This window comes from Frankia sp. Cppng1_Ct_nod (genome assembly GCF_920656135.1).
Classification (GTDB): Bacteria; Actinomycetota; Actinomycetes; order Frankiales; family Frankiaceae; genus Protofrankia; species Protofrankia meridionalis.
The window spans coordinates 1-57,413 of record NZ_CAKKTK010000003.1 but is presented as its reverse complement, the minus strand read 5'-3'; the positions used below and the strand labels follow the sequence as shown (position 1 = coordinate 57,413).

At 67.7% G+C, this 57,413-nt stretch carries 51 protein-coding genes and 1 tRNA gene (1 of these 52 running past the window's edge); 24 read left to right on the top strand and 28 right to left on the bottom strand.

Annotation, left to right across the window (positions count from 1 at the left end):
* The coding region annotated (locus tag NBW77_RS01800) for a nucleotidyltransferase domain-containing protein (protein WP_250279193.1) crosses the window boundary (this coding region is incomplete at its 5' end): on the top strand, positions 1-789 show 789 of its 972 nt. Its footprint begins 183 nt before the window's first position.
* Here NBW77_RS01800 and NBW77_RS01795 read toward each other — a convergent pair.
* The 5 genes from NBW77_RS01795 to NBW77_RS01775 form a co-directional block, all read right to left on the bottom strand.
* Positions 740-2,911, bottom strand: a complete 2,172-nt coding sequence (locus NBW77_RS01795; protein WP_250279208.1) for an MMPL family transporter — start codon at positions 2,909-2,911, stop codon at positions 740-742. The two genes, NBW77_RS01800 and NBW77_RS01795, sit on opposite strands and share 50 nt — an antisense overlap.
* Before the next feature lie 367 nt (positions 2,912-3,278).
* Entirely contained in the window at positions 3,279-4,037 is a 759-nt protein-coding gene (locus tag NBW77_RS01790; RefSeq protein WP_131745043.1) for a RibD family protein, read from the bottom strand.
* The gene (locus NBW77_RS01785; protein WP_131745044.1) at positions 4,030-4,971 is read right to left on the bottom strand and encodes a pseudouridine-5'-phosphate glycosidase; all 942 of its coding nucleotides are present in this window, start codon (positions 4,969-4,971) and stop codon (positions 4,030-4,032) included. The genes NBW77_RS01790 and NBW77_RS01785 overlap by 8 nt, the downstream gene beginning before the upstream one ends.
* Before the next feature lie 36 nt (positions 4,972-5,007).
* Entirely contained in the window at positions 5,008-6,420 is a 1,413-nt protein-coding gene (locus NBW77_RS01780) for a sensor histidine kinase (protein WP_131745190.1), read from the bottom strand.
* 13 nt (positions 6,421-6,433) lie between these two features.
* A complete protein-coding gene (locus tag NBW77_RS01775; RefSeq protein WP_131745045.1) occupies positions 6,434-7,159 on the bottom strand; it encodes a response regulator transcription factor in 726 nt (241 codons plus the stop codon).
* Positions 7,160-7,511: 352 nt separating this feature from the next.
* Between NBW77_RS01775 and NBW77_RS01770 the strand changes: the two genes are divergently transcribed.
* Both NBW77_RS01770 and NBW77_RS01765 read left to right on the top strand, forming a co-directional pair.
* Complete coding sequence (locus NBW77_RS01770) at positions 7,512-8,084, top strand: hypothetical protein (protein ID WP_131745046.1); 573 nt, start codon at positions 7,512-7,514, stop codon at positions 8,082-8,084.
* A 214-nt stretch (positions 8,085-8,298) separates the two neighbouring features.
* Positions 8,299-8,487, top strand: a complete 189-nt coding sequence (locus tag NBW77_RS01765; RefSeq protein ID WP_131745047.1) for a hypothetical protein — start codon at positions 8,299-8,301, stop codon at positions 8,485-8,487.
* A 74-nt stretch (positions 8,488-8,561) separates the two neighbouring features.
* On the opposite strand, the gene NBW77_RS01760 is transcribed toward NBW77_RS01765, so the two are convergent.
* The 10 genes from NBW77_RS01760 to NBW77_RS01715 form a co-directional block, all read right to left on the bottom strand.
* On the bottom strand, positions 8,562-8,972 hold the full coding sequence (locus NBW77_RS01760; RefSeq protein WP_131745048.1) for a HEAT repeat domain-containing protein: 411 nt from the start codon (positions 8,970-8,972) through the stop codon (positions 8,562-8,564).
* Positions 8,969-9,709: a hypothetical protein gene (locus NBW77_RS01755; protein WP_131745049.1), complete on the bottom strand. Its 741-nt coding sequence runs from the start codon at positions 9,707-9,709 to the stop codon at positions 8,969-8,971. Before NBW77_RS01755 ends, NBW77_RS01760 begins: the two co-directional genes overlap by 4 nt.
* A 68-nt stretch (positions 9,710-9,777) precedes the next feature.
* Complete coding sequence (locus NBW77_RS01750) at positions 9,778-10,473, bottom strand: putative T7SS-secreted protein (protein WP_131745050.1); 696 nt, start codon at positions 10,471-10,473, stop codon at positions 9,778-9,780.
* 232 nt (positions 10,474-10,705) lie between these two features.
* On the bottom strand, positions 10,706-11,293 hold the full coding sequence (locus NBW77_RS01745) for a polysaccharide deacetylase family protein (RefSeq protein WP_207386793.1): 588 nt from the start codon (positions 11,291-11,293) through the stop codon (positions 10,706-10,708).
* Positions 11,294-11,603: 310 nt separating this feature from the next.
* Positions 11,604-14,210 carry an ATP-dependent chaperone ClpB gene (gene clpB, locus NBW77_RS01740; RefSeq protein ID WP_250279192.1) on the bottom strand — a complete coding sequence of 869 codons (2,607 nt, stop codon included), beginning with the start codon at positions 14,208-14,210 and terminating at the stop codon, positions 11,604-11,606.
* Between the two features lie 141 nt (positions 14,211-14,351).
* Entirely contained in the window at positions 14,352-14,837 is a 486-nt protein-coding gene (locus NBW77_RS01735) for a heat shock protein transcriptional repressor HspR (RefSeq protein ID WP_131745051.1), read from the bottom strand.
* A complete protein-coding gene (locus NBW77_RS01730) occupies positions 14,834-16,030 on the bottom strand; it encodes a DnaJ C-terminal domain-containing protein (RefSeq protein ID WP_131745052.1) in 1,197 nt (398 codons plus the stop codon). The genes NBW77_RS01735 and NBW77_RS01730 overlap by 4 nt, the downstream gene beginning before the upstream one ends.
* A gap of 90 nt (positions 16,031-16,120) precedes the next feature.
* Complete coding sequence (grpE, locus tag NBW77_RS01725) at positions 16,121-16,846, bottom strand: nucleotide exchange factor GrpE (protein ID WP_131745053.1); 726 nt, start codon at positions 16,844-16,846, stop codon at positions 16,121-16,123.
* Positions 16,843-18,669: a molecular chaperone DnaK gene (dnaK, locus tag NBW77_RS01720; protein ID WP_250279191.1), complete on the bottom strand. Its 1,827-nt coding sequence runs from the start codon at positions 18,667-18,669 to the stop codon at positions 16,843-16,845. Before dnaK ends, grpE begins: the two co-directional genes overlap by 4 nt.
* A 288-nt stretch (positions 18,670-18,957) precedes the next feature.
* On the bottom strand, positions 18,958-20,181 hold the full coding sequence (locus NBW77_RS01715; RefSeq protein WP_250279190.1) for a nuclease-related domain-containing protein: 1,224 nt from the start codon (positions 20,179-20,181) through the stop codon (positions 18,958-18,960).
* 446 nt (positions 20,182-20,627) lie between these two features.
* Here NBW77_RS01715 and NBW77_RS01710 point away from each other — a divergent pair, with 446 nt between their 5' ends.
* Positions 20,628-22,952 (top strand): heterodisulfide reductase-related iron-sulfur binding cluster, encoded by a 2,325-nt coding sequence (locus tag NBW77_RS01710; protein WP_242605531.1) that lies wholly within the window; start codon positions 20,628-20,630, stop codon positions 22,950-22,952.
* A gap of 126 nt (positions 22,953-23,078) precedes the next feature.
* On the opposite strand, the gene NBW77_RS01705 is transcribed toward NBW77_RS01710, so the two are convergent.
* Entirely contained in the window at positions 23,079-24,896 is a 1,818-nt protein-coding gene (locus tag NBW77_RS01705) for a phosphatidylglycerol lysyltransferase domain-containing protein (RefSeq protein WP_131745194.1), read from the bottom strand.
* Positions 24,897-25,202: 306 nt separating this feature from the next.
* On the opposite strand from NBW77_RS01705, the gene NBW77_RS01700 reads away from it, so the two are divergent.
* Entirely contained in the window at positions 25,203-26,006 is an 804-nt protein-coding gene (locus NBW77_RS01700) for an HAD family hydrolase (RefSeq protein WP_131745054.1), read from the top strand.
* Positions 26,003-28,363, top strand: coding sequence for a glycoside hydrolase family 65 protein (locus NBW77_RS01695; RefSeq protein WP_250279189.1), 2,361 nt, complete (start codon positions 26,003-26,005; stop codon positions 28,361-28,363). The genes NBW77_RS01700 and NBW77_RS01695 overlap by 4 nt, the downstream gene beginning before the upstream one ends.
* A gap of 38 nt (positions 28,364-28,401) precedes the next feature.
* On the opposite strand, the gene dcd is transcribed toward NBW77_RS01695, so the two are convergent.
* Positions 28,402-29,001: a dCTP deaminase gene (gene dcd, locus NBW77_RS01690; protein ID WP_131745055.1), complete on the bottom strand. Its 600-nt coding sequence runs from the start codon at positions 28,999-29,001 to the stop codon at positions 28,402-28,404.
* A 149-nt stretch (positions 29,002-29,150) separates the two neighbouring features.
* Here dcd and NBW77_RS01685 point away from each other — a divergent pair.
* Positions 29,151-29,224, top strand: a tRNA-Gly gene (locus tag NBW77_RS01685).
* Between the two features lie 200 nt (positions 29,225-29,424).
* Here the strand turns inward: NBW77_RS01685 and NBW77_RS01680 are convergent.
* Positions 29,425-29,784: a winged helix-turn-helix transcriptional regulator gene (locus NBW77_RS01680; RefSeq protein WP_242605532.1), complete on the bottom strand. Its 360-nt coding sequence runs from the start codon at positions 29,782-29,784 to the stop codon at positions 29,425-29,427.
* A gap of 275 nt (positions 29,785-30,059) precedes the next feature.
* Here NBW77_RS01680 and NBW77_RS01675 point away from each other — a divergent pair, with 275 nt between their 5' ends.
* From NBW77_RS01675 to NBW77_RS01650, 6 genes are all read left to right on the top strand, one after another.
* Complete coding sequence (locus NBW77_RS01675) at positions 30,060-31,559, top strand: pentapeptide repeat-containing protein (protein WP_131745057.1); 1,500 nt, start codon at positions 30,060-30,062, stop codon at positions 31,557-31,559.
* A gap of 94 nt (positions 31,560-31,653) precedes the next feature.
* On the top strand, positions 31,654-31,902 hold the full coding sequence (locus NBW77_RS01670) for a hypothetical protein (RefSeq protein WP_250279188.1): 249 nt from the start codon (positions 31,654-31,656) through the stop codon (positions 31,900-31,902).
* A gap of 76 nt (positions 31,903-31,978) precedes the next feature.
* Positions 31,979-32,800, top strand: coding sequence for an SAM-dependent methyltransferase (locus NBW77_RS01665; protein WP_131745058.1), 822 nt, complete (start codon positions 31,979-31,981; stop codon positions 32,798-32,800).
* 184 nt (positions 32,801-32,984) lie between these two features.
* Complete coding sequence (locus NBW77_RS01660) at positions 32,985-33,551, top strand: heme-binding beta-barrel domain-containing protein (RefSeq protein ID WP_131745060.1); 567 nt, start codon at positions 32,985-32,987, stop codon at positions 33,549-33,551.
* 80 nt (positions 33,552-33,631) lie between these two features.
* Positions 33,632-34,348 (top strand): molybdopterin-dependent oxidoreductase, encoded by a 717-nt coding sequence (locus NBW77_RS01655; RefSeq protein WP_131745062.1) that lies wholly within the window; start codon positions 33,632-33,634, stop codon positions 34,346-34,348.
* Entirely contained in the window at positions 34,329-34,946 is a 618-nt protein-coding gene (locus tag NBW77_RS01650; protein ID WP_207386795.1) for a cytochrome b/b6 domain-containing protein, read from the top strand. Before NBW77_RS01655 ends, NBW77_RS01650 begins: the two co-directional genes overlap by 20 nt.
* Here the strand turns inward: NBW77_RS01650 and NBW77_RS01645 are convergent, their stop codons facing one another.
* The 4 genes from NBW77_RS01645 to NBW77_RS01630 all read right to left on the bottom strand — a co-directional run bounded on the left by NBW77_RS01645 (position 34,947) and on the right by NBW77_RS01630 (position 42,071).
* Positions 34,947-36,068 carry a Rieske 2Fe-2S domain-containing protein gene (locus NBW77_RS01645; protein WP_242605533.1) on the bottom strand — a complete coding sequence of 374 codons (1,122 nt, stop codon included), beginning with the start codon at positions 36,066-36,068 and terminating at the stop codon, positions 34,947-34,949.
* 121 nt (positions 36,069-36,189) lie between these two features.
* Positions 36,190-38,601 (bottom strand): FHA domain-containing protein, encoded by a 2,412-nt coding sequence (locus NBW77_RS01640; protein WP_502799417.1) that lies wholly within the window; start codon positions 38,599-38,601, stop codon positions 36,190-36,192.
* Between the two features lie 312 nt (positions 38,602-38,913).
* Complete coding sequence (locus tag NBW77_RS01635; RefSeq protein ID WP_131745066.1) at positions 38,914-39,114, bottom strand: hypothetical protein; 201 nt, start codon at positions 39,112-39,114, stop codon at positions 38,914-38,916.
* A 185-nt stretch (positions 39,115-39,299) separates the two neighbouring features.
* Entirely contained in the window at positions 39,300-42,071 is a 2,772-nt protein-coding gene (locus tag NBW77_RS01630; protein WP_131745068.1) for a helix-turn-helix transcriptional regulator, read from the bottom strand.
* Positions 42,072-42,343: 272 nt separating this feature from the next.
* Here NBW77_RS01630 and NBW77_RS01625 point away from each other — a divergent pair, with 272 nt between their 5' ends.
* Together NBW77_RS01625 and NBW77_RS01620 are read left to right on the top strand one after the other, a co-directional pair.
* Positions 42,344-42,778 (top strand): NfeD family protein, encoded by a 435-nt coding sequence (locus NBW77_RS01625; RefSeq protein WP_131745069.1) that lies wholly within the window; start codon positions 42,344-42,346, stop codon positions 42,776-42,778.
* Between the two features lie 118 nt (positions 42,779-42,896).
* Positions 42,897-43,817 (top strand): SPFH domain-containing protein, encoded by a 921-nt coding sequence (locus NBW77_RS01620; RefSeq protein ID WP_131745070.1) that lies wholly within the window; start codon positions 42,897-42,899, stop codon positions 43,815-43,817.
* 165 nt (positions 43,818-43,982) lie between these two features.
* On the opposite strand, the gene NBW77_RS01615 is transcribed toward NBW77_RS01620, so the two are convergent.
* The 4 genes from NBW77_RS01615 to NBW77_RS01600 form a co-directional block, all read right to left on the bottom strand.
* Entirely contained in the window at positions 43,983-45,503 is a 1,521-nt protein-coding gene (locus NBW77_RS01615) for a sensor histidine kinase (RefSeq protein WP_250279186.1), read from the bottom strand.
* Complete coding sequence (locus tag NBW77_RS01610) at positions 45,475-46,158, bottom strand: response regulator transcription factor (RefSeq protein ID WP_242605535.1); 684 nt, start codon at positions 46,156-46,158, stop codon at positions 45,475-45,477. Before NBW77_RS01610 ends, NBW77_RS01615 begins: the two co-directional genes overlap by 29 nt.
* A 42-nt stretch (positions 46,159-46,200) precedes the next feature.
* Positions 46,201-47,616, bottom strand: a complete 1,416-nt coding sequence (locus NBW77_RS01605; RefSeq protein ID WP_131745071.1) for a cytochrome P450 — start codon at positions 47,614-47,616, stop codon at positions 46,201-46,203.
* 185 nt (positions 47,617-47,801) lie between these two features.
* Positions 47,802-48,233 carry a hypothetical protein gene (locus NBW77_RS01600; protein ID WP_131745073.1) on the bottom strand — a complete coding sequence of 144 codons (432 nt, stop codon included), beginning with the start codon at positions 48,231-48,233 and terminating at the stop codon, positions 47,802-47,804.
* A gap of 222 nt (positions 48,234-48,455) precedes the next feature.
* Between NBW77_RS01600 and NBW77_RS01595 the strand changes: the two genes are divergently transcribed.
* The 3 genes from NBW77_RS01595 (at position 48,456) to NBW77_RS01585 (ending at position 51,196) form a co-directional block, all read left to right on the top strand.
* On the top strand, positions 48,456-49,628 hold the full coding sequence (locus tag NBW77_RS01595) for an acyl-CoA dehydrogenase family protein (protein ID WP_242605536.1): 1,173 nt from the start codon (positions 48,456-48,458) through the stop codon (positions 49,626-49,628).
* Positions 49,628-50,620 carry an acyl-CoA dehydrogenase family protein gene (locus tag NBW77_RS01590; RefSeq protein WP_131745074.1) on the top strand — a complete coding sequence of 331 codons (993 nt, stop codon included), beginning with the start codon at positions 49,628-49,630 and terminating at the stop codon, positions 50,618-50,620. Before NBW77_RS01595 ends, NBW77_RS01590 begins: the two co-directional genes overlap by 1 nt.
* Positions 50,621-50,755: 135 nt before the next feature.
* Positions 50,756-51,196 carry a nuclear transport factor 2 family protein gene (locus NBW77_RS01585; RefSeq protein WP_165485797.1) on the top strand — a complete coding sequence of 147 codons (441 nt, stop codon included), beginning with the start codon at positions 50,756-50,758 and terminating at the stop codon, positions 51,194-51,196.
* Here NBW77_RS01585 and NBW77_RS01580 read toward each other — a convergent pair.
* On the bottom strand, positions 51,182-51,823 hold the full coding sequence (locus NBW77_RS01580; RefSeq protein WP_131745076.1) for a nucleotidyltransferase family protein: 642 nt from the start codon (positions 51,821-51,823) through the stop codon (positions 51,182-51,184). The two genes, NBW77_RS01585 and NBW77_RS01580, sit on opposite strands and share 15 nt — an antisense overlap.
* Before the next feature lie 230 nt (positions 51,824-52,053).
* Between NBW77_RS01580 and NBW77_RS01575 the strand changes: the two genes are divergently transcribed.
* On the top strand, positions 52,054-53,550 hold the full coding sequence (locus tag NBW77_RS01575) for a DivIVA domain-containing protein (protein WP_131745077.1): 1,497 nt from the start codon (positions 52,054-52,056) through the stop codon (positions 53,548-53,550).
* A 136-nt stretch (positions 53,551-53,686) separates the two neighbouring features.
* Here the strand turns inward: NBW77_RS01575 and NBW77_RS01570 are convergent, their stop codons facing one another.
* A complete protein-coding gene (locus NBW77_RS01570) occupies positions 53,687-54,361 on the bottom strand; it encodes an O-methyltransferase (RefSeq protein ID WP_131745079.1) in 675 nt (224 codons plus the stop codon).
* Positions 54,362-54,488: 127 nt separating this feature from the next.
* On the opposite strand from NBW77_RS01570, the gene NBW77_RS01565 reads away from it, so the two are divergent.
* From NBW77_RS01565 to NBW77_RS01545, 5 genes are all read left to right on the top strand, one after another.
* Entirely contained in the window at positions 54,489-54,983 is a 495-nt protein-coding gene (locus NBW77_RS01565) for a hypothetical protein (protein ID WP_242605537.1), read from the top strand.
* 391 nt (positions 54,984-55,374) lie between these two features.
* Positions 55,375-56,334: a VWA domain-containing protein gene (locus NBW77_RS01560; protein ID WP_131745080.1), complete on the top strand. Its 960-nt coding sequence runs from the start codon at positions 55,375-55,377 to the stop codon at positions 56,332-56,334.
* A 62-nt stretch (positions 56,335-56,396) separates the two neighbouring features.
* Positions 56,397-56,675: a ribbon-helix-helix protein, CopG family gene (locus tag NBW77_RS01555; protein ID WP_175324629.1), complete on the top strand. Its 279-nt coding sequence runs from the start codon at positions 56,397-56,399 to the stop codon at positions 56,673-56,675.
* Positions 56,672-57,013, top strand: a complete 342-nt coding sequence (locus NBW77_RS01550; protein ID WP_131745081.1) for a type II toxin-antitoxin system PemK/MazF family toxin — start codon at positions 56,672-56,674, stop codon at positions 57,011-57,013. Before NBW77_RS01555 ends, NBW77_RS01550 begins: the two co-directional genes overlap by 4 nt.
* 173 nt (positions 57,014-57,186) lie before the next feature.
* The gene (locus tag NBW77_RS01545; RefSeq protein WP_131745082.1) at positions 57,187-57,372 is read left to right on the top strand and encodes a hypothetical protein; all 186 of its coding nucleotides are present in this window, start codon (positions 57,187-57,189) and stop codon (positions 57,370-57,372) included.
* Positions 57,373-57,413 lie beyond the last annotated feature (41 nt).

Below are 57,413 nucleotides of genomic sequence, written 5' to 3'. Positions count from 1 at the left end.
ATCGACGCCCGCCGGGACGATGCCGAGCAGGCCCTTCGGGTGATCTTCCCGCCGAGGTGCACGCTGCCTCTCGTGGGTGTGGCCACCATCGGCTCCGCGGGACGCGACACGATGATCCGGCCGTTGGACGAGGTGGACATCTTCGTCGTGTTCAGCGCGGCCAACAGTGCGTGGAAGCGCTTCCGCTGGGACTCACGCGACCTGCTTCTCTGCGTCCGCAACGCGATCGGCGGCGACCGCGTCCAGACGATCGGCACGCGTGGCCAGGCCATGCGAATCGTCTACAACTCGGCGCCGGACGTCCATCTCGTTCCTGCCTTCGACCACCCGCGTGCCGGCTATGTCATGCCGGACTGTGTCGGCGGCTGGCTGCCGACCCGGCCGGAGCGGCACGCGAGCTGGATGGCGGACGCCGGCCCGCGGGTCGCCTCGGCGGTGCGACTGCTCAAGGCGTGGAACCGGGTCTGCGGCAGCCATCTGCGCTCGTTCCACCTGGAGGCCCTTGCCGGCAAGGTTCTGATCAACCGTGGGTTGAACACCCGGCAGGCGCTGGCCGCGGTGTTCAACCACCTCGAAACCAAGGGGTTCGCCGCCTACGACCCGGCGGAGGTCGGCGGTGACCTGTCGACCTACCTGCAGCCGGCGGACTTCGACGCGCTTCGGGAGTCGGTGCGGTTCGCTCGAGTCCACGCGGATGACGCGGTCGGGGCGGAGCAGGCAGGCCGGCATGAGGATGCTGTCAACCTGTGGCGCCTGATCTTTGGGCCGGAGTTTCCGACCTTCGGCTAGTCCCGTTGGTAGAGCCGTTGCCGTTGCCGGGCACAGGGTCGTCGGTGCCGTTACCTGGCCCGGTGTCCGCAGGCCCGGTATCCGCAGGCTTGGTGTCCGCCGGCTTGGGCCGGTCCGCGGGCGGTTTTGCCAGGCGGCTGGGCCACCAGATCTTCGGGCCGATGTCCAGGGCGAGGGCGGGGACGAGAACCGAGCGCACCACCAGAGTGTCGAGCAGCACCCCGAACGCCACCAGAAAGCCCATTTCGGCGAGCTGCACCAGCGGGAGGATGAACAGCACCGAGAAGGTGGCGGCCAGCACGACACCGGCGGAGGTGATGACGCCGCCGGTGACCGCCAGCCCATGGCGGACCCCTGGTCCGGGGCCGATTCTCGCGCTCTCCTCCCGGACCCTCGTCATCAGGAAGATGTTGTAGTCGATGCCCAGTGCCACCAGGAAGATGAATCCGAGCAGCGGTAGCGAGGGGTCGGCTCCGGCGAAACCGAACAGCCGGTCGTAGGCGAGCGCGCTCGCACCCAGCGCGGCCAGGAACGACAGGACCACGGTCGCGATCAGGATCAGCGGGGTGACGACTGCTCTCAGCAGCAGCCCGAGAATCACCACCACGATCAGCAGCACTACCGGGATGACCACCTTCCGGTCGCGAACGGACGCGTTGCGCACGTCGAGGTTCACCGCTGTGTTTCCACCGACCAACGCGTCCGCTCCGGGTATCGCGTGAACCGCCGTCCGGAGCTGGTTGATCGTTTCGAAGGAGGCGCGCGTGTCAGGAGGCGGCGAAAGAACGACCAGGAACTGGGCCTTTCCCGTGCTGCGGCCGTTTTCCACGGCAGTGGCGACGCCGGGATTCTTCCCGATGGTGGCGAGCACCTCGTCCGCCGCGGCGGTGTTCGTGATGACGTAGGTGGGTGAGGTCGCACCAGCGGGAAAACTGCGCTCCGCGAGTTCCTGCCCGACGACAGAGTCCACCGACCCGGTGAATCCCTGGTCCTGGCGTAGGCCTGTGTTCAGGTGCAGGGCTGCGAACGCGAGGCCGGTGAGTACCAGGGTGGCCGCGATCCAGACGGTGCGCGGCCGTCGGGCGATTGTCGCGCCGGTACGTGACCAGAATCCGGATTCCGCCACGGCGTCCGCGCCATAGCGGGGGATGAACGGCCAGAACAGCCGACGCCCGCATACGACGAGTGCAGCCGGAAGCAGCGTCATCATTGTCACGAGGGCGGAAGCGATGCCGATCGCGCCGACCGGACCGAGCCCGCGGTCGGAGTTGAGTTCGCCCAGCAGCAGACACAACAGGCTGATGATGACGGTCACGGCGGAGGCTACGACCGCGGGTCCGGCCCGGCGGATTGCGATCCGCATCGCCTCGTGGGCGTCGGTGTGGCGGGTCAGCTCCTCACGGTAGCGGGCAATGAGTAGCAGCGCATAGTCGGTGCCGGCGCCGAAAACGAGAACCCGCAGGATGCCGGCGCTCTGCCCGTTGACGGTGAGACCGCAGTATCTGGCCGCGAGATAGATCAGACCGGTGGCCGTCTGATCCGCGATGGCGACCGACAGAAGCGGGACGAACCACAGAAAGGGACTTCGGTACACGATCAGCAGAATGACCGCGACAACGCCGCCGGTGACGAACAGCAGCGTGGTATCCACGCCGCTGAACACATCGTAGGAGTCGGTCAGAAACCCGGCTGGTCCGGTGACCGATGTCCGTAGGCCGGGTGGTGCCGACTCCCGGACGATCCGGCGGATGTCCTTGACTCTGTCGGTGAACTTCACGACGTCGGCGTTCTGCGCAAGGCTCACGCCGACTATCAGGGCGTCGCCTCTGGGCGAGGGGATGGGAGCGCCGACCGGGCTCGCGGAGAACCCGTCGAGGCGGTGGGTGAGCTCGGCTACCGCCGTCCGGTCGGCAGCGGTCAGTTCGGGCACGCGCGCGAAGACGACGATCGCTGGTAGGGCGTCCCCGCCCGGAAGCTGTTTCTGGGCCTGGAGGACCCGGGTGGATTCAGCTCTGTCAGGCAGGAACGAGGAGGCGTCGTTCTTCTGCGCGCCGGTCAACCTGGACGCGAGCGGGGTGACGACCACCGCGATAATGATCCACATCAGGAGGATCGCCCACATGCGTCGGCGTCCCGCCTGCGCTGCCACAACCTTCCGTGCTCTGTCGTCCACCAGCGCACCCCCTGCCGCCGTGAAGCATCGATCGTCGCAGGTCGGTGGTTGAGGCGGTAGCGATTGACAGCCGGCGGTTTGTAGTGATTTCCGGTGTCCGGATCACGGGCCGGAAGACGTCCGCCGGTGACACCCGGACCGCGTTGTCACTCCCGACAGCGATCAGGGAAGCGGGCAGTAGTGTGCCGCGCCGAACGGGCGGATGTCTTCATGCACCGCTCAGAGGTCTCGAGAGTCGCTGTGGGCGGAAGTGCGCTTCCGGATGATTTCGGCGTGGAAGCGAGGTTCGCGAGTACATGGAGGTTGTCGCCTCAGATCAGCCGGTTGCGCCAGCCGCCGTCGCCGTTGTCGCCCGGGTCGGCCTCGAACAGTGAGCCCCGGTTGTCCCGGTCGGCCCGCCGAGCAGGTAGCGCAGCAGCACCACGTCACCGATCCGGCGGATCTCGGCCAGCTCCATCCGTCGGCCCGGATCGTGGGGGAACGTGCCGGCGCCGACGAAGCGGGGTGCGGCCGGGTCGCCGACGAAGAACGGCGCGATCACCAGGTGGAGCTCGTCGGCGAGCCCGGCGGTGAGGAAGCGGGTGTGGACCGTACCGCCGCCCTCGACCATCAGCCGGCGCACGCCACGTGAGGCGAGGTCTGCCAGGACGACGCCCAGGTCGAGCGGATCCCCGGCGTCCACGACCGACACCATCGCCACCCCGGTGAGGCGTTCGCGGATCTTGCCCATCGCCGGGCCCGCGGCATACACGATCTTCTGAACCGCTCCGGCGGTGAAGAAGGCCGCGGTCGGGTCGAGATCACCACGGCTGGTGACGGTGACCTTGATGGGGCTTTCCGGCAGGCCGCGGGTCACCCGCTGTTCGCGGCGGGCCGGCGAGCGGACCAGCAGCCGGGGGTTGTCACGGCGGATGGTGTTCGCGCCGACCAGGATGGCATCGACACCGGCGCGGACCTCGTCGACCCGGTCGAGGTCGGCGTTGTCGGACAGCAACAGCCGCTGGTCGGTGGCGTCGTCGATGTAGCCGTCCACGGACATGGCGGCCGACAGCAGCACGTACGGGCGTTCAGCCACGCGGGACTCCAGGCTTGCCGGACCAGGCGGTGGCTATGTCGGCGGCCACGGTCACGTTGTTGCGGACGACCGCGATGTTCGTCTCCAGGCTCGCGCCGGCCGTCTCGCGGTGGAACGTCTCGAGCAGGAACGGGGTGACGGCCTTTCCTCGCAGGCCGCGTCGGGCCGCCTCCGCCAGCGCCTCGGCCAGGACCCGGTCGTGCAGGTGGCGGTCGAGCTGGTCCGTCTCTCCTACGGGGTTGGCGACGACCACGGCCGAGCGCAGGCCCAGGGCGTCCGCGTCCGCCATGACGGATGCGACCTCACCGGCCGCGTCCACCCGCCAGTCGAGGGTGAATCCGGTGCGTGACCGGTAGAAGCCGGGGAAGATGTCCGTCCGCCAGCCGAGCAGGGTCACGCCGAGGGTTTCGAGCCGCTCGAGGGTGGCGCCGACGTCCAGGATCGACTTCACCCCCGCGCAGACCACGGTCACCGGGGTGCGGGCCAAGGTGACCAGGTCCGCGGATTCGTCGGCGCTGTCGGCCCAGCCACGGTGCACCCCGCCGAGCCCACCGGTGGCGAACACGCGGATGCCGGCGCGGGCGGCGAGCAGCGATGTGGAGGCGACCGTGGTCGCGCCGGTGCGGCGCAGCGCGCAGGCCACCGGCAGGTCCCGCACGGACAGCTTCGCGACATCTGTCGAGCCCGCGATCCGCGCGAGCGCATCAGCGTCCAGACCGATCGTGGGCGTCCCGTCGATCACGGCAATGGTTGCCGGGGTCACCCCGCGGTCACGCAGCAGGGCTTCCAGCTCAGCGGCGACCTCCTGGTTGCGCGGCCGGGGCAGACCGTGCGCGATCAGTGTCGACTCCAGGGCGACCACCGGCCGTCCCGACTCCAGCGCCACCCGGACCTCGTCGGCAACCGCCAGCTTCCGCACGGCCCGAAGGTACATCCGATGTGCCCGGAGCGAGCGGCGACAGGGGCGTGCTTACGGCTGTCCGGGTTCACCCGTCGGGAGGACGATCCGGACGGTGGTTCCGGCGCCGGGAGCGGAACGCACCTCGGCGGTGCCCCCGTGCGCGGCCGCGACAGCCGCGACGATGGACATGCCGAGGCCGCTGCCGCCGTGGACCCGGTCGCGGCCCCCCGACGCCCGCCAGAAGCGGTCGAAGATCCGCCCGGCCGCTTCCGGCGGCATGCCCGGCCCGAAGTCGCGAACCTCGAGGTAGGCGCGGTCATCGTCGTGGGCAAGCTCCACCTCGACCTGGGCCGTCACGGGAGTGTGGACCCGCACGTTCGACAGGAGGTTCCCGATCACCTGGCGCAGGGCGTCGGTGTCCCCGACGATCACGTACCGGTCGGGGCACGTCAGCGTGATGGGGCGGTCCGGCTCAACCGCGGCCGCGTCGGCGACCGCGTCGCGCAACAGCGCCGCGAGGTCCACGTCCGAGCGGTCCAGGGGCCGGTGCTCGTCGAGGTGCGCCAGGTAGAGCATGTCGTCGACCAGCGCGCTCATCCTGGCGGTCTCCTGCTGGACGCGCCGCAGGGCGTCGTCCACACCCGTCGGTGGCACGACACCCTGCCGCATCAGGTCGACATACCCGCGGATGGACGTCAGCGGCGTCCGTAGTTCGTGGGAGGCGTCGGCGACGAACCGCTGCAGCCGTTCCTGCGAGCGGATCCGTTCCTCGAACGCCGACTGGATCTGGCTGAGCATGACGTTGAGCGCGGCGGCAAGCCGACCGACCTCGCTACGCAGGGGCGAGTCGGGTACGCGGCGGGACAGGTCCCCGCCGGCGATCGCCGCGGCGGTCTGCGCGACGTCCCGCAACGGCCGCAGGCCACGCCCGAGCAGCAGCCATGCCGAGCCACCGGCGAGCGCGAGGACGGCGATGCCGGCCACGGCCTCGACGCCGACCAGCCGGGTGACGGTCGCGGTGACCGGGCGCAGCGGGATGGCGACCAGGTCGGTGCCACCGTCGGCCGGCAGCGACCCCACGATCGCGCGGTACCGCCTGCCGCCGTCGACGATGGTGAACGGGGTTCCGGAGGCGATGCGGGTGTCGAGGTCGGTGACGGTGTCGATGAGTGGACGGGACGGCGTGGGACCGCTTCCGTTCCCTGTGACGACCAGGACGGAACCGTCGTGCTGACGCAGTTCCATCACGTAGTCGGTCGGGGCGATCGCACGGTGCAGACCTTCGGCGCCGAGCGCGGGTGCCAGGCGGGGCAGGATGGCGGCGGCGCGGGCTGCGGCCAGGCTCTGCGCGCCGCGCAGCTGGTTGTCGGTCTGATCGAAAAGGTAGGTGCGCAGCGCGAGGATGCTGATGGCGGCGGCGGCGGACAACCCGGTCGTGAGCAGGGCCAGCAGGCCGATCATCAGCCGGGTCCGTAGTGTCACTCCCCAGCGTGGGTTACTCGCAGGCACCGGACTCCAACAAGATGTATCCGAACCCGCGTCGTGTGTGGATCAATGGCGGTCCGTGCTGCCCGAGCTTGCGCCGCAGGTAGCTGACGTACTGGTCCACGACGGTGTCGCCACCGTGGAAGTCGTACGTCCAGACCGCGTCGAGGATCTGCGCCCGGGACAGGACCCGGCGTGGGTTCGTGAGCAGGTATCGCATCAGTTTGAACTCGGTCGGGGACAGCTCGACAGGATGCCCGTCCCGGGTCACCTCATGGGTGTCCTCGTTCAGCACGATGTCGGCGAACCTCAGGAGATTCACCACGGTGGAGGGTTCCTCGCGGTGCGTCCGCCGGAGCACCGCACGGACCCGGGCCACCAACTCGTCGACCGAGAACGGCTTGGTGACGTAGTCGTCCCCGCCGTAGGTCAGGCCTGCGACCTTGTCCGCGTTGGTGTGGCGGGCGGTCAGGAAGATCACCGGTATGTCGGTTCCGTCGTCGCGCAGACGGCGGCACACCTCGAAGCCGTCGATGTCGGGCAGCATCACGTCGAGCACCATCAGGTCCGGTCGGGCGTCCCCGACCGCGTTGAGCGCATCCCCGCCGCAGGTCGCGGTGACCACGTCGAACCCGTGGAATCTCAGGGACATCCGTACCAGGTTCACGATGTTCGGTTCGTCGTCGACCACCAGAACCCGCGGCTGGTGCGGTGTGCCGCCTGCGCTGTCACCCATGTACGTGTCCCCTGTGCGTCTGCTCTGCATGTGCTCTGCGTATGTGTTCTGTGCGGGTGCGTCCGGTGCCATCACACCGGTCGAAGATGTGAGTCGGGTTCGAACCCGTGGATTCGTTCCGGACGTGCCCGGCCCGATCGGGATGCCGGCCCGATCGGGGCGCCCGGCCCCATCGGGGTGCCCGGCCCCATCGGGGTGTCGGCCCACGGTGCCGGCGTGGTGGGGGAGTTGAGCGAATTCGAACGCGACTCACATCCAGCATCGAAATGGTTCTCACACGGGCCTGGTGTCCTCGTCCTGTCGCTCGAAACCGCGCACCCTCCCGATCCTCTCGAAGCAGGTGGACGTGAAGATGAACCAGCACACGCGCATCCGTCGTCATACGGCCACGGCGATCCTCGCCGGTGCGGCACTGCTCCCGCTGGCCGCATGCCAGGCCGGTGCCGCGCAGGTATCGGCTGCCAGCGCGGCCACGGCCCAACCGGGCACGACATCCACGAGTGCGGCATCCACGAGTGCGGTGTCCGCGAACACGGTGTCCGCGAGTGTGCCGCCCGTCGGGGTCGGAACCGGTGGTCCCGGCTCCCTGACGGTGGACATCACGTCTCCGGTCGCCGTGTCCGGCCATGTCGATACGCTCGTGAGCTGCGAAACCGCTGGACGTCGGTATGCGGCGTCCGCGACCGGGACCATCCGGGGCTACACCGTCGCAGACACGGTCCGCATCGCCAACTACCACGGCCCGGCGACCTACCCCGCGGTCGTGACCGTGTCCGTCAGCTCGTCCGCGGAGGGGAAGTACGCCATCGACGCAGTGCCGGCCACCGCTGTGATCACATCGGCGGGCGGCTCGGTCTCGTTCACCGCTCAGACGTCGGCCGGCCGCACCCTGGCAGGCTCGATCGTCTGGTCCTGCTCCGCCTGACCGTAGTCACCTCGGCTGCGCTGGCGACCGGACCGGCGCAGCCATTTGTTCCCGAAGTACAGATTCGTGATCGACTAGCTCGGCGGGCCGCGTACTCAATTACGTCAGGAATTCGATTATTTTTTAAATTATCCGAAATATCTACTACCAGATTTCGGGGGATCGGCTCCCGCGTTCCACTGCGGATTATCCCGACAGCCGCATCAAGGAAACTATGGGTGTCAATTTCCGGGTTCTTATCAACGAGTTCGTTCTCCTGTATCAGAAGACGCATCGAGGACGTCGCGACTCCATCCTCGGTACAGGGGAACAGCTCCTGGCGTTCGGTGTCGAGTGTGACGTGGCCATCGACCGCGCCGTCGCGCCCGAACTCGTAGACGGCCTTGCTGTCGATTCGCCGTGACAGTTCGACTCTTATCCAATAAGACACTTTCCCTCGCTGCCGGATCTGGTGCCAGCGGTTCTTCCCATAAAATTTCACGTGGTGGGCATGGTCTCTTCGATTCTTTTTCGGGCGTTTTTTCGTATGACTTCCCATGGGTCCCGTGCGAGCATCTCAAGTAGTGCGCGCGGGGTTCTCGGGTTCAGTGCCACCGCGTTCCTCACGGATTCATCAGGATCGGCGGCAAGGGCTGTCAGGATATCTTCGGAGATTTTTCTTTTGCGAGCGACCATGCCTCGTACCCGGTCATCTCCATCGCGTGCCAGAATGCGGAGTACCTCGATCGGGACCTTCTTGTTGTGGGCGACCCAGAAGTGCATATCGGGGTACCTCTCGACAACTTCAATCCAGACAGAGACGGGCGCTTCTTCCTCGGCTGCGCGCGAGTATTCTTCTCGGTCCTCGCTCTGGCGGAGTCTGACGAACTCGTCGGCGGTTTCGATCATCGGATCTTGAATTCTTTCCAGGATATGGACATTCCTGTATTCCCCTTGTGCTTATTGTTGATGAACTGGCCGTACTCATCGGCGTCGGCAACCCATTGTAACCCGCGCTCCTTCTCCTCGAACACCTTCCATGTGGAGCCGCCGTGACCCGTGAGATCCTTCGACCACCAGAGCTGGCTCTTGCGTTCACGAGTGAAGGATCCAAACTTCGGGTGTTGCATTTCTTTGTCCACGCTCGAACGCTTGATGCCCCATGGTCTGCGGCTTTCACCACTGCGGCCGGAGGCCCCACGGGCATCGGTCATAAGCGAATTTCCGGACGTTGGAACGTCGCCGAGGTATCCGATGTCGCAGACGCCCGCGGATGCGGGACGGGGACCCAGCCGTGTGACCACCGTGACGGTATGGATTAGATTTCGGCGGAGGTCGGTGACTACAGCGGCGAGGTGGGCGCGGGTGGCGTCGACGGTGCTGTGGGCGAGGGCGGCGCCGCCGTGGAGAACGCCCGCGACCGCACGGCCGTCGTGTAATGCGTCAGCGGCGCCTCGGATGCCACGGGCGAGTCCGCCGACCGTGGTGAGCCCCTTGGCGCCGGGAATACAGCCGAGTAAGGCGAAACCGACGTCCCAGAAGGACGCCCGGCCGTTGCCATATCCGACCAGGGTGTCCGCGAGGACGACGAGGGCGGCGGCGAGCACGACCCAGGCGAGGGGGCCGCCGATGACAAGGGTGACCACGCCCAGTACCGCGACGGTGATTTTCGCGACTCCGACGGCGGCATGCCAGACCGTCCCCGACCGTTCTTTCAGACCTTCCCAGGACCACCAGGGTTTGTTCCGGATGCCGGCGTGGGAGGCGTCGCGGATGGCGTGGGCGCAGGTGCTCGCAGCCTCTCACGCATCTGTCCGGCGGCGAGGGCGAGTCGGCGGGCGGCATCGAGATCGTCCTGGGCGGCCTGCACGGAGTTGCGTTCCTGGTCGAGGCGAATCTGGGCTGTGTCCCGATCACGGATCGCCTGCGCCACCTGCGCCGGATCGGGTGGGGGAACGCCTGCGGCGGTGTGGAAGGCCGGGGTCAGGCCCGTAATGGTCGACAACGCCGACGTCAGGATGGTCCAGGCCGGAGCTACCAGCATCTGCGCCTGATCGCGACGGGCACGTGCCTCCCGACCTTGCAGCAGCGTACGGTCGGCCTGCGCCTGCGCCGCGTCCAGAACCGGTTCGTAAGCGTTCAGTGCTTCGCCGACCAGCCGGTAGGAGGTCTCGGGCGTGTGTAACTGCTCGGGGAACGCGCCCAGCTCGTCGCGGAAGGCGTTGCCGGCCCGGCCGGTCCAGGACGACATCACCTCGCCGGCTGTCACCGCCGTCACCTGCCCGCAGGCGTGTTCCACGTCCGCGGTGAACTCTGAGAACCGCCGGGCAAGCTGGCGGACAGAGAACGGATCACCCGGGGTCGGGTCGCCGTCCAGGTCCAGGGCACTCCAGTCGGTGGGACGGTTCATCCGCCTGGCTCGTGATTCAGGAATTGGCAGAGTCGACGGATCATTGCCGTCATACATCGCTCCGGCATGGTCAGGGCCAGGTCACAAGTACGAAGTCACAAGAAGTGCCGGGATCGTAGCGTAAACAGTGACTATCCGACCACTGATGGGTCACGGCGGTGTTGCGTGGGCGGTGTTCCGCGTTCGGCGACCGGGTGACGGCGTATCGACCGGGACATGCGTTCCGCAGGGGTCAGGCGAACAGGTCGTGGACCGTCACCGGGCGGAGCCCCTTTTGTTCCAGACCGGCGATGATCCGGGGGAAGGCGGGGATCGTACCGGCGTGCCCGAAGTGCAGGCTCACCACCGAGCCGGGTTGCACCGCAGCCAGGGTCCGGGTGACCACCGCGTCGACACCGGGGTCGGTGTAGTCGAGTGGGTCGACGTCGTAGGACAGGCAGTGCGCGTAGCCGGCGCGGCCGGCCTCGGCGAGCACCGTCGGGGTGCTGTGGTGCATCGCCGACGGCCGGAAGTAGTCCCCCGCTCCACCGGTCACCCGTTCCAGGACATCCCGCGAGCGCTCCACCTCGGTTCGCACGACCGGCGCGCCCTGCCGGTCAAGATCGGCGAGATGGGTGTACGTGTGATTGCCGATCTCGTGCCCGGCGTCGCGGGCGCGGCGGGCGTAGTCCGGATACCGCTCCAGCCAGTTGCACACGAACATGCAGGTGATCGGTACCTTCGCCCGTGCCACGGCGGCGAACAGCCCGTCGACCACCCCGATGTCACCGTTGGTGTGGAACGTCAGCGCGACCTCCGGACGGCCTGAGGTCGCGTGCATCAGCTCGGTCGCTGGCCCACCCGGGGCAGGCGGGGTGCCCGCGGCTTCGGTCGGTGTTGCCGTCCGCGACGCAGGGGCGGGCGTGGTCGCAGCCGACGGTGGTACTTCGCCTGAGGATGCGCCGGTCGTACCGCGGGTGGTACGACCGGCGGTTGAACACCCGGCGAGGGCCACGGCTGCCCCCGCCAGTAGGCCGCGACGGGTCAGCGAACCAGGCGTGCACACAGGCACACCCTAGCGTCCCCCGGCTACTGAACGAACGATACCCGATTGACCTGATTTATCGCCTTAGGCGACTTCGGAGGGTATGTCACGCAGTACGGATGGTGGGTTGAACCCGCAATCCGGGTCGGGTCGGGTCGACGTCCACGGCAACCTCGTCGCCATCCCGGACGGCGCCGGCCAGAAGCTCCCGGGCAAGCGGGTCACCGATCGCGGTCTGCATCAGCCGACGCAGCGGGCGCGCCCCGTAGACCGGGTCGTTGCCCTTGTCCGCAAGCCATCCGCGTGCCGGTTCGGCCACGGTCAGGGTGATCCGCCGGTCTGTCAGCCGAGCCCGCAGCAGGTCGAGCTGGAGGTCGACGATGCGGGCGAGGTCGTCCTTGTCGAGCTGGTCGAAGACCAGGATGTCGTCGAGCCGGTTGAGGAACTCGGGCTTGAAGGCCTCCCGGACGGCGACCATCACCGACTCGCGCCGCGCCTGCGGGGACAGCGTGGGGTCGGCGATGAACTGCGACCCGAGGTTGGACGTCAGCACCACGATCGTGCTGCGGAAGTCGACCGTCCGGCCCTGGCCGTCGGTGAGCCGTCCGTCGTCCAGCACCTGCAACAGAATGTCGAACACCTCCGGATGCGCCTTCTCCACCTCGTCCAGGAGGATGACGCTGTAGGGCCGGCGCCGGATCGCCTCGGTGAGCTGCCCGCCGGACTCGAATCCGATGTAACCGGGCGGGGCACCGATGAGCCGGGCCACCGAATGCTTCTCGGCGTACTCGCTCATGTCGATGCGCACCACCGCGCGCTCGTCATCGAACAGGAAGTCCGCGAGTGCCTTGGCCAGCTCGGTCTTGCCGACACCGGTCGGGCCCAGGAACAGAAAGGAGCCGGTTGGCCGGTCCGGGTCGGAAATGCCTGCGCGGGCGCGGCGCACGGCGTCGGAGACAGCCCGCACCGCGGTGTGCTGCCCGATGACACGGGCGTGCAGCTCGTCCTCCATGCGCAGCAGCTTGGCGGTCTCGCCCTCCAGCAGCCGGCCGGCGGGGATGCCCGTCCAGGACGCGACGACATCCGCGATGTCGTCCGGGCCGACCTCCTCCTTGAGCATGGCGCTGCCGGGCTCGTCCGATCCGGGCAGCGCGTCGGTTGCCGCGGCGAGCCGCTTCTCCAACGTCGGGATCGTGCCGTAGCGCAACTCGCCGGCCTTGGCCAGATCAAGATCGCGTTCGGCGACGTCCATGGCACGTCTGGCGTTCTCCAGCTCCTCCTTGACCTTCTGCACCTCGACGATGGAACTCTTCTCCCGCTGCCAGCGCGCGGTGAGGCCGGCCAGCTCCGCACGCTTCTCGGTCAGTTCGCGCTGGAGCCGCCCACGGCGTTCCTTGGAGGCGTCATCGCTCTCCTTGGACAACGCCATGTCCTCGATCTCGATGCGCCGGACGGCCCGCTCCAGCTCGTCGATGGCCACCGGCCGACTGTCGATCTCCATCCGCAGTCGGGACGCGGCCTCGTCGACCAGGTCGATGGCCTTGTCGGGCAGGAAGCGCCCACTGACGTAGCGGTCAGACAGGGTGGCGGCGGCGACGAGTGCCGCGTCGGTGATCCGGACACCGTGGTGTACCTCGTACCGTTCCTTGAGCCCACGCAGGATGCCGATGGTGTCCTCGGTGGACGGTTCACCGACCAGCACCGGTTGGAACCGGCGTTCGAGGGCCGCATCCTTCTCGATGCGGGTGCGGTACTCGTTCAGGGTGGTGGCGCCGATCATCCGCAGTTCGCCACGGGCGAGCATGGGCTTGAGCATGTTGCCGGCGTCCATTGCGCCCTCGGCGGCACCGGCGCCGACCACCGTGTGCAGCTCGTCGATGAACGTGATGAGTTGGCCCTCGGCGGACCGGATCTCGTTGAGGACGGACCGCAACCGTTCCTCGAACTCGCCGCGAAGCTTCGAACCGGCCACCATCGAGCCGAGGTCGAGTGAGACGATCCGCCGGCCGCGCAAGGACTCGGGCACGTCACCGGCAACGACCCGCAGGGCAAGGCCCTCGACGATCGCGGTCTTGCCGACGCCGGGTTCGCCGATGAGGACGGGGTTGTTCTTCGTCCGTCTGGACAGGACCTGCACGACCCGCCGGATCTCGGCGTCGCGCCCGATGACCGGGTCGAGTTTGCCGGCTCGGGCCTGCTCGGTGAGGTCGACCGAGTACTTGTCCAGCGCCCGGTAGGAGCCTTCGGGGTCACGGCTGGTGACCCGGTGGACGCCACCGCGGACGGTGTCGAACGCGCCGCGCAGGGTGTCGGCGGTGGCGCCGAACTCGGTCAGCACCCGGGACGCCTCGCCGCCCTCCTCCGCGAGCGCCACCAGCAGGTGCTCGACCGAGGTGTACTCGTCGTCGAGCCGGTTCGCCTGCCGCTCGGCATTGTCGAGGACGGTGATGAGCTGCCGGGAAAGCTGCGGAGGGGAGACGCTCGCGCCGGTGGCGTGCGGCAGCCGGCTGACCGCGGCCTCGGCGCGGGCGCGTACCTGGGTGAGGGGCGCCCCGGCGGCCTCGAGCAGGTCGACGGCAACGCCGCCTGTCTGGCTCAGGACGGCGACCAGCAGGTGCAGCGGGTCGACGAGTGGTGAACCGTCGCCGGTGGCGCGGGCGACAGCGGACGACAGGGCTTCCTGCGAGCGGGCGGTGAGCCGGTCAGCGTTCATGGGAGTCCTAAGATGATCGTTTTGTTCGTACCATCTTTTCCAACGCTCAATACAGTTGAGTCGTTCCCACTCATGTCTGAGGCGCGGGGCGCACGGAGGGAACGCGGCCGGCGTAATGTACGCCGGCGTGGGCCTGGCCGGCTACCGGCGTGGGCCTGGTCGCCAGACCACGATCGCGCTGCGGTCGACGGGCACAAGATCACGTCGGTGGCTCCGGTGGGCCTCGGCGACCCTTCGTTCGGCCTCGGCGCGGGCCGCAGCCAGCTCCTCGGTCAGCTTCCTGACCTCTGCCTGCAACATCATGACCCGACTGCCCAGCTCCAGGATCCGGCGGACGCCCTGGAGGTTGACCCCCTCCTCCTGGGACAGCCTCTGAACCTCGCGCAACAGTGCGACGTCCCGGACGGAATATCGCCGACCACGCCCGGACGTGCGACCCGGAGTCACCAGCCCCAGCCGGTCGTAGGCCCGCAGCGTCTGCGGGTGCATACCGGCCAGCTGGGCGGCAATCGAGATCACGTACACGGGTGTGTCGTCGTCGTGCGCGGGACCGGGACGCGGTGCCGCCGGCGGACCGGCCGGGGCGGCGCTCGGCGGATCGGCCGTGCGGCTCGGTCGTGGTTTCATGACCGGCCCTCCATCTGTGCCATCAGCGACATGCGTGGATCTTCGGGATGGGCGTTGGCGAAGTCCTGCAGCGCGGTGCGCGCCTTCGGGGACAGATCCGCCGGCCTCGGCACCGTGACCTCGATGGTCACGATGAGGTCACCGTGACCGCCGCCGCCTCGGGGCACCCCACGTCCACGTACCCGCAGACGCCGTCCACTCGACGTCCCGGACGGAACCTTCACCGTCAGGGGGGCGCCGTCGATCGTCGGTACCTTCACCGATGCGCCGAGCGCCGCCTCGGTGAAGGTCACCGGCAAGGTGATCGTCAGGTTGTGCCCCTCCCGGCCGAAGACCGGATGGGTCAGCACATGGACGGTCACCTCAAGATCGCCCGCCTGCCCGCCGCGTTCGCCCGGTGATCCGCGTCCGCGGACCCGCAGGCGCTGGCTGTCCGCCACGCCCGGTGGGATGCGGATCCGCTGCTCCCGCTCCCGGCGTCCGGTGCCGAGACAGTCCGGGCAGGGCGAGTCGATGACCGACCCCTTGCCGAGGCAGTCACGGCACGGTTCGGACAGCGCGAAACCACCCTGGGACCGTGACACCACACCCAGGCCTCGGCAGGTCGTACAGGTCCGTGGCGTCGTCCCTACCCGGGCACCACGCCCCATGCAGGTGACACACGTCGCCGCACCCGGCAGCCGGACGGTCGCTTCCAGACCGGACAGGGCCTTCTCGAACGGGATCGTGACCTCGGCCGCTATGTCGGTGCCGCGGCGTGGCCCACGGCCTGTCGGTGACCGCTGGAACAGGTTGTCGAACAGGCCACCGATGCCGCCGGGACCGCCGCCCGCGCCGGCCCCGCCCAACAGATCATCGAGGTTGTACGCGCCTGCCCCGCCATAACCGGGTGAGCCGAACCCGCCCGGCTGATAGCCGTAACCGCCGGGAGGATGGCCGCCGGGGACCCCACCCGCGGTGAACAGCGCCCGAGCCTCGTCGTACTCCCGGCGTCGGGACTGGTCCGACAGGACGTCGTACGCCTCGGAGACCTCCTTGAACCGGGCTTCGGCCCTCGGGTCACCGGGGTTCTTGTCCGGGTGCAGCTCCAGGGCAAGCCGGCGGTAGGCCTTCTTGATGTCGGTCGCCGAGGCGTCCTTGGGGACGCCGAGAGCGGCGTAGTAGTCCTTCTCGACCATGTCACGAACACTCACGGCGCCCCTCCTTTCATCATCATGTCGTGTACCGACGCTTGATGCGGATCCGGTCGGACGAAACGTCACATGGCATTGACTACTCGACGGCTAGTCGAGGGGTTCCGAGGAGCCGTCTCCCGCACCCGGCACACTCTCCACCGCCGCGTCGTCCACGTCGGCGTCCGATGCTGGTTCGGCGACCGATACCTGGGCCGGTCGCAGGACCCGACCGGCATGCCGGTAACCGGAACGGTAGACGTCCACACAGGTCGGCCCGGTCACGTCCGAGGAGTAGGTGTGCATGAGCGCATCGTGGACAAGCGGGTCGAACTCGTCCCCCCGGGAGCCGAACCGTTCGAGCCCGGCCGTTTCGAGGGTGGCCTCCAGCGATTCCGCGACCGCCTTGAACGGGCCTTCCAGATCACCGTGGTCACGGGCGCGGCCGATGTCGTCGAGGGTGGGCAGCAGCGTCGACAGCAGCTTTCCCGCCGCCTGGTCGGCTGTGGCCTGGCGGTCCCGCTCGACCCGACGCCGGTAGTTGTCGAACTCGGCCTTGAGCCGCTGCAGGTCGGCGGTGCGTTCGGCGACCTGTAGACGCAGTGGTTCCAGCAGTTCCTCGTCCCTGGCCGGGGATGGCGCGGCCGGCGGAGTCGCCGAACCCGCGGCCGTGGGCGGCGCGGTGGTCTCACCGCTCGTGGTGACGGTGTCCACCCGGATGGCGTCCACTCTTACCTGCCCGCTTTTCGGATCGATGCGTCGCTTGTCCCTGACGATTACCGGTTCGTCCGGTGTGGAGATGCTGTGCAGCCATTCGTCCCCGTGGGTCGAGGTCATTTCTTTTCCTCTTCGTCCACTATCTCGGCGTCCACCACATCGTCGTCCGTGGCAGTGCCCGGCGCGCCGCCCGCCGCCGTGGCGGCGGACTCCGCGTAGAGCGACTGGCCCATTGCCGAACTGGCCTTGGCGAGTTCGGCCGTGGCCTCCCGGATGGCTGTGATGTCGGTACCGCCGACCGCCCCGCGCAGCGTCGACAGCTTCTCCTCCACGTCGGCCTTGACCGTGGCGTCGACCTTGTCACCGTTCTCGGCCAGGAAGCGCTCGGTGGAGTACACGAGGGTTTCTCCCTGGTTGCGGGTCTCGGCCTCCTCGCGACGCTTACGGTCCTCCTCCGCGTACTGCTCGGCGTCGCGGACCATCTTGTCGATGTCGTCCCTGGGCAGCGCCGACCCGCCCGTGATCGTCATCGACTGTTCCTTGCCGGTGCCGAGGTCCTTGGCGGAGACGTGCACGATGCCGTTCGCGTCGATGTCGAAGGTGACCTCGATCTGCGGGATGCCGCGGGGTGCCGGCGGCAGGCCGGTGAGCTCGAACATGCCGAGCTTCTTGTTGTAGGAGGCCATCTCGCGCTCGCCCTGGAAGACCTGAATCTGCACGGAGGGCTGGCTGTCCTCGGCGGTGGTGAAGATCTCCGACCGCTTGGTCGGGATCGTCGTGTTGCGCTCGATGAGCTTGGTCATGATCCCGCCCTTGGTCTCGATGCCGAGAGACAGCGGGGTGACGTCGAGCAGCAGGACGTCCTTGACCTCGCCCTTGAGGACGCCGGCCTGCAGGGACGCGCCGACGGCGACGACCTCGTCGGGGTTGACGCCCTTGTTGGGCTCCTGGCCGCCGGTGAGCTCGCGGACCAGGTCGACGACGGCCGGCATGCGGGTGGATCCGCCGACGAGCACGACGTGGTCGATGTCGGAGACCTTGACGCCGGCATCCTTGACGGCCTGCTGGAAGGGGTGCTTGCAGCGGTCGATCAGGTCCTGGGTCATCCGCTGGAACTCCGAGCGGGTGAGGGTGACGTCGAGGTGCAGCGGCCCCTCCGCCGAGGCGGTGATGTAGGGCAGGTTGATGCTGGTCTGGCTGGACTGCGACAGTTCGATCTTGGCCTTCTCGGCGGCTTCCCGCAGGCGCTGCAGGGCCATCTTGTCCTTGCCGAGGTCGACGCCGTGCTGACCGGAGAAGGTCTTGATCAGATGGTCGGTGACGCGCTGGTCCCAGTCGTCGCCACCGAGGTGGGTGTCACCGGAGGTCGACTTGACCTCGACGACGCCGTCGCCGATCTCCAGCAGGGAGACGTCGAACGTGCCGCCGCCGAGGTCGAAGACCAGGATCGTCTGCTCCTTCTCGCCCTTGTCCAGGCCGTAGGCGAGCGCTGCCGCGGTGGGCTCGTTGACGATGCGCAGGACGTTGAGACCGGCGATGGTGCCCGCCTCGGTGGTGGCCTGGCGCTGCGCGTCGTCGAAGTAGGCGGGCACGGTGATGACCGCGTCGGTAACCGGCTCGCCCAGGTAGGACTCGGCGTCCCGCTTGAGCTTCTGGAGGATGAACGCGCTGATCTGCTGCGGGGTGAAGTCCTTGGTGTCGACCTTCATCTTCCAGTCGGTGCCCATGTGGCGTTTGACCGACCGGATGGTGCGCTCGACGTTGGTGACCGCCTGCCGTTTCGCGACCTCGCCGACCAGGACCTCGCCGTTCTTGGCGAAGGCTACGACGGACGGAGTCGTCCGGGAGCCCTCGGCATTGGCGATCACCGTGGGTTCGCCGCCCTCGAGCACGCTCACGACGGAGTTCGTGGTGCCGAGGTCGATACCGACCGCTCGTGCCATGTCTGTGTACCTCTCAGATCGGGACGGTCCGGCTGCTGGCTCCGCAAGGGGCCGGGCCGGCACGTTCGTCCAGTAGTTGAGTCCTTCCGACTCAGGATCGACCGATAATCCCACACCCGTCAAACCTGAGTTAACAAGACTCAGCTTTTCTATAAGAGTACATGCACCCATGATGCGGCGACATACCGGTGACCAGGCGTCAGGTAGTGGACGCACGACAACGGCCGGCGGGTTTTCCCGCCGGCCGTTACGTGGTGTGTCGGGTTGAGGGAAGGCGCGTGATCCGGTTCAGGCGCCGGCCGGGCCCTCGCGATCCGATGGGTCACTGCCCGAGTCGTCGGCGGAACCGTCGGGGTTACGGGGAGCTCTGCCCGGAGCCGGCCGCAGCGGGCGAACCGCCCGGAGCACCCGACCGCGCCGCCGGCCGTCCGCTGCGCCGTCGGCAAGGCGAACCGGGCTCGGGTCGTCCGGGCCCATCAGCTCGTTGACAAGATCGTCGCTTTCGTCCCCGTTGTCGTCGTCGCCATCGGTTCGTGCCGCCGGGATGGCGGACCGGCCGCTCGGCTCGGCGATGCGCGCGAGATCGGTCTCGATCTGCGCCAGCTGGTCCAGCATGCCGGTGGCGTCGCCGTCCCGTTCGCGGATGGTGCGCAGGGCATCCATGACAGCGAGCCACTGGTTGCGGTCGACGGCGAGGTGGCCGGCAGGTCGATCGAAGGAGCATGGCGGGAACAGGCGTTGGACGGCGGCGACCACCTTCGTCACCTCGGCCGGGTTGAGCCGGTCCGGCCGGGCGCGGACGTAGGACACGAGGTCCTTCAGGCTGATGAGGGTCACGCCGTCGATCGCGCCGTCGCTCCACATCACGCCCGCCTCGACCATGACCAGGATGGGCGTCACCGGAACTTTGATCATTGGCATGGCTGTGCGCGCCTGGCTACGCGTCTCGTCCCCGAGCCATTTGGTCAGGTCCAGCGGTTTCTTGAGGGACTGCCCGTCGACCTTCGCCCCGTCCTTGGCGTAGCGCACCGCGCCGGTGGAGGCGTCACTCATGATCACCATGACCCCGCCGGGCCCGACCAGCAGGTGCCCGATGTTCGCCTCGGAACCGGGCACCCGGCGATCATGCATGATCACATATCCGTACCGGCGCAACCTGTTGATCGTCCGGGCTGTCCTGCGTTCGGCCTCGGCTCCCTCCCTCAGTGCCTCGATCTCAGGAACCGGATCGAACGACTTGCCGATCACGACCAGTGGCCAGCCGAGCTGGATCACCAGGTACACGGACACGGCGACAGTCGTGGGTAGGTTCAGGCCGGTCGCGGCCAGTACCGCGAAGAACAGCCCGATCGGCAGAGCACGCAGCGCGGCGCGGGGCACGGTGTGGGTGAGCCGTTCGCGCCGCATCAGCGAGTGTTGCTCCCGTGCCTGCCGGTATGCCAGCTCAAGGGAGTAGCCGGGGCGGTCTGCGGTGTTGCCGCGTAGCGGGCTCCTGATCGGGCTCTTCGTCATACTCGCCATCGTGTCCACCAGGATCGTGAGGTCACGCCGTTCGGAGCCCGACCCCTTCGCCGAGCGCCGAGCGTCGTCGCGACAGCGCGCACGTGTGTTACGGGCCGCACCCATCCTGCAACCGGACCCCATCTCTCGACAAGGGAAACCCAACATTTGGTCCGAGTTTCCCGGGGTTGGCGGGACGTTGGTCCGGTATGGCTCCGTAGTGGAGGCGCCACGAAAAGCGATATTTTGCTCCGGATGGCCAGGTGCGCCATGGTCGGGTGTTGCTCCGATGCTGTTCGGGCCACATGGCGGCAACGTGTGACCCGCGCTAGGAGGAAGGTGGAAATGGCCCGGTTGTGGCTGCCGATGTAGGTGCAGAGGCGGCGGGCTGGCTCAACGCGCAAGTTACCGACCAGTAGCGGTAGGCTACGCCGTCGGTAGGAGTAACAGGAGGATGAGTGAGACTCGCTATCGGTGGAGTGATCACCGTTGTCGCTCTTGCGGTGGCCGGACGCCGGTTCTACTGGCTCTTCAGGCTGATCCGCCAGGGCCAGCCGGCTCCCGGTCGGTTCGACGGGGCCGCTGAGCGCCTGTGGAGTGAGATCAGCGAGGTCGGGGGGCAGCGGAAGCTGCTGAAGTGGACGGTCCCGGGGCTCGCGCACGCCTTCACCTTCTGGGGCTTCACGGTCCTCATACTGACCGTGATCGAGGCGTTCGGTGCGCTGTTCGACCGCCACTTCCACATTCCGCTGTTCGGCCACTGGGCGATGATCGGCTTCATCGAGGACTTCTTCGCCGTGGCGGTCCTGGTGGGGCTCGCGGCCTTCACGGTCATCCGGCTGCGTAACGCCCCCGCCCGCCTCGAGCGCAAATCGCGCTTCTACGGCTCACACACCGGCCCGGCCTGGGTCATCCTCGGGATGATCACATCGGTGATCGTCACTCTGCTGGTCCTGCGGGGCGCCCAGTTCAACGCCGGCACCCACCCGCAGGGCGACACCAGGTGGGCGTTTGCGTCCTACCTGGTCAGCCGGCCACTGGATGTCTTCTCGAAGTCGACCAACGAGCACATCGAGACCGTCTTCCTGCTGCTCAACATCGCCATCATCATGGCCTTCATGGTGCTCATCGCCTACTCGAAGCACCTGCACATCTTCCTCGCGCCGATCAACGTCATCACCAAGCGTGAGCCCAAGGCGCTCGGCCGGCTCGGCAGCACCCCCGACATCGAGAGCCTGATGGAGGCCGAGGACCCGATCGTCGGCGTCGGCAAGGTCGAGGACTTCTCCTGGAAGGCCATGCTCGACTTCTCCACCTGCACGGAGTGCGGACGCTGCCAGAGCCAGTGCCCGGCGTGGAACACCGGCAAGCCGCTGTCACCGAAGCTCCTGATCATGGATCTTCGTGACCACCTGTTCGCGAAGGCGCCGTACCTGCTCGCGGCCAAGGCAGCCGACGGCGAGCAGGCCCCGGCCAAGGCGGCCACCGGCGCCACCGAGGACGCCTCGGGTAAGCACACCGTGCACCACGTCCCCGAGTCGGGCTTCGGGCGGGTGCCCGAGCCGGGCCAGCCGCAGGTCGACCGTCCCCTCGTCGGCACGCAGGAGGAGGGCGGGGTCATCGACCCCGACGTCCTGTGGTCGTGCACCAACTGCGGCGCCTGCGTCGAACAGTGCCCGGTGGACATAGAGCACGTCGACCACATCATCGACATGCGCCGTTACCAGGTGATGATCGAGTCGGCGTTCCCGAGCGAGGCCGGCGTGATGCTGCGCAACCTGGAGAACAACGGCAACCCGTGGGGTGTCTCACCCCGGGTCCGCACGGAGTGGACGGAAGGCCTGGCGTTCGAGGTCCGGGTGCTCGACGACGGCGAGGCCATCCCGGACGACGTCGAATACCTGTACTGGGTGGGCTGCGCCGGCGCGATCGAGGACCGCGCGAAGAAGGTCTCCCGGGCGTTCGCCGAACTGCTGCACATCGCCGGGGTGTCGTTCGCCATCCTCGGCACGAGCGAGTCCTGCACCGGTGACCCGGCCCGCCGGCTCGGCAACGAATACCTGTACCAGGAGATGGCCAAGGCCAACATCGAGGTCCTGAACGCCGCGGCCACGAAGAAGATCGTCGCTACCTGCCCGCACTGCTTCAACAGCCTGGCGAACGAGTACCCGGCGCTCGGCGGGACCTACGAGGTCATCCACCACACGCAGCTGCTCGGCAAGCTCGTCGAGGACGGCAGGCTCGTCCCCGTCCAACCGGTGGACTCCTCGGTCACCTACCACGACCCGTGTTTCCTCGGCCGGCACAACCAGGTCTACACACCGCCGCGGGAGATCCTGGCCAGCATTCCCGGCATCCGCAGCCAGGAGATGCACCGCTGCAAGGAGCGCGGGTTCTGCTGCGGTGCCGGTGGCGCCCGGATGTGGATGGAAGAGAAGATCGGTAAGCGGGTCAACGTCGAACGGGTGGACGAGGCGCTCGCGCTGGACCCGGACATCGTCTCCACGGCCTGCCCGTTCTGCATCGTCATGCTCACCGACGCGGTGACCGAGAAGAAGCAGTCCGGCGGGGCGAAGGAGAGCGTCGAGGTTCTCGACGTCTCCCAGCTGCTCGCCCGCTCACTGGCCGCCCCGGTCCCGGTCGGGGCCGGCGTGCCCGCATCCGGGGTCGAAGTTGCCGCGGACACCGCCGGATCGGCGAACGGTACGGGACCGTCCGGCTCCGGGTCCGGGTCCGGCTCCGAGACGTCGGCCGGCGGGAGCGGAGCCCGGACGGGCGGCTGACGTGATGCGGTCGACCTGACCTGGCCTGATGCCCGGGACGATGTGAATCCGCTGTCGTGCGGATTCACATCGTCCCGGGCGTTTCCTCGTTGCCCGTCCGTCGGTTGCCCGTCCGCGGACGGGCACTCAGCAGGTCGGGCGGCGGCGCCTGGACGGCAGGATCCGGCGCAGGACAGGACGAAGCCCGAGCTGCGGCCAGACCAGGAACGCCTCGGCCTCGAGCATGGCCAGGGCGATGCGAGGAAGATCCCGGTTAGCGGGGAAGCAGATGTAGCGCGGCGACCACTCGGGTTGGAACTTCGCGTTGAAGCGGTAGAGGCTGTCGATCTGGAACCAGCGTGAGAGGAAGACCAACAGCCACCGGAACCAGCGGGTGACCGGCCCTGCGCCGAGTCTCTGGCCGCGCTCGAGCGCGGACCGGAAGAACGCGAAGTTCAACGACAGACGTTCCACATCGAGCTTGCCCGCGGCCCGCACGGCCGAGACGATCAGGAAGTCGTTCAACCCGTTGTCCGCATCGCGGTCGCGCACCATCAGGTCCAGCGACAGACCCCGACGTCCCCACGGGACGAAGTGCAGCAACGCGCGCAGTTGCGGCGTGCAGCCGTCGCCGGGCGCATCGTCCCCACCCGCATCGTCCCCACCGGGATCGCGCCCGCGGTCGTCGTCCGCACTGTGCCCGTCCGTACTGTGCCCGTCCGTACTGTGCCCGTCCGCACCGCGGTCGAACGCCATCACCACGACGCAGTCGTCGTCGGCGGGCTCGCCGATCCGACCGAGGGCCATCGAGAAGCCGCGTTCGGTCTCGGTGCCCCGCCATGCCTCCGCCTGGGCCTTCAACCGCTCCCGCTCCTCGGCGGGCAGTTCACGCATCCGCTGGGCCCGGTAGGTGTAGCCGGCACGTTCGACCCGGCCGACGGCCTGCCGCACGTTGCGCATGTCACGGCCTTCCAGGGTGAAGGCCGTGACATCGAGAACGGCTTCGTCGCCGAACTCCAGCGCGGTCAGGCCGGCGCGTTCCCATGCCTTGCCACCGGTCTCGGAGCAGCCGATGACCGCTGGTATCCAGGCGTGTTCGGCGGCGATCCGCAGGAACTCCCGGATCGCGCCCGGCCATGCTTCGTTGTCGCCGAGTGGGTCGCCGCTGGCCAGCATCACGCCGGACACCACCCGGTAGGCGACGCAGGCCTTCCCGGTCGGCGACCACACGACAGTCTTGTCAGCGCGCATGGCGAAGTACCCGAGCGAGTCGGTGTCCCCGTGCCGGGCGAGCAGCGCGCGCATCCGCTCGATGTCGTCGGTGGACAGTCTCGGCCGGGGCTCCGGTGGCCGGAGCGCCAGGTACACGACGGTGACGATGGTGAGCAGGCCCATGGCGAGCAGGACCCGGGTGACCAGGTCGGAGAACCGTTCGGAGGAGAAGCGCAGCGGTCCGTGGATGCCGGCCAGGCCTTCCACGATATGGGTGACCTGGGCCGACAGCGGATGTGGGCCGACAAGGCGCCCGGCGCCCATCCGCAGGAGGACCATGCCGACCGTCACCGAGGCCGCCACGAGGGTCAACCCGACCCACAGTGCCCGCCACCGGGTGGTCGGATCACCCTTGGCCTGGAACTCGCGACGGGTCAGCAGCAGTCCGATGATCAGAGCCGCGGACGCGGCGGCCTCCTCGAAGTCGAGGCCCTTGACCACATGCAGGACGACGCTGGCCCCGAGCAGGGCGACAACGCCGTGCCAGGCGCGGCGTTTGCGGTGGCGCAGCCCGCGTGCGAGCAGGAGCAGCAGGAGCCCGACCACGACCGTGAACGCCGCGGCCTGCCTCGACGCCGCCCCGGGCAGGATCTGGCGCAGCACCTCGAGGCGGCTACGCCACTCGGGGGTCACGGCGGACACGATGTCGATGAGGCCCGCGACGAACACGAGGGCAGCAGCCACGGTCGGCACCCACGGGCGGTCCCACGCCGGTAGTGCCGAACGCACCGGCCGGAACAGCTGGGGGTTCTTGTCCCCGCCGCCGCTTGCGTTCCCGTTCCTGTTATCGCCGGCCATGCCGCCACCACCGTGCTGTTTGATGTCGGCGGTCCTGGTTGGCCGGCCGCCGCTGCTGACCGTTGTCACGGACGGTGTCCTCTCTCCCCTGCCAGGCCCGCTTCTGAGCGCCCGCGCGACGGTACCTCGTTGGTCCGGAGAGCGGACGTGGGCATCCTGGGGTAGTAGGACACCGTCTGGACCGGTGGGAGGATGGGACGGATGCTCGGACTACCCGAACGCATCAAGGCATGCCTCTTTGACCTGGACGGCGTGCTTACTGCGACAGCCGCCGTTCACGCAGTCGTGTGGAAGGAGACGTTCGATCGCTTCCTGCGGCAGCGCGCGGAACGTGCCGGTGACTCTTTTGCCCTGTTTGATATCGCTGATGACTATCCCACCTATGTTGACGGCAAGGCGCGAGCTGACGGGATCCGGTCATTCCTTGCATCCCGGCATATAGAGCTGCCTGCCGGTGACCCGCGGGATCCACCATCCTCCCAGACCGTTCACGGCCTGGGGAACCGTAAGAACGAACTCCTGTTGTCCAGGATCCGCCACGGTGGGGTTGCCGCGTACCCCGGGTCCGTACGTTACCTGCGTGCGCTGGACCGTGCGGGCGTTCCCCGCGCGGTCGTCTCATCGAGCGCGAACTGCGCGGACATCCTGGCCGCCGCCGGCATCGACTGCCTGCTGGACGTACGGATCGACGGTGTTGTCGCGCAACGCGAACACCTGGCAGGCAAGCCCGCACCGGACACCTACCTTGCCGGGGCCCGTGAGCTCGGTACCGAGCCGTCACGGTCAGCGGTCTTCGAGGACGCGCTCGCCGGGGTCGAGGCGGGGCGCACCGGCGGGTTCGGCCTTGTCGTCGGCGTCGACCGGGTCGGGCACGCCGACGCCCTGCGGGCACACGGCGCCGACGTCATCGTCTCCGATCTTGCCGATCTGCTGGGCAAGGACGACAGCGGCTGCGAGGAGAGCGGCGACCGGGACGACAGCGGCGACAGCGGATGCCGGTCATGATCGGCAAAGTGTCGTTTCCGGTCGAACCGTGGTGCCTGCGCGAATGTGGTCTCGACCCGGATCAGCTGGCCAAGTCGGAGTCGCTGCTGGCCCTGTCCAACGGGCATATCGGGCTGCGGGCGAACCTGGACGAGGGCGAGCCGCACGCCCTGCCGGGCACCTACCTCAACTCCGTCCATGAACTGCGCCCACTGCCCTACGCGGAAGCCGGCTATGGCTACCCGGAGTCCGGTCAGACCGTCATCAACGTCACCAACGGCAAACTCATCCGTCTGCTGGTGGATGATGAACCCTTCGACGTCCGGTACGGAGACCTGCGGGAACACGAACGGGTGCTGGACTTCCGCGCAGGTGTGCTCAGCCGGACGGCCGAGTGGGTGTCACCGGCGGGCCAGGCGATCCGGGTTTCGTCGGTGCGCCTGGTGTCTTTCGTCCAGCGGTCGATGGCGGCGATCTGTTACGAGGTCGAGCCGCTGGAGGCCCCGGCGCGGATGGTGGTGCAGTCGGAGCTGGTCGCCAACGAACAGCTGCCGCCGCAGAGTGCGGACCCACGGGCGGCGGCCGTTCTGGAAGCGCCCCTGCTGGCGGAATGGAACGGCAGCAGCGGCCCTCAGGTCGGGCTGGTGCACCGGACGCGGCACAGCGGCATCCGGGTCGCCGTAGCCATGGACCATGTCATCGAGGGTCGCCCCGGGATGGGTGTGACCACTGAAAGTGATGATGATTCCGGTCGGGTGACCGTGACCGCCATGCTGCCGGCGGGACGCAAACTGCGGCTGGTCAAGTTCATCGCGTACGGCTGGTCGGAGCAGCGGTCCCTGCCTGCCCTGCGCGACCAGGCCGCCGCCGCGCTGACCGCGGCACGCCAGACCGGCTGGGCGGGGATGCTCGCCGAACAGCGGGCGTACCTCGACGACTTCTGGTCTCGGGCCGACGTCGAAGTCGATGGTGACGCGGAGGTGCAGCAGGCCGTCCGCTTCGCCCTGTTCCACGTCCTGCAGGCGGGCGCGCGGGCCGAGCGCCGGCCGATCCCGGCGAAGGGCCTGACCGGTCCCGGCTACGACGGCCACGCCTTCTGGGATACGGAAAGCCACGTACTGCCGGTACTCGTCTACACCACACCGCACGCCGCGGCCGACGCCCTGCGGTGGCGCCACGCCACCCTGCCGATGGCCCGGGAGCGGGCCCGCCTGCTCGGCCTGTCCGGTGCGGCGTTCCCATGGCGGACGATTCACGGGGAGGAGTGCTCCGGCTACTGGCCGGCGGGCACGGCGGCGTTCCACGTCGGGGCGAACATCGCGGACGCGGTCGTCCGGTATGTCTCGGCCACCGAGGACGACGTTTTCGAGCGGGACGTCGGCCTGGAGCTGCTGGTGGAAACAGCCCGGCTGTGGCGGTCCCTGGGCCACCACGACCTGGACGGCCGCTTCAACATCGACGGGGTGACCGGACCGGACGAGTACAGCGCTATCGCGGACAACAACGTCTACACGAACCTGATGGCGCAGCACAACCTGGTGGAGGCGGCGAACGCGGTCCGGCGACACCCCGACAGGGCGCGTGAACTGGGTGTGGACGCGGAGGAGACCGCGTCCTGGCGGGACGCCGCCGAGGACATGTACATCCCCTACGACGAGAAGCTGGGGGTGCATCCCCAGTCGGAGGGGTTCACCGGCCATCAGGTGTGGGACTTCGCGCACACGCGTCCCGACCAGTACCCGTTGCTGCTGCACTTCCCCTACTTCGACCTGTACCGCAAACAGGTGGTCAAGCAGGCCGATCTGGTGCTGGCGATGCAGCGCCGGGGGGATGCGTTCACCGACGAGCAGAAGGTACGTAACTTCGCGTACTACGAGGCGTTGACAGTCCGTGACTCTTCGTTGTCCGCGTCCTGCCAGGCGGTGCTGGCCGCCGAGGTCGGCCATCTCGGTCTCGCCCATGACTACCTGCGGGAGGCCGCCCTGGTGGACCTACGCGACCTGCACGGCGCGGCCGTCGACGGCCTGCACATCGCGTCGCTGGCCGGAAGCTGGATCGTGCTGGTCGAGGGATTCGGCGGGCTGCGCGACCACCCGGGGGTCCTGTCGTTTGCGCCCCGCCTGCCGGAGGGGATCAGCCGGCTGGCGTTCGTCCTGTGCCCGCGGGGACGGCGGCTACGGGTCGAGGTCACCGACTCCACCGCGTCCTACACGTTGCTGCGTGGTGATCCGATCGAGATCGTCCACCACGGTGAGGCGGTGGAGGTGTCCGTCGAGCGCCCGGTATGCCGTGACGTGCCGCCCATGCCGGCCCGGCCGCGTCCCGCCCAACCGGCCGGCCGGCAGCCCGTGCGCTTCCGCTCTCAGCCGACCGGTTGACTGTTCTGCCGCGGGGATCGACCTTGTGTCACGTTCCGTTACTCCGGGTCGCGGTCGCCCGGGGGGACGGCGGCGCGGGTGAAGTCGCGGTAGGCACGGGACGGGGTCGGGCCGCGCTGGCCCTGGTAGCGGGAGCCGTACACGGTCGAGCCATAGGGATGCGTGGCCGGGGAGGACAACCGGAACAGGCAGAGCTGGCCGATCTTCATGCCCGGCCAGAGTTTGATCGGCAAGGTTGCGACGTTCGACAGCTCGAGGGTCACATGGCCGGAGAAACCCGGGTCGATGAAGCCCGCGGTGGAGTGGGTGAGCAGGCCGAGACGCCCGAGGCTGGACTTGCCCTCCAGCCGGCCGGCGAGGTCGTCCGGCAGCGTGATGACCTCCAGCGTCGAGCCCAGTACGAACTCACCCGGATGCAGGACGAACGGCTCGTCGCCGTCCGGCGCGATGAGATCGGTCAGGTCCTCCTGCTCGATGGCGGGGTCGATGTGGCTGTACCGGTGGTTCTGGAACACCCGGAACCACCGGTCGAGCCGCAGGTCGATACTGCTCGGCTGGACGAGCGCCGGATCGTACGGCTCCAGGCACACCCGTCCCACGGTGATCTCGGCCCGGATATCCCGGTCAGACAGCAGCACGTCCCAGCACGCTAGCGGCTCGGGGTGTCCGCCGCCCAGGCCGGCCGCTTCCGCCGTACCACTTCGGGCCGGTCGGCGCGGCTCCGGCGCGCCCGGCCGGGTCCTGGACGCGGTGCCGCCGCGAGACTGTACGATGCTGTTCGTACTACGCGGGCGTAGTTCAGAGGCAGAACACGAGCTTCCCAAGCTTGCAACGCGGGTTCGATTCCCGTCGCCCGCTCCACTCGGGGTGAAGTGTGTCAGACAGGGTCTGACCTGCTTGTTTCGCATTGTCTGCCCAGGGGGCCGAGTCCCCTGGACCCCCCATGGTTCTATGGTTGAGAGTTTGCCGACCTTCGTTCGGCGTCGCAGTCGGCCGCGATGTTCGCGGCGAGCGTCAGACCGGCGTGCCGGCTGGCGTCCACCAGCCGCGGCGGCTCCAGTTCAGGTTGCGCGGAAGTAGCGGCGTCCGGGATCGCGCGGACCCGCGCCGAGCTCTCGGACAAGTCCGCGTTCCACCAGTCTGGCCAGGCGGGTCCTGGTGGCGCGGGTGGACAGTTCGATCTTCTTGGCAATCTCGCTTGTCAGGGCGCCGTGGTCAGTGAGTGCGTCGAGGATCGTCTGGTCTTTCGGGTCGAGCGAGGGCGTGCCGACCCGTGCCGTGAACAGGGTGACTCGGAATCGGGTGGGGAACAGCCGGTCGCGGTCGATGTCGCGCCCGAACAGGAGGGCACCCCCGACCGTCGGGACGGTCCGGCGGTTCAGATTTCCTCGGAACCGCGTGCCTGTCGCACAGGTCAGCATAGGCCCCGACCGGAGGGTGACGGCGGGGACGGCTGCCGTCGGCATCCGCGGCGCGTCGGGTCATTGTGGCCGGCGCGGTCCATGATTGGCAACTGCGTCGGAGCTCCACTCTTTGTGTAAGTATTGCATCATTGGATGCGGGCGGCGGTTGAAACCGGACGGGGAGGGCGTGGTTGTTCGACAGGGAGCTGACCGGGGGCGGGCCTGTCGACCGGCTCCGACTGGTCCTGAGCCGGGGGTTGCGCGGACTCCGCGGCAGGCCGGTGGCAGAGCCTGTGGGTACCGAGGCGACGGGCCCGCGACCGGCCGTGCAGGAGCTGGAACGGCGCATCGCTGACATCCAGGAGCGTGTCAACCTACTGGCGGCAGAGTCCGATTCGCTGCGGCGTGACGATGATGCTTTCTCACCTGCGGGACAGATGGTCTGGAAAGACATCAACGTCCGCTGGAAGGCGGTGAACAATGAATATGAAGAAGCCCTCGCTCTGTATGAAACTGAAATCGACCGCCCGCCTCACGACCATCCTCTGGTGTCTTTCCTGAATACGGTTGGTGTCGAGGGATGGAACACTTGGCGACGACAGGAATCTATATACCTGGAGCTGTCCGGGGTTTATCTGACCGGAAGTTATAAGGGCATCGATCTGTCGGGGGCCGACCTCACCGGCGCGAAGCTGCACTTGGCCGATCTGACCGGCGCGGACCTACGCGAGGCCAAGCTCATGGGGGCCAACCTACGCCGAGCGAAGCTGACTGGAGCAAACCTGGCCGGGGCAAACCTGTCCGGTGCCGACTTCCACGACGCCGATCTGCGAGACGCGGACCTTACCCGAGTTTCCGCCACACCGTCGGATTTCACCCGGGCAAATCTCACAGGCGCCGCTCTCGTGTCGGCCGAGCTGATCGGAGCCAGCTTCAGGGATGCCGATCTCACTGCTACCGACCTCACCGAGGCGAACTTCTGCACCGCCGACATGGATAACGCGGTCATGCGTCGGGCAGCTGCACCCCGGGTTGACTTCACAGGCGCCAATCTAAGTGGTGTGTGCCTAGCGGATGCTGTTCTCCGCGGTGGCAGCCTTGCGCTGGCCCGCCTGGTCGATATGGATCTTTCTGGTGCAGACATTTCGGGCTGCCGTGTCTATGGAAGCACCGTCTGGAAGACACGACTAACGGGAACGATGCAGCAGGACCTGGTTATTACGCCAGCCGACGAAGAGTCCGCGTTAACGGTAGATAATATCGATGTCGCCCAGTTCATGTACCTGTTGTTGAACAATGAACGGCTGCGGGACGTCATCGACACTGTGACATCGAAAGTTGTGTTGATCCTTGGTCGATTCTCCGCCGATCGTAAACCGGTGTTGGATTCCCTGCGGACCGAGTTACGCCGGCACGACTACCTACCCGTACTGTTCGACTTCGCGCAGCCGTCCCGGCGGGACTCTACTGAGACCGTGAGCGTTCTGGCCCACCTGGCACGTTTCATCGTGGCGGATCTCACTGATCCCAGCAGTGTGCCACATGAGTTGGCAACGATTATTCCCCAGTGCATTGTCCCGGTGCGGCCGCTCCTGGCAGGATCGAATTTTCCGGATCTTTCTGATTCTTCTCCCAACGCCGCCTACGGAATGTTCATCGACCTACAAAGAAGATATCATTGGGTACTGCCAATTCTGCACTACGAGAACCAGGATACCTTGCTGGCGACGCTGGACAGCTCAGTCATCAGGCCGGCGGAAGATAAGGCGAGGGAGCTGGACCTTCCACGGTAGTGGAACCGGCCGGGTCGCGAACCCGGGGATGGCACTTCTCGCGTACAAGCGGAGACTATACCGTTCATCGGTAAGCCGCGAGGCCGGCATCCCGGTGGGCCGGCTCCCGGCTCCCGGCTCCCGGTGGGCCGGCATCCCGGCTCCCGGCTCCCGGTGGGCCGGCATCCCGGCTCCCGGCTCCCGGTGGGCCGGCATCCCGGCTCCCGGCTCCCGGTGGGCCGGCATCCCGGCTCCCGGCTCCCGGCTCCCGGTGGGCCGGCATCCCGGCTCCCGGCTCCCGGTGGGCCGGCATCCCGGCTCCCGGCTCCCGGTGGGCCGGCATCCCGGGGAACCGGTCAGGTGATGTGGGCAGGTCCTGACCGTGCGGCTACGGTATGGGGCGACCTTGGACATTGCGTACACCAGGAGAGACCACGCCCATGACAGGCGAGACGCCGTCCGAGCAGGACCTGTGGTCGAGGATCAACACCTCGGTACCACACTCGGCCCGGATCTGGAACTATTGGTTGGGCGGCAAGGACTGCTATCCGGTGGACCGGGAGGCCGGGGACGAATACGTCAAGGTCTTCCCGGGGATCGGCGAGCTCGCCCGTGCCTCCCGCGGTTTTCTTACCCGCGCGGTCCGCTATCTGGCCGGTGAGGCGGGGATCCGGCAGTTCCTCGACATCGGCACGGGCCTTCCCACCGCCGACAACACCCATGAAGTCGCCCAGCGGGTCGCCCCGGACTCCCGGATCGTCTACGTCGACAACGACCCCCTGGTCCTGGTTCACGCCCGCGCGCTGCTGGTCAGCACTCCCGAAGGGGCCACGGACTACCTCGACGCCGACCTGCGGGATCCCGACACCATCCTGGCCGGAGCCGCGCGCACCCTGGACTTCGACCGACCGGTCGCACTCATGCTGATGGGGATCCTGGGGCACATCGTCAACGACGACGAGGTGCTGTCCATCGTGAAACGGTTGATGGGCACCCTGCCGCCGGGCAGCTATCTGGCGACCTACGACGGCACCCGCCCCGCTGGCGGCGGCGCGTTCGACGAGGCCCAGGACGACTACAACGAGACCGGTGCCGTCCCGTACATCCTGCGTACCCCCGAGCAGATCGCCCGCCGCTTCGACGGGCTGGAACTCATCGAACCCGGAGTGGTGCGGCACACCCACTGGCGGCCCGAACCGACCCCGGACGGCAGTCTTCCCGCCCCGGTGGACGGGTATTGCGGCGTCGGCCGGAAGTCGTGACCTCGTTCGGCGGAGATACGGCCCATACCCGATCTTGACCGGAGCTGTTCCTCTATCGGCGAAATCCGATTGTGTTTGTGCGCTCCTTCGCATCGGAGCCTCTCGGAACGGATGGCGACATCTCAACCGCTAACGTGGGCCTGCATGGTTCGTTCATGGTTTGGGTGCCTTGAAAGGGTTTCTGATGACGACGCAAGCCATCGAGTTCGGACCGCTGGCGGCGCTGGCCGGCGAGTGGGAGGGCAACGAGGGCGTCGATGTCGCGTACTCGCATGTCGAGGGTCGCATCCTGGAGACGCCCTACCGCGAGCGGATGACGTTCAAGCCCTTCGGCCCGGTCGAGAACGGTACCCAGGTGCTCTACGGGCTCGACTACCGCACCGCGGCATGGCGTGGCGACGAGGAGAACCCGTTCCACACCGAGATCGGCTACTGGCTGTGGGACGCGGCAGCCGGCCAGGTCATGCGCTGCTTCATGGTGCCCCGCGGATCGACCCTGATCGCAGGCGGCACGGTGGCGCCGGACGCGGTGGAGTTCACGCTGCGGGCGGAACTGGGTTCCGAGACGTACGGCGTCCTGTCCAACCTCTACCTCGCGAACGCGGCCCGCACAACCGGCTACGAAGTCACGATCAGCGTTCAGGCTGACGGCAGCATGGCGTACACGTCAACGACGACAATCATCTACAGTCTCTGGCCCGAGCCGCAGGCGCACACCGACCGCAACGTGCTGCGCCGCATCTCTGCCTGAAGCTCGTTCTGCCCGAGTACGAGGGCGAGCTCCTCCGCGGACGTTGCGTACCCTTGCCGTGTGCGTGTTAGCTCATCCACATGAGTCCGCGAGGGGCTGGGGCGCCGGTAGGCCGACGCGTCATCCTCGGTCTGCTCGGGCTCGGTGCGGTCGGTGTCGTGACCGGCGCCGGAATCCAGCGTCGGCTGGAGCAAATCACCGCACCGATCCAGAGCAGAGACCCGACCGGTCTCACGAATCTGTTCCCGGACGCGGGCGGTTTCCGCTTCTACTCGGTGACCTCCACCGTGCCCACCCGCACCGCGGCGGACTACCGGCTGCGTGTCACGGGCCTGGTCGGCCGACCTGCAACCCTCACCCTCGACCAGCTTCACGCCATGCCGCAGACCGCGCTCACCCGCGACTTCCAGTGCGTCACCGGATGGCGGGTATCCGATGTGGCCTGGTCCGGCGTCCGGCTGGCGGAACTCCTCGACGCGGCGCACGTCCAGCCGGGGGCGCAGGCGGTGACCATCCGGTCGTTCGACGGCGTCTACACCGAAAGCCTGACCCTCGACCAGGCTCGGCGGCCGGACGTCCTGGTCGCCCTGAGCATGCTCGGAGGTCCTGTCACACACGACCATGGCGGCCCCGTCCGGCTCTACGTGGCGCCGATGTACGGCTACAAGTCGTTGAAGTGGCTCGGTGAGATCGAAGTCACCGACCGTGTCCATCCTGGTTACTGGGAAGAAGACGGCTATGACGTCGACGCCTGGGTCGGGCACTCGAACGGACGCGATGATGACGCAACCAGCTGAGCTGCTGCACCGTTTCACCCGCATGCAACGGTGGGTGCACCGGACGACCGCGGCCCTGATGGGCGTGTGCGTCGCCACCGCGTCCGTGCTCTACATAGGGCCGCTATCGATACTGGTGGGCCGGCGCCACCTGGTGGAGACCGTGCACGTCTATGCCGGGATCGCGCTCCCGCTTCCGATGCTGATCGGCGGGTTGTCCGCCGCCTACCGGCATGACCTGGGCCTGCTCAACCGGTTCACCGCCGCGGACTGGGCCTGGCTGCGCAGCCGTGACCGCCGCGGCGGCCGGATCCCGATCGGCAAGTTCAACCCCGGTCAGAAGCTCAACGCCGCCTTCGTCGCCGGTTCGGTCCTGGTCATGTTCGGCACCGGGTTGCTCATGCGCTACGGCAACTCCTGGCCAGTGCGCTGGCGCACGGGCGCGACGTTCGTCCACGACTGGCTGGCGTACGCGGTGGTCATCGTTGCCACCGGCCACATCTGGTTCGCCAGCCGGGACCCGGTTGCCCGCACGGGCATGCGCACGGGCGTCGTCCCCCGATACTGGGCACGCCGGGAGCATCCAGGCTGGGAAGCCGCCGCGCCGCCGGACCGCTGATCAGTCCCGGCTGCCACCGGACTGCGGTTCCAGCTGGGGTTCCGACTCGTCCACGACCGGCTGCACACCAGGGCGCCAGCCTGCGATGATGTTTCGATGGTAGAAGTTCCGGTACTCGCGGACGGATGAACCGTCGGGCTTCACCCACAGGGTCTTGGCCGGTGGTCTCATCCACTTCAGGACTTCCAGGTCGACGTGCACGTTCCAGGCGATGACGAACCAGAGGGCGCGGGCGAGCAGCCAGTTCAGCGGGCCGAAGGGGATGTTCGGACCGATCCTGCGGACGGCGATCCGCCAGGCGAGAACCGTGACGTTCTCCCGGACCGGTGTGACACCGATCAGGACTGTCAGCAGGGGCGAGGTCCGGTTGATCGTCCCATCTTTCTGCGCACGGTAGACGGCGATGCACGGCCCTGCCATCTCGATGAAGGCGTGGGGCTTGAAGAACCGCTGGACGTTGACCCCCTTGCTGCCCGGCGTGGGTTGTAGCTGGAACTCGAAACGATGCCCGTCGTTGGCGGTCACCAAGTACTCGAGCGATCCCGCAGCCCTGTGATTGTGTGGAAAGTGATATGAATCGGCGACATGTTCGAACATTGGCAACGGGTTGCTTCGGCCGATGTGGATCTGACCTTTGATGTTCGTGTACCGGGGCGAGTCGAAGCATGAGATATCCAGGAGTTCCCGGGTCGGTTCGGGGCCATACCAGAACCAGATGTTCCCCGCTCGTTCGAGTACCGGTACCGCACGCTGACGGGCTCGTGGCGGAATCCGGGCCGGCTGGACCTTGGGAATCGCGGTACACCGCCCGGCGGCGTTGAACTCCCAGGCGTGATATCCGCACACAAGCCGGTCCCCGGCAACCGTGCCACAGCGGCCCAGGTCAGCCCCCATGTGGCAGCACTGACTGTCAACCATGCCGACGGTGCCGTTCTGGCCGCGGAAGAGCGCGAACTGGTGGGACATGAACTCCACAGGTACCACCTGGCCTGGGGCAAGATCCTCGCTGAAGCGCGCGAAATACCAGCCGACCGGGTAGTCGGTCAGCTGCTCCTCGGCCATTGGCTGGTCTCGGAGCAGTTGTCGATCATGGGCTTTGAGTCGTCGCTGCCGCGCCGTCACAGATTCTCCTCAGTGCATGCGTCACTGACGCTGAATGATTTCGAATGGCGGCTGACCACCGGAAGGTCCAGGAGGTCAGGAAGGTCAGGAAGGTCAGGCTCGGAAAGCCAACTCTAGAAGGTCATTGGACGCCTTCGTGGCTCGGCCGGCTCCTCCGGTTTACGATCTTGGGTTCCATCCGTTTCAGTAGCAACGCCGTGACAAGTACGCCGAGGATGCCGAGGGCGACGCACGCGAGGATGTCCGTGATGTAAACGGACGCCGTGTGCGCCCACACGGGATCGGCCCTGCTGTCCGGGTTCAGCTGCCGGTCGCCGAGTTTCTGCACGTTGTTGAGGTCGGTAGCCGAGGCGACGGCTGCGAAACCCCATCGGGCCGGCGCGATGGAACTGAGTTCCTTCAGCCCGGGTTTGCCGTCCACCGCGACCAGGCCCCCGCTGAACATGACCTGTGACATGGTGATGAGCACCAGCAGTGGCATGGCCTTGTCCGCGTTGTCCACCAGCGATGAAACCACCAGACCGATCATCGCCGAGGACAGCGAGATCACGGTCACGGCGAGAATCATTTCGAACAGCGGGGAACCGAATGCCACCGCGTTTCGCGGCTCATGGCCGAGGATGCCGATCGTCGTGAACACGATGCTCTGCAAGGCGGTGACCAGCGCGAGGACGAGGACCTTCGACGCCAGGTAGGCGGTTCTCGACAGTCCGATGGCCCGTTCCCGACGGTAGATCGCCCGCTCCTTGACGATTTCTCGAACCGAGTTGGCCATGCCCATGAAGCATGCGCACAGCACCAGCACGAGGAGTATCAGCGGTGCGTCCTGGTTCGGCCGGTTGGGCAGCGCGTCCAGGTTGCGCCCCACGACCCGTGGCATGATTCCCAGCAGGAACGGAAAAGCAATGATGAGCCCGAGATACGAGCGGTCCGACGCGATGACGCTCAGGAATCGGCGGCTCAGGGTCATCGTCTGCGCCAGCACCGACTGCTGGCGAACGCTCGGCAGCTCCGTCGGCACGGGCCGGGCCGGCGGAGCGGTCACCGACGCCGGAACGTAGTATCGAGAATCCCGGAAGCGGGCTGCCAGCTCGACCCCGGGAGTCATCTCCAGCATTTCGAAGACGTCGGGCCAGGAAGTCTGCCCGAGAAATGACAATGCATTCTGTGGCGGGCCGAAGTAGGCGATGTTCCCGCCTCTGGCGAGTACCAGAATGTAATCGCAGATATCGAGCTGTGCGACACTGTGGGTTACGACGACGACCGTTCGCCCGTCGTTGGCCAGTTTACGAAGGGAACCCATGACGTTTTTGTCCAGGCCCGGATCAAGGCCGGATGTAGGCTCGTCCAGGAACAGGAGTGTGGGCCTGGTCAACAGTTCCAGCGCAACGCTGGTGCGTTTTCTCTGGCCACCGGACAGATTCTGCACCACGAGGCCGGCCCGATGCGCCAGGCCCAGCTCGTCAAGGACCTCGTCCACCCGGGCCCGCCGCTCGACCTTCGTGGTGTCCGGCGGGAAACGCAGCTCCGCCCCGTACTCGAGGGCCTTGTGGACGGTCAGTGTCGTGTGCAGCAGATCGTCCTGAGGGACATGACCGATCCTGCGACGCAGTTCGTCGTACTCGAGGTACATGTCCCGTCCGGCGTAACGGACCGTGCCCTGGTCTGCCGGCCGGAACCCGGTCAATGCGTTCAGCAACGTTGACTTCCCGGACCCGCTCGGGCCGATGACAGCCAGCAGAGCCCGTCCCGGCAGCCGGAAACTCACCTCGTGCAGGATCTGCGCGCCACCGGCGAACACGCTCAGCCCGTCCGCTTCAAAGGTGACGTCTCCGGAGTCCAGATACTCGACCAGCTGGTCGCCCTCGACCTGGAAGAGATGATGTCCGACGGCTATTACGTCACGCTGGGTAAGAAGCGTTCTGGTGATCCGGGAGCCATTGACGAAGGTTCCGTTCGCCGATCCCAGATCGACGATCTCGACACCGCTCTCCCCGATCAGAAGTTCGGCATGTTGCCGGGAGGCGAGTAGATCTCCCACCACGATGTCGTTGCCCCTGGACCGCCCGATCGACAAGGTGCCACGAACCAGCCGGTAGACGTTCTGACGCTCATGTTCACGTTCCAGACTCTCCGACCCGGGCGGGTCGTCGGCACCATCGGCATGACCGGCACCACCGGGGCGCGGAAGCTTCGGGCCGGGCATATAACCCGGGCTGTCTGGCCGCAGCGTCTGCATCTGGGAGTGCGGATCCGGCTCCTGCTCACGAAGTCCGGACAGGACCGCGGGAAGCGGTAGAACGGCGACCTCGGGCCCGGTAGGCGTGCCGAGCCGCAGCCGTAACCCGTTTTCCACGGCCACCTGCCGCACCCGCTTACCATCGAGCCACGTGCCGTTGGAGCTCACGTCGCGCACGCTCCAACCGCGATCCGCGGGTTCGATCACCAGATGCTGACGCGAAACCCGAGAATCCGCCAGCACGAGATCAGCCGTCCGGCCGCGACCGATCACAAAGGGTCGGTCGGTCGGCACGGTCACATCATGAACCCCGCTGACAACTCTCAGCGTTACAGGCACGTCCTATCCCTTCAGGACTTTCTCTTCAAGAGGTTGCACCGGGCGTTCGTCGAGGATTTACGGGTACGTCGTCCCGGCTCGTCCCCATGTCTTTCCCGTCGGTGACCGTCGCAAGTATGGTACGGGTGGAATGCACATCGCCTCAGGAATTTCCCTGAGTCCCGATGACTCGGGGTAAGTTCTGTACCGATATGGGCGTTGTTTCGGTTGCGGTGCCCGGACCTCGGGAAGGAATGTCCATCCACGATGGTCACGGTTCCCGCGAGATCAGGTATACGGAGCGGGTGGTCGGTGCGCGGTGACCGCGTTTTCCAGGAGGCCGAGCAGGTCCATCCAGCCGTGGAACTCCGCGGTGCGGTTGTCGTCGAAGCGGACCCGGCCATCGACGCGGTTTCCGTCGGCCGGTGTCAGTTCCACAACGAGCCGCACGGTAGCGGGTGTCGCGTCCGCACCCTCCGCGCCCGACATCGCGGCATGCCACCACCTTCTGTTTCGCATCCGGTTCCCCGCTCTGCTGACGGTAGCTCTGTCGCGCGAGGCCGGCCCCGGGGATTTCCCTGGGTTTCGCTCTCCTTCCTCATCCTGGTGGGCCTCATACCCGGTGAACCCGAGATCGGGTGTCCGGCGGACCGGCGGTGGTGAACCGGTGTTCGTCACGTCGAACGCAGGACAGCTGCGAGTTGGGTACGAGACCGCACGCCGAGCTTCGCGTAGATGTTGCCGAGGTGGTACTCGATGGTCTTGACGCTGAGTACGAGCTCGGCGGCGATCTCCCGGTTGGACATTCCGGAGCAGACGAGACTGGTCACCGTCTGCTCCTGCGGGGTGAGGGACTCGACCGGCTGTGGTTCTCGGCGCCGGGCCGGGGCGCGCCCGCAGGCGGCGAGTTCCCGGTCGCAGCGGATCAGGTACGGCTTGGCCCCGAGTGCTTCGAGGCGCAGCTGCGCGGACTCCAGGACGGTCGCGGCTTCGCCGCGTCGACCGGCACGGCGCAGGAACTGCCCGTAGCCGAACTCGAGCAGGGCCCGTTCGAACGGGATCGGCTGATCCTCCGCCGACACCAGGCCCTCGCGGTATGCCTCCTCGGCCGCCGCTGGTCGCCGCCGTGCGATCTCCACTGCCGCGCGGGCCCAGGCACAGGCCACCAGCGACGAACGGTGGTTGTGGAAGGCCGCGCTCTCCTCGAGGGGGCGAAGGCATTCGTCGGCCTCGTCCGGGCGACCGAGGGCCGCGAGTGCCTCGGCATACATCGGCCGCCACTGCGCCCAGGCCGGTTCGGCCGAGGCCATCGTGGTCATGGTGGTGAAGATCGACAGTGAGGCTTCCACGCCCTCGGCGTTGCCGGCGGCGTGTGCCAGCCTGGCCCGTGCGATCCCGGCGAGTCCCTGCGCGCTGTCGTTCTTCGGCCACGCCGGATCGTCCACGGTTTTCAGGAGTTCGGTAGCGGCCGCGAGGTTACGGCCGGCCAGTGGTGCGGCGGCAACCGAATGACACAGCGGCACCATCCAGTGCTGTTCCGCGTCGATCGCGATCGAGGTGGCGAGCTCCGCGTGCAGGACGGCGTCGTCCCATGCTCCGAGCCGGTACTCGACATCGGAGAGGAAGGCGAGAGCCCCGAGCGCATAGCCCACCGATCCGTGCTGGCGGTAGGCGGTCGCGGCGACCGTGAACGCCTCCCGGGCCTCCTGAAGGCTGTCGGACATCAGCAGGACGTATGCCCTGCCGAACAGTCCGTCGCGTTGACTCGGGTAGGGCTCCCGGACGGTCGCGGCGAGGTCTCGTGCTCTGGCGAACTGTCCTGATCCGAGCAGTGCGCTGATCAGGATGTCGATGAGCTGCCACGGGCGGACGGCGGGCGTGTCCGGAACATCCATGGCGCGAAAGCCCCACATCGCGGCCTCGTGATTGAGGCCCTGGAACGACAGCGTCAGGGCGGTGAGCTCCGCCACCGTTCGAGCGAAGGTCGGATCGGCCACGGGGTTGACGGCGTCCCACGCGTCGCGCAGAAACGCGGTGGCGTCCTTGAAGTCGCCCTGGACGAGTGTGAGCCGTCCCGCGATGTAGTTGCGCCGCGCCGGGTCCTCTATATGGCCGGCCTGGTCGATCTGGCGTGCGGCTCGGGCCAGCTCGCCCGCGTACAGCAGGAAGTCGGTGGCGTCGACGAACATCCGTTCCCGGGCGGCACGGTCCGGGCTCAACCGTGCCGCGTCCACCATCAGGTTTCCGGCAGCCGCCCACCGGCCTTCGACGGCCAGGGACTCCGCGGCCCTCGTGACCTCGGCGGCGAGTTCCGAATCGGGGACCATGGTCGCCGCAATACGGTGCCGTAGCCCGACCTGGTCGTCATGGGCTAGTTCAGCGGCCCGCAGGTGCAGGGCCGACCGTTGCGCCGGGCCGAGGTCGTGGTAGATCGCCGAGCGTACGAGCGGATGCGCAAACGCGATCCGATGCTCCATCGGGGTGATTTCCTCGATCAGCAGTGATGAGGTGACCGCCTGTTCCAGGGCGGCGAGTGGAGCTTCGACGCCAGCGATCACAGCCGCGTCCGTCAGCCGGCAGGATCTGCCGAGTACCGCGGCGGCCGTCGTCAGCGCACGTCCCTCAGGTGGGCACTGCGCGAGGCGGCCCAGCACCACCAGCGCGAACGAACGTGGAGCGGGCAGCGGTGCGGTGTCGTTGTCAAGCGCTCCGGAAGGAAGCTCCTCCAACAACGCGCGGGCATGCAGCGGATTGCCTCCGGTCAGCTCGAAGATCCGGGTGGCTGCGTGGGACGACATCGGATCATCGGAAAGCAGGCCGGACAGCTCCCGCAGCTCGGTGGGACTGAGGCCACCCAGCCGCAACGGCTCGCCGCGTTCGGCGAGGAAACGCCGTAGGCCATCGGTGAGAGGCACCGCCGGTACGGTCGGCATCGCCATCACGCACAGCACGGAGTCGGTGCGCAGCCGGCGCAGGGCGAAGGCCAGGGCCTGCTGGGAGGCGGCGTCCGCCCAGTGAACGTCGTCGAGGACGATCACGACGGTCGCGCATTCGGTGAGCAGCTGACCGGCCAGCGCCACCAGGACGGCTCCGACACGTAACGGATCCTCGGCACTGCCCTCGGATGTGGCGAGGGACGGTTCGATCAGCGGCTCGTCAACGCCGCTGAGCAGCTGGGTGACGGCCGCGAAGGCCAGGGACGACTCGGCTTCGTCCCCGCCTGAGACCAGGGCTCGGGTGTCGCTACCGAGTCGGGCAAGAAACCGCCGTACGAGGGTGGTCTTACCGACCCCCTGCTCGCCGGTGATCATAACAGCGGTGAGTCGTCCGCTTCGGGCCTCCTCCAACCGTGCGGAAAGGAAGCTCAACTCGGACTGTCTCGCGACAAAACCGTCGCCACCTCCGAGAACACTGCCCACACTGCCACCAGCTCCGCCCCCGATCATGCGTCACACCCGTCCGCCGGTGACACTCACCATCCGTCCCGGTAATGATATTAATGGCTGTGTGGGCCTGTATACGGAGTCTTCCATCCGACGTGGGTGGGATTCCGATGAACGCCTGACATATCCGACACGGCATGCCATCCTGTGTTTCGTGGACGGAGTAGGCCATCTGTTCGTTCTGGTGTGCCATCCGCCGTGTGTCCACCGGTCGGGTGTGCCTGATGGGAGGTTTCCATATTCACACTGGATCCCGAGGTGCCTACGATGCTGGTATGCCGGAGTGGCTGTGGTGGTTGGTGATCGCCGGGGCTCTCGGCGTGGGCGAAATGCTGACGCTGGCACTCATTCTCGGGATGGCGGCGCTCGCGGCTCTTGCCGCATCGATCGTCGCCGGGGTCGGGGGTGGCATTATCGCCCAGCTCGTGGCGTTCACCGTGGTCTCGGCCGCGCTCCTGCTCGGGCTGCGGCCCGTCGCACGCCGCCACCTGCATCAGTCACCCGAGATCGCTACGGGCATGGACGCACTGATCGGCGCAACCGGCATTGTCGTGGAAGCGGTCGACGGTGGTGACGGCCGCGTCAAGATTCGTGGTGAGGTGTGGTCGGCTCGTGTGACGTTCGCGGGCCAGACCCTCGAACCGGGCACGAGCGTCCGAGTGCTGCGCATCGACGGTGCGACGGCCGTGGTCCACCCCGCCGAGCTGTAGTCCGAAGCTGTGACTGCATGGGACCAGGAGGACGCGACCAGCACGGGACCGGAGCGGGAGGCATCCCCGCGATGAGAACGAACATGGAGGCCTCACGGATGACGGCAGGTCTGTTCTGATGGCCGGGATGATCGCAGCTGCCGTTGTCGTGCTGGTGCTGGTGGTGTTCCTCGCCCGATCGGTGCGGGTCGTCCCGCAGGCCCGTGCGGTCGTGGTCGAGCGGCTGGGTCGCTACCACCGGACCCTCACTCCGGGGGTCGCCCTTGTTATTCCCGCGGTGGACCGGATCCGCGAGCGTGTCGATATGCGTGAGCAGGTGGTGACTTTTCCACCCCAACCGGTGATCACCGAGGACAATCTTGTCGTCGGCATCGACACGGTGATCTATTTCCAGGTCACCGATCCACGTGCGTCCACCTATGAGATCGCTGATGTCATCCGGGCGATCGAACAGCTCACCGTCACCACTTTGCGCAATGTGATCGGCAGTCTGAACCTTGAGCAGACCCTGACCTCCCGCGATGAGATCAATACCCGGTTGCGTGGTGTGCTCGACGAGGCGACCGGTAAGTGGGGCATCCGGGTGAACCGGGTGGAGCTCAAAGCTATTGATCCACCGCCGTCGATCCAGGACTCGATGGAGAAGCAGATGCGCGCCGAGCGGGACCGTCGGGCAGCGATTCTGTCGGCCGAGGGTATCAAGCAGAGTGAGATCCTGCGGGCCGAGGGTGCGAAACAGGCCGCGATCCTGCGGGCCGAGGGCGAGAAGGAAGCGAAGATTCTTTCCGCGGAGGGGGAGTCCCAGGCCATCGCCACGGTGTTCCGGGCGATTCATGACGGCAACCCCGATCAGAAGCTTCTCGCCTACCAGTACCTGCAGACCCTGCCGCGCATCGCGGCGGGCGACGCGAACAAGGTCTGGATCATCCCGAGTGACCTGGCCAGGGCGTTCGGAGGGCTCGGCGTGTTCAGCGGCATGGCCGGCCGGCCTGACCAGCCCGGGACGTCCGATGGGCCGGAAAAGCCCGACGATCACTGATCGAATGTCTTTCCGCCGGGTGCCCTTACCCGATTCTGACGTTGCTCTGGCCGAAGGCACATGGTGGTTCCTCAGGGTGGATCGTGACGCGGACCATGGCGGCTGCGGTTGTACACCACGGCAGGGACAAGGTGGATGTTTCGGCGGTGAAGGTCGGGGACACGGTCAGGGTCGTGGCCCGCGTCGACGGCCAGACCCGTTCGGCGGTCCGGGTGCTTGTGCCGGCCTGCTGAGCTGCAGGTCCTGATCTTTGGGGCCTCCGGCGGTGGGCAGCCGGATGGTGAACGCCGCCCCGCCCTCAGGCGCGGTACCGGCCTCGGCACGGCCGCCGAGTCGTGCCGTGAGCCCGGCGACCAGAGCGAGGCCGAGGCCGGTGGAGACGGGGCGGATGCCGCGGTAACGCTCGTAGAGCGCGGACCGTTCGAACGCGACCGCACAGTCCCCGGGGGTGAGGCCGGGTCCTCCGTCGCGGACCTCGAGCGCGGTGATCGCGCCTTCCTCCCGGAGCGCGAACACGATCGGGGCTCCACTCGGTACGACGCGCAGCGCGTTCTCGGCCAGCCCGTCGAGGATCTGGCGGCACCGGGCCGCGTCAGTGACGGCGACGACCGGCCCGACCGGAAGCTCCGCCTGAAGCCGGACGCCTTCGGCGGAGCAGCGTTTCTCCCACACCTGCGCGGCGGCTCTCACGACGGCGGTCAGGTCGACCGGGGTCAGGTCGACGTGGAAATCGTCCGCGCCCAGGCGGGCCAGGTCCAGAAGGTCGCGGACCAGCCGGTCCAACCGCAGCGCTTCGGCGAGTATCACCCGCCCGCTCGCCGGCACCTCGTCGGGTGCGGTGACCCCATCGGCGAGGGCCTCGGCGAAGCCGCGGATGGCGGTCAGCGGTGTGCGCAGCTCGTGGGAGATCGACAGCAGGAACTCGCGCTGCCGTTCCTCGCTGGTCACCAGTGCGGTGGCGAGTCGGTTGAGGGCCTCACCCACCTCGGCCAGCTCGGACGTCCCGGCCACCGCTACCCGGACGTCGCGGTGGCCGGCTGCCAGTGCGAGGGCGGCGGTTGCCATCGCGCGCAGTGGATATGCGAGCCGGCGAGCGAGCAGCAGGCCCGCCGCCGACGCGGATGCGAGGCCGACGAGGAGCGCGACCGCGAGTCGGCGTGACACCGGCACGGTGAGCTCCCTGCCCTGGGACGCAGGCTGGACGAGCACCACCGCACCCCCGGCCGGCAACGGCCGTGCGGCGAGGTTCACCCGACGTCCTGTGACCGTGGTGGCCTTGCCGACCGGGTCTCCGGCCGCCGACCTCGCCAGAATCTCCGCCAGAATCTCCGCCGGTAACACCGCCCGCCTGGCGCCCTGGGGTCCCCAGGCGGAGGTCACCGTCCCCGAGCCGTCGAGGCGCACCACCGTGATCTGCTGGGCCGCGAGCATCCGGACCACGCCAGGCCTGAACTCGACGGTCCTCGCCTGCCGCTCATAGAGCTGAGCGACGAGGTCGGCCTGTCGTCCCAGCGCTCGACGTGCCTGTTCGTCGGCTGCTCCGCCGAGTAACTTCAGAAAGATCGCTCCGGTGAGGACGGCCGTGAGGGCGGCGATGGTCGTGGTCAGCAGGGCGGCCCGAAACGCCAGCCCTGATCGGCGGGACGGAGGCCGCCGGTCAGGCGTCGGCGGTGTAGCCGACACCACGCACCGTCCGGATCGGGCTTGCATCACCGAGTTTCGCCCGGACCTGGGCGACGTGGACGTCGACGGTACGGGTGCCCGCAGCCGCCGCATAACCCCACACCTGCGACAACAGCCGTTCACGGGAGTGGACGAGGCCCGGTCGACGCAGCAACGTGGACAGCAGGTCGAACTCCGTCGCGGTCAGGACCACATCGCGGCCGTCGGCCAGGACGCGGCGGCGGCCGAGGTCCATTATCACGGCTCCGACCTGCAGTTTTTCCGATGCATCCAGTGTTCCGGCCGTGCGGCGCAGCACGGTTCGCAGCCGGGCAACGAGCTCCCGCGGGGAGAAGGGCTTGGTGATGTAGTCGTCCGCGCCCAGCTCCAGGCCCAGGATCCGGTCGACCTCGTCGTCCCGAGCCGTCACGAACAGCACCGGCGTCCAGTTCCCCTCGGCCCGCAACATCCGGACGATGTCGAGTCCGTCCATTCCGGGCAGCCGGATGTCGAGAATGATCGCAACCGGTGCCAGGGACCGGGCTGCGGCCAGACCGTCCGTGCCGTCGGCGCACAGATGCATCCCGAACCCCTCCCGGACCAGGTACATCCGGATGAGATCGGCGATATGACGCTCGTCCTCGACGACCAGGACGAGACCGGATGTGTCGTGTCCCACGTACGTCAGTGTGCCGTTGCCGAACGTCGAGGTGGGAATGCGTCAGGCACGGCTACGTATGGTCATCGGCAGGCCGTTGCGGGGCCGCAGCGTCACCAGTGGTTCGGGGATGATCTCGACGTCCTCGGTCGGTTCGAACGTCCAACGCCGGGCGATCGTGGCAAGGCAGAGTACTCCTTCGGCCTGGGCAAAGCTGTTGCCGATGCACTGCCGCGGCCCGCCGCCGAACGGGAAGTAGGCGTACCGGGGCCGTTGCGGGTTGCGGTGGTCGCCTATCCAGCGGTCCGGGTTGAAACGCTCCGGCTCCGGCCACCACATCTCGTCGTGGTGAACGACCCACTGGCTGAGCAGCAGGGTTGAGCCGGCGGGCAGCTGATAGCCGCCGACCACCCGGTCCTCGACGAGATGGCGGCCCATCATCCACACCGGTGGGTAGAGCCGCATCGACTCGGTGAACACCGCGTCGGTGTAAGGCAGACGTGCCAGGTCGTCAACGCTCGGACGCCGGTCCGCGAGGACGGTGTCGAGTTCGGCGTGCAGCTGGGCCGCCACCTCGGGATGACGGCCGAGGAGGTGGAAGGTCCAGCTCAGCGCGTTAGCGGTGGTCTCGTGCCCGGCGAGCAGGATCGTCAGCGCCTCGTCGCGGACCTGCATGTCGTCCATTCCCGCGCCGGTGTCGGCGTCACGTGCGGACAGCAGCAGCGACAGCAGGTCCGTGCCGTCCGCCCCGGCCGTGCGGCGGTGTGCGATCAGATCGTGGATGACCCGGTCGAGCGCGTCGCGGGCGGCGCGCCGGCGCCGGGCCGCGGGCAGCGGAAGTCTTTCCAGGGTCTCGAAGCCAGGTAGCTGGACCCGCCGGGCAGCCACCATGTTCTCGGCGATGGCGGTCCGGACCACGTCGACGACGTTGCTGTCGAGGTCGACGTCGAACAGGGTGCGAGCGACGATCGCCAGCGTCATCTCGGTCATCTCGGCATGGATGTCGAGGCGTTGGCCGTCCCGCCATCCGTCCACGGTCTCCTGCGCGATGTCGACGAACGTCTCGCCGTACCCGGCGATGCGCTGACGGTGGAACAGCGGTTGCATGAGCCTGCGTTGCCGCCGGTGTGTCTCGCCCGCGCTGGTCAGCAGTCCCTGCCCGAGCAGCAGAGAGAGGGGTTGGACAACCGTCCGGCGTGATCCGGGCCAGTGCCGGACGGCGCCCTTCGCGTACGTCCGGTTGGACCCGACGAGGGCATCGCCGATGGCCGCGGGGTCCGCGACGAGGAACGCCGAGACCGGGCGGGACGAGATCCGCACGATGGGTCCATAGGTTCGGCGCAGCCGGGTGAGGCCCGCGAGCGGGTCTGCGCGCAGCAGTCGGGACGCGGCAAGCAGGCCGCCGGACGGTCCGGGGACGGCGCCCACACCCATCGGGGCGGAGTCGGAGGACGAGGGTGGGACGGAGGTGAGCGTCATCGGGGGTTCCTGCCTCTCTGCGGTGGCCTGCCTCGGGGTGGTCCGGCCTGTAGGAAGCCTGCGCCCCGGTTGTGTGAGCCGGATGTGAACCGCCAGCCGGAACGGACTGATCCACTGGAACGGGCTGATCTACCGGAACGGGCTGATCCACCGGACCCGATCGAAGTCGAACCTCCCCACCGGTGTCAGCCGGTGGGGGTGCAGCGTCTGACCAGCGCTTCGGTGGCCGTCGTGACTTCGGTCAGCAACCTCTGGTCGTAACTGCCGCTGTCCACCCGCAGGCGCAGGAAGCCGATCGCGGTGGTGACCCGTTCGACGTCGGGGGCGTATTCGCCGGCGTGGGAGATCTGCTCGTAGAGCCGGTCCTGCGGGGGAATCAGGTCGGTGGCGACGGATCTGACCCCGCCCGGTCCGTGATCGCCCCTGCGGGTGATCCTTAGCGTGTCGACGAGCCCGGAGGCCAGGTCCCGGCAGGTGCCGGGCTGGAACGTCTCCACAGCGGGTAGTGGTTTGACGGCGGCCCCGCTCTTCCCGCAGCCGGCCACCGTCCCTGCCACGGCCAGCATGCCCATGGTCAGGGCGGCTGCTTTTGTTCTGGTCGGTGTCCTCGTGCTCATGAGTTCCCCTCGGGATGACGCGGGGACCGGCCCGGCTGCCGGTCCCCGCATTCGGGTATTCGTTCCCGATGGCCGAACGGATGGGCACGCTCGGTTGTTGATCAATAGGGAGATACTGCCCCGAGCCGGTCAACCGGGCTACTCTTCCGCCCATAGCTGACAGTTTCGATCCATATCGGCGAGGTGGTCTGACATGCCCCTGACGCCTGGGACATCCGAGGGATGAGCGCCATGCTGACCGCCGAGGACCTGTCGACCGAGGACTACCGTGCCGGTTTACGTAGTTGGCTGATCGAACGACAGTCCGCGCTGGCGCCCTATCGCAGCACACATGCGGCGACCCACGCCGAACTCGTCACCCTGGGTCGGCAGCTGGCCCGTGAACTGTGGGACGCCGACTGGAAACGTTGGGGTTGGCCGCGGGATGCCGGTGGCCTCGGAGGCGGGCCGCTGCACCGCGCCGTGTTGTACGACGAGCTCGGCGGGCAGGGTCTGCTGCTGCCTGAGACCGACTACGTCGCGGAGGTCCTCGGCGACGCCACGATCCGCTTCGCCCCCGAGATCGCCAGAAAGCTGTTGGCGGACTTCGTCTCCGGCCGTGAAATATGGGCTCAGGGTTTCTCCGAGCCGGAGGCGGGTAGCGACCTGGCCTCGCTGCGCACCCGCGCCGTCCGTGACGGCGACGACTACGTGGTCAGCGGGCAGAAGATCTGGACCAGCAACGGATATCTGGCGGACCGCCTGTTCACGTTGGTGCGTACAGGCACGCCGGACAGCCGGCACCGGGGTATCAGCGCACTGCTCATCGACACCGACATCCCGGGCGTGACGATACGGCCGCTGACCTATGCCAGCGGCCTGGACGAGATGGCGGAGTGCTTCTTCGACGACGTGCGCGTACCCGCCGATCGGCTGATCGGGGCGGAGAACGCCGGCTGGGGCGTCGCGATGTTCCTGCTGCAGTTCGAACGCGGCATGTACGCCTGGATGCGGCACGTCTGGTTGCGCGGGCGCATCCGTGAGCTTGCCGCCCAGGTCAAGGCGACGGACACCGCGTCGGCGGAGGCACTGGGACGGGCGTACCAGACGGTCTGCGCCCTGCGTGCGCGCTCCGCCGCGACCGTGCGCCGACTTGCCGCGGGCGAGATGGTCGGACCGGAGGCCTCGGCCGACAAGGTGCTGCTCGCGACGGCCGAGCAGACCACCTTGGACACGGCACGCCAGCTGCTGTTCCCAGCGTTCGAGACCGACCCGGCGGCGGAGGGTTGGCGCTCGGACTGGTGGTACACCCGGGCGGCCAGCGTCTACGGCGGCTCCGGCGAGGTGCAACGCACGATCCTCGCCGACCGGGTGCTGCACCTGCCGGCCGAAGACGGCCGCGAGCGGAAGGGCTGATGATGGACGAGGAGACACTCGGCCTGCTGCGTGGTTCGCTACGGCAGCTGCTGACCACCCCGCCGGCTGACATCGCGGCGGCGCTCGCCGACCTGGGCTGGGCGGAGGTGCTTGCCGAGGACGAGCCGGCCGCCACCACCGCGCTGTTCGAGGAGCAGGGCGACACGCTCACCACCACCGCCGCGCTCGACGGTGTCGCAGTCGGCACGCTGGGCCTGGGGTCGGTCACCAGCCGGGTGATCTGGCCGCACCCGGCCGACGGCACCGGCCCCGCCGCCCTACGAGACGGCGGACGGATACGCCTGCGTGGCATCGTGCTGTCGGCGTTGACGGACGAGACCGCCGTGGTGCCCTTGGGTGATGCCGTGGCGGTCGTGCGCACCGGTGGGCTTTCCACCCGGCCGCTTGGCGGGCTCGACCCGGACGCCGGGTGGCTGCTCGTCGACGCTGCGATCGATGCCGACACCCTGATCGATGCCGCGATCCATGGCGACGGCGGGGTCGGGGTCGGGGTCGGGGTCGGGGAAAGCCCGCCCGGATGGGAGGACGCGGTCGCCGCAGCCCGCCGCGCGCTCGCCTCGGAGATCCTCGGTGTGAGTAGGCGTGCGCTCATCGTGGCCGGTGACCATGTCCGCTCCCGCAAGCAGTTCGGTCGGGCGATCGGCTCCTACCAGTCCGTGCGACACCGGCTTGCCGAAGGCCATGCCGCGGTCGTGGGCGCCACGGCACTGACCGCGTCCGCCTGGGTCGACGGCACACCGTGGGCCGCCGCGACGGCGAAGGCTGTTGCCGGATGGGCACACGCCGACGTCGTCCGCCACGCGATGCAGGTCTGTGGAGGCATGGGGCTGTCCGAGGAGTTTCCTCTGCACCGCCTGGTACGTCGGGGATACCTCCTCGACTCGCTGCTGGGCTCGGCTCGCATGATCGCTCGTGAGCAGGGCGGCGAGCTGCTGGCCGGGCTGGACCCGCCAGGAATCGTGGTCGGCTGACCGCCGGACGGCTGACCATCGGACGGGTACGGGACGTGAGACAGGTGCGGGACGCGATCGGAGTCCAGTACCCTGCGGGCGGTATCCCGGCTGAACGGCCCGGATTGTCGTGATCGACGGGTGGGACGGGGCGGCGTGGTAGGCATCGAGACCGCGGACAGGGTGGCGCTGCACGAGATCGCGGGGCGCTACGGAGATCTCATCGACGCCCGGGACTGGCCGGGGCTCGCGCACGTCTTCGCGGTGGACGCGGTGTTCGATCTCTGCGACGTCGGTGGCCCGCGCCTTGAGGGGCTCGATGCCATCCGGCGGTTCATGGACGGTTCGGATCATCCTCTCGCCCACCACATCACCAACATCTACGTCACCGAGGACGATGGCGAACCGGTGCTGCACAGCCGCGTGATCGGCATTCTGCTCGACCGGCGCACCGGCTCCGGGCAGTACACCGACGCGGTTGTCCGCACACCGGACGGATGGCGCATCCGCCACCGGCTGTTCCAGCTCCACCGGCGGCCGGACCGGCCAGTGTCGTCGTCCGCGTCGTCGTCCGCGGTCGTCTCAGGCGATACCTGACGGAGGGAGTGTCCGACACACGGTTGTCTCTGACATCCGCGCCAGGTCGTCGGGGGTGTCGATGTCGTCGGGGGAGCCGGTGCCGTCGCATGGCACCGTGACGACCCGATCCGCGTTGTTCCGCAGCCAGACGCGGGCGCCGACGTCACCGTGGGCGTGCGCAGCTACCTCCGCCCAGATCGCGCGTCCCAGCAGGACCGGGTTTCGTGGCTGCCCGCGGTAGCCGGCTACCGCCGCGACCGCACCGCGGGCGTGGGCCGTGCGAAGCCGGCGTACCGCCTCCGCTCCGATCAGCGGCTGGTCCGCGAGCCCGACCACCGCCGCGTCGAGGTCAGTGCCGGCAAGCGCCGCGAGCCCGCGGCGAAGCGACGCGCCCATGCCCTCGGCCCAGTCCGCCGCGAGGACGACCCGAGCCCCGGACAGGTCCGCGCGGCGGATCACGTCCGCAGCCCGCGCTCCGAGGACCACGAACACCGGCGCACAGCCGCCTTCGACGAGCAACCGTACGGTCCGTTCGACCAGTGGCTCGCCGTCCAGCATGGCCAGGGCCTTCGGACCGCCGAAGCGGCGGCCGGCACCGGCGGCGAGGAGCAGGCCGCCGACGTCTCGCGTTCCCCCGGTCGCCATGAATGCTCCATCCTGCTTTTCGGGTTCATAATCTGGCCTCCGGCGGCGCCGAAGACGTGCCCATCAGATCGTTTCACGATCCGACGTGTCCGTCCCCGTAATCGGGCCGCTTTTGGCCGAATCCGACAAAAAATATATATGTTTTTGTGTGGCTGGCGATGTCATTCTTCAGGTCACATCGCCCTTTCCTGCTACCTGCCATATGATCAGGAACGGTGAAAAGGTCCCTTATGAGCGTGTTTCCGCGGGTGGCTGCGCAGAGGGTCCCGGTCGGCCGGGATGGCGTGGCGCCGATTGCCTTTATCAGCTATGCGGACGAGGACCACGCGCGTCACGGTGGGTCGATCAATGCGCTGGGAGCGGCGATCGAAAGCGAAATCCGGTCGCATACGGGCCACCATGACTTCCGGGTCTTCCGCGATCGCAGGGAGATCGGCTGGGGTCGACTGTGGAACGACCGGATCGTGAATCCCTCGGACACCACGGCCATCCTCATCGCGGTCATGACCCCGGCCTTCTTCCGGAGCGCCCAGTGCCGGCACGAGCTGGAATGCTTCCTCGACCGGGAGCGGCATCTGGCCCGTGGAAACCTCGTCCTGCCGATTCGCTGGGCAGATGATCTTGACCTGGCATACCGCGGCGCAAACGACCCGCTGGCGCGGGAGGTCGCCCAGCGGGTGCCTGATGACTGGCCGGACCTGTACGGCGAGCCCTTCGCGGTGGCGCCGGTCGAGTACTGGACCGCGGATCTCGTCGGACGCCTCCACAAGCTGCTGGACGCCCCCGGCCGCGCGTCCAGGCCCGCGCCCGGCGGTTCGCGGGTGCCGCCGGGGGCCGTGCCCCGCCAACCCGGGCCGGGGCGGAGCGAGGCAGGGCAGTCCAACGCGGGTCAGTTCTCATCACCGAGGCGCGTGACCCCGTCGAAGCCGCCGATACCACCGCCTGGCGGGGAGCAGGGTGCCAACCATCGCATTCGTTACCGTCCGATCGTGACGTCCCGCGACCTGAGCATGAAGGAGTTCAGCGCAACGCGCCTGCGCACCGGTTACACCATGATCGGTGTTGATGCCTTCCTCGACCGGGCCGCCGCCGAGCTGCACAGGCTGCACGTGCTCATCCGCGCTGTGGAGAGCGGGCGGAAGCCGGATGCGGGTGAACTCGTTCTGAGGGTGACTCCCGGGGAGATCAGGTCGACGACCTTCAACCCGACGAGGTTCCTCAGTGGGTACTGCGAACGGGAGGTCGACGATTTCCTCGGCGTCGTCGAGCGGGAGTTCACCAACCTTCAACGGTTCGTATCCGTCATATCGGGTACGGCGGTTCCGGATGGGGCACTGTCGGATGCGGCACTGTCGGATGCGGCCATCTCAGGTGTGGTGGAGACCGGTGGTTGCGGTACCTACCATCCGGGTGTCACAGGGTCCGAGGTGACGGCGAAGTCCTTCACGGGGACGCGGCTGCGTCTCGGTTACAACGCCGCCCAGGTTGACGAGTTCCTCGCCGGGGTGGCCTGCGAGTTGGATCGGCTGCACGCGGTGGTGCGATCCGTCGAGGACGGCCGGCGGCCGGTGCCCGGCCCGTCCGCCGTGGGTCTCACACCCGAGGACATCAGCACGGCCACGTTCGACACGACCTGGCTCGCCGACGGGTACAGCGAATACGAGGTCGATGACTTTCTTGAGCTCCTCGAACGTGAGGTCGCCCGGGTCCGGGACTTCCTGCGGTGAAGTGATGACCCGGTTGGGCCGCGGGGCGTCGATCGTGATGCCCCGCGACCGGTCGGCTGCCTGTCCCGCACGGACAGTTCGCGTTCAGAGTTCGCGTTCAGAGTTCGCGTTCAGAGTTCGCGTTCAGAGTTTGCGTTCAGAGTTTGCGTGCGATCGTCAGTCCGTCCGACACCGCGAGCAGGACGACCTGGACCCGGTCGTCCGAGGCCAAAGCGTTGTTGAACGCCTGGATGGCCTGGATGTTCGCGTTCCGGCTGTCGTCCTGTAGGACGTTGCCCTGCTGCAGCGCGTTGTCGACGAGAATCAGCCCGCCCGCGCGCATCCGGGGTACCAGCAGGTCGTAGTAGGTCTGGTAGGAGGTCTTGTCCGCGTCGATGAAGGCGAGGTCGTGGACGGGCTCCACGGGTAGCGCGGCGATCGTCCGCGCGGCCGGGCCGATCCGTAGTTCGATGCGGTCGTCCAGCCCGGCGCGTTTCCAGTAGCCACGCGCGATCGAGGTCCACTCCTCGCTCACGTCGCAGCAGAGTAGATGCCCGTCCGCGGGCAACCCGCGGGCTATACACACCGAGGAGTATCCGGTGAAGGTGCCGACTTCGATCGCCCGGCGTGCGCCGATGCTGGAGGCGAGGATGGTCAGCAGGGTTCCGAGTTCGGCACCGATCTGCATGACGGAGACGTCGCCGAGCTTGCGTCGTGTCTCCTCGGCGAGATCGACGAGGAGGTCGTCCGGTGGGGAACTGTGCGCCGTGAGGTATCTGTGGATACCGCGGGCGAGGATGGGCGACTCGGCCGTTTGACCAAGAGCGGACATATACGCCAGGCTACTATCCGCCCCGCGACCGGGCCATCGGTGACCGGGGCCATCGGTGACCGGGGCGATCCGGATGGGAATCGGCGGTGTCGCAGCGGCTCGGGTGGGGCATTGCGCAGGGGTGAGGATGAACAACCCGACACCGGTGCCGCCAGCGGTGTCGGCGCCGCAGGCAACCGGCCGTACCGACGGGCGGGTCACCGACCGGACGGTGGACCGGACCGCCCCGGAGCTCGACACCGACACCGTCCACGCGGTCGGCAAGATCAGCGAGGCGCTGGAGTGGGTGGAGCGGGCACGAGGACATCTGTACGCGTTCCACCAGATGTCCGGTCGCGCCGATCTCATGCTCGGGTCGGCGCTGGACGAACTGGCGAAGGCCGGCTACGGCGAGATCGCAGACCGGGTACGCGAGGACCTGTTCGGACGCAACGTCCTTGACGGTCGGTGGACCTTCCAGGTCGTGGAGGAGTACGACGACGGGTACTACCGAACGTTCATCGAATCCGAGCGGATGGTCCGGGACACCTTGGCGGGTGGCCAGCGGCATGTGTACGAAGCCCGGATGAAGGCGTCGGAACGTGAACGTGCCGGCCGATCCGCCTTCGGCTCGGGGGCCTGAGCTCTTTGACCCGCGGCTCCTTGAACCGCGTGGTGGGCGGGAGTGCGATGTCGGCCGTGGCCTGAGCCCTACGGATACAGCGATGCGGATGGACTGAAGCGCAAGGCTGACTCAGGCAATTCGAGACGGCTGTTCCACCGGCGAGGGCCGGTTCCGACACGACCGAGCGGGAACGCCCAGCCGGTGCCGTCGTCTCGACGTCCGCCCCGGGCGTCAGGATCGGGCCTGTCGCGCATCGGGCCGTGAGAACCCGCTTCGGCTGCGACACTGAAGGCAGGCGGACCGTCCGCCCGCCCCAGCCGCCGTCGGGGTTACGCATCGGTCATTCGGCCCGGTCAGGGTTTTGGCCCTGAGGGTTTCGATTGTCCCGACGGGAAGGGGAGATGCTTCGGTGAGTTTCCTTGCCGGCCACTGGCTGTGGCTGCTGCTTGCGGTCGCCGCGTTGCTTGTGCTGTACATGGTGTTCGCCCGGCGTCGGGGGGTCTATGCCGCGCGGCTGTCCAGCGCTGCCCTGCTGGCCAGCGTGATGCCACGCCGTCCGCAGTGGTGGCGGCGGCACGTGCCGGCGGCGCTGATGCTGTTCGCGCTGGTGGCGACGGTGATCGCGCTGGCCCGACCGGCAAGTACGCACAAGGTGCCGAAGGAACGCGCCACGGTCATGATGGCGATCGACGTGTCGAACTCGATGGCCGCCACCGACGTGAAGCCCAACCGGCTGGCGGCGGCCGAGGACAGCGCGGTCGCGTTCGTGGACCAGCTACCTGCAAAGATCAATCTTGGTCTGGTGTCGTTCTCCGGTACTGCCGCGGTCGTGGTCCCGCCCAGCACCGACCGGGAAGCGATGCGGGCCGCGATCCGCGCCCTTCAACTGGGACCGGCGACCGCCATCGGTGAAGGGATCTTCGCGTCTCTCCAGGCGATCGATACGATCAACGTCCAGTTGGGCGACAACGGTCAGAGCGCACCCCCCGCGGCGATCGTGTTGATGTCCGACGGCGAGACGACCCGCGGCCGTCCGAACACCGATGCCGTCTTCGCTGCCCGGGACGCGAGCGTGCCGGTCCACACGATCGCCTACGGCACCCCGGAGGGCACCCTGGATGTGGGTGGCCAGCAGATCCCGGTGCCGGTGAACAAGGATGCGCTGCGTGTGATCGCCAGTGGTACCGGCGGGACCTTCCACGGAGCGACCTCGGGTGACGAACTGACCTCCGTCTACCACGATCTTGGAAGCTCGATCGGCTACCGCGCCGAACACCGCGAGATCACCAGCTGGTTCGTCGGGCTGAGCCTCCTGCTCGGACTCGCAGCCGGAACATCGTCGATCCTGTTCGGGTCCCGACTTCCCTGACGTCCTTGCGTACGTCGTCGAACTGGCGGCCGTCGGCGGTAGTACCGGGTTATACTCGCTGCATGAAGACAGCTATCTCGATCCCGGACTCGTCGTTCGAGCGAGTCAGGTATCACGCCGAGCGGCTTGGCATGTCGCGCAGTGAGTTTTTTACAAAAGCGGCTCAGCGGTGGGCAGACGAGCTTGACGACCAGAACCTGACGGAAGCGATCGATGAGGCGCTTGATCGGCTGGACCCGGACCCGTCGAATGACACCTCGATGTTCGTCCGGCATGCGACCGCGCGAACGCTCGCCGCACAGCAGGACAGCGAGCGACCGGATTTTTCTGATCTACAGTGATCAAAAGAGGGGATCTGTGGTGGGCTGACCTCGGTGAGCCGCGTGGATCGGCGCCGGCACTGCGTCAGCCGGTCGTGGTTATACAGGCCGATTCCTACAACCGCAGTCGGCTGAGGACGATCGTCGTGGCCGCGGTGACGACGAACCTGCGACTCGCGGCGATGCCGGGCAACGTGTTCCTGCCGGCCACGGTGACAAGTCTGTCGGAGGATTCGGTAGTCAACGTCACCCAGATCGCGACCCTCGATCGTAGCGATCTTGATAGGCGGATCGGCGAGATCCCGTCCTGGTTGATGGCCGACGTTGAGCGAGGGCTCCATCAGGTACTTGCTCTGTGACGGATTGTCGTAGGTCTTCCCGCGCACAGCAGCTTGCGGGTTGCGGTCAGCCCACCCTCATCCACGACCATCTGTAAGGAATTAGCGGCCGTTGTATCCGGCCTCGGTCTCGATGTTCTGCTGCGGGTGTATGCGCACTGTGTCGATGGGCAGGGTGCGACGCGCCGGTGTGCATGACCGCCCACGGGCACGGCCACGGGCAGGAGATCATGGCGAACTCCTCGATCGAACAGGCCCTCGGCACACCCGCGACCGATCCTGCAATACTCGGAGGCGACCGGCTGCCCTGCGACGGGGACGACAGCCACGCGGAACAGGCACGGAACGGCCAGATCGACGATCAGGGCCAACCGGGCTGACGCCGCAGGTCGGGAGGGCTCGCCTAGTGGCCGATGGCGGC

What these genes read in the sequence shown, in the direction of transcription:
- NBW77_RS01795 (WP_250279208.1), bottom strand. Translation starts at nt 2,911, where the DNA reads ATGTGGGCGATCCTCCTGATGTGGATCATTATCGCGGTGGTCGTCACC.
- NBW77_RS01785 (WP_131745044.1), bottom strand. Translation starts at nt 4,971, where the DNA reads ATGTACCTTCGGGCCGTGCGGAAGCTGGCGGTTGCCGACGAGGTCCGG.
- NBW77_RS01775 (WP_131745045.1), bottom strand. Translation starts at nt 7,159, where the DNA reads ATGGGTGACAGCGCAGGCGGCACACCGCACCAGCCGCGGGTTCTGGTG.
- NBW77_RS01770 (WP_131745046.1), top strand. Translation starts at nt 7,512, where the DNA reads ATGAACCAGCACACGCGCATCCGTCGTCATACGGCCACGGCGATCCTC.
- NBW77_RS01765 (WP_131745047.1), top strand. Translation starts at nt 8,299, where the DNA reads ATGGGTGTCAATTTCCGGGTTCTTATCAACGAGTTCGTTCTCCTGTAT.
- NBW77_RS01760 (WP_131745048.1), bottom strand. Translation starts at nt 8,972, where the DNA reads ATGATCGAAACCGCCGACGAGTTCGTCAGACTCCGCCAGAGCGAGGAC.
- NBW77_RS01750 (WP_131745050.1), bottom strand. Translation starts at nt 10,473, where the DNA reads ATGAACCGTCCCACCGACTGGAGTGCCCTGGACCTGGACGGCGACCCG.
- NBW77_RS01745 (WP_207386793.1), bottom strand. Translation starts at nt 11,293, where the DNA reads ATGCACGCGACCTCAGGCCGTCCGGAGGTCGCGCTGACGTTCCACACC.
- clpB (WP_250279192.1), bottom strand. Translation starts at nt 14,210, where the DNA reads ATGAACGCTGACCGGCTCACCGCCCGCTCGCAGGAAGCCCTGTCGTCC.
- NBW77_RS01735 (WP_131745051.1), bottom strand. Translation starts at nt 14,837, where the DNA reads ATGAAACCACGACCGAGCCGCACGGCCGATCCGCCGAGCGCCGCCCCG.
- grpE (WP_131745053.1), bottom strand. Translation starts at nt 16,846, where the DNA reads ATGACCTCGACCCACGGGGACGAATGGCTGCACAGCATCTCCACACCG.
- dnaK (WP_250279191.1), bottom strand. Translation starts at nt 18,669, where the DNA reads ATGGCACGAGCGGTCGGTATCGACCTCGGCACCACGAACTCCGTCGTG.
- NBW77_RS01715 (WP_250279190.1), bottom strand. Translation starts at nt 20,181, where the DNA reads ATGACGAAGAGCCCGATCAGGAGCCCGCTACGCGGCAACACCGCAGAC.
- NBW77_RS01700 (WP_131745054.1), top strand. Translation starts at nt 25,203, where the DNA reads ATGCTCGGACTACCCGAACGCATCAAGGCATGCCTCTTTGACCTGGAC.
- NBW77_RS01695 (WP_250279189.1), top strand. Translation starts at nt 26,003, where the DNA reads ATGATCGGCAAAGTGTCGTTTCCGGTCGAACCGTGGTGCCTGCGCGAA.
- NBW77_RS01680 (WP_242605532.1), bottom strand. Translation starts at nt 29,784, where the DNA reads ATGCTGACCTGTGCGACAGGCACGCGGTTCCGAGGAAATCTGAACCGC.
- NBW77_RS01665 (WP_131745058.1), top strand. Translation starts at nt 31,979, where the DNA reads ATGACAGGCGAGACGCCGTCCGAGCAGGACCTGTGGTCGAGGATCAAC.
- NBW77_RS01660 (WP_131745060.1), top strand. Translation starts at nt 32,985, where the DNA reads ATGACGACGCAAGCCATCGAGTTCGGACCGCTGGCGGCGCTGGCCGGC.
- NBW77_RS01655 (WP_131745062.1), top strand. Translation starts at nt 33,632, where the DNA reads ATGAGTCCGCGAGGGGCTGGGGCGCCGGTAGGCCGACGCGTCATCCTC.
- NBW77_RS01650 (WP_207386795.1), top strand. Translation starts at nt 34,329, where the DNA reads ATGATGACGCAACCAGCTGAGCTGCTGCACCGTTTCACCCGCATGCAA.
- NBW77_RS01635 (WP_131745066.1), bottom strand. Translation starts at nt 39,114, where the DNA reads ATGTCGGGCGCGGAGGGTGCGGACGCGACACCCGCTACCGTGCGGCTC.
- NBW77_RS01630 (WP_131745068.1), bottom strand. Translation starts at nt 42,071, where the DNA reads ATGATCGGGGGCGGAGCTGGTGGCAGTGTGGGCAGTGTTCTCGGAGGT.
- NBW77_RS01625 (WP_131745069.1), top strand. Translation starts at nt 42,344, where the DNA reads ATGCCGGAGTGGCTGTGGTGGTTGGTGATCGCCGGGGCTCTCGGCGTG.
- NBW77_RS01620 (WP_131745070.1), top strand. Translation starts at nt 42,897, where the DNA reads ATGGCCGGGATGATCGCAGCTGCCGTTGTCGTGCTGGTGCTGGTGGTG.
- NBW77_RS01605 (WP_131745071.1), bottom strand. Translation starts at nt 47,616, where the DNA reads ATGACGCTCACCTCCGTCCCACCCTCGTCCTCCGACTCCGCCCCGATG.
- NBW77_RS01600 (WP_131745073.1), bottom strand. Translation starts at nt 48,233, where the DNA reads ATGAGCACGAGGACACCGACCAGAACAAAAGCAGCCGCCCTGACCATG.
- NBW77_RS01595 (WP_242605536.1), top strand. Translation starts at nt 48,456, where the DNA reads ATGAGCGCCATGCTGACCGCCGAGGACCTGTCGACCGAGGACTACCGT.
- NBW77_RS01590 (WP_131745074.1), top strand. Translation starts at nt 49,628, where the DNA reads ATGATGGACGAGGAGACACTCGGCCTGCTGCGTGGTTCGCTACGGCAG.
- NBW77_RS01580 (WP_131745076.1), bottom strand. Translation starts at nt 51,823, where the DNA reads ATGGCGACCGGGGGAACGCGAGACGTCGGCGGCCTGCTCCTCGCCGCC.
- NBW77_RS01575 (WP_131745077.1), top strand. Translation starts at nt 52,054, where the DNA reads ATGAGCGTGTTTCCGCGGGTGGCTGCGCAGAGGGTCCCGGTCGGCCGG.
- NBW77_RS01570 (WP_131745079.1), bottom strand. Translation starts at nt 54,361, where the DNA reads ATGTCCGCTCTTGGTCAAACGGCCGAGTCGCCCATCCTCGCCCGCGGT.
- NBW77_RS01565 (WP_242605537.1), top strand. Translation starts at nt 54,489, where the DNA reads ATGAACAACCCGACACCGGTGCCGCCAGCGGTGTCGGCGCCGCAGGCA.
- NBW77_RS01555 (WP_175324629.1), top strand. Translation starts at nt 56,397, where the DNA reads ATGAAGACAGCTATCTCGATCCCGGACTCGTCGTTCGAGCGAGTCAGG.
- NBW77_RS01545 (WP_131745082.1), top strand. Translation starts at nt 57,187, where the DNA reads ATGACCGCCCACGGGCACGGCCACGGGCAGGAGATCATGGCGAACTCC.